Consider the following 49,863-nt stretch of genomic DNA (forward strand, 5'->3'; position numbering starts at 1 on the left):
TGTAGGGTTTCATACCTGCCTATTTTAGCGCAGGTCTTCATATCTGCTTGGTGCAATGGCACTTTGAACTCACGGGACGTTGCATTTATTGTATTAAATAAGTAAATTTGTTCTATGCCACGACAAGCGCGATTGGATGTCCCGGGGGCGTTGCACCATGTCATGGGGCGTGGAATTGAACGGCGGGCCATCTTTTTGCGGAGAGAAGACCAAGAAGACTTTCTGAGTCGCTTGGAAAAACTGGTGGAAGTGAAGGGGTTCTTGATTTATGCCTGGGCGTTAATGCCCAACCACTTTCACTTATTAGTGCGGTCAACGGCCACACCGCTTTCCCATTCCATGAGAAGTCTTATGACAGGTTACGCTGGATATTTCAATCGAACTCACCATCGGACGGGGCATCTTTTTCAAAATCGATTCAAGTCCATTCTCTGTGAGGAAGATCCATATCTTTTAGAGCTCGTTCGATATATTCACCTCAATCCACTTCGGGCAAAGATAGTTGGTTCATTGAAGGATTTGGAACATTCGCCTTTGACGGGTCACGCGGTCCTTAATGGAACCATGAAAAGGGGATGGCAGAATACGAAGGAAGTGTTAAGTCGATTTTCAAAATCAGAAGAGAAAGCTATCCGAAAATATCGGGCATTTATTGCAGAGGGAGTGGGAAAACCCATACCAAAAAACTTGGAGGGTGGGGGTCTTATCCGAAGCATGGGCGGCTGGTCAGCGGTAGAATCACTTCGCAAAGGGCGAGAAAAGTATTGCTCCGATGAACGGATATTGGGGGACAGTGATTTTGTCGGGAAGCTACTTAAGGAAGCGGAGAGAGAAGCCGTAGAACATAAGAGATTGATGGTCAAATGGTCTCTTGAACAATTGATTGAGCTGACGTGCCATAAAATGGGGGTGTCGGTCTCTTCTCTTTCTGGAGGGAGCAAGGAGCGAAGTGTGGTATTGGCCCGGGAAGGCCTGTCCTACCTGTGGGTCAAAAAGTTTAAGCGCAGTGGGGGGGACCTGGTCCGCGCGACGGGGATGAAACCGATAACAATATATCAATCAGCTCGCCGAGGAGAAAAACGGGCTTCGGATTGGTTGGCGTGGTTGGGAGAATAGTTTAATACAATAAATGCAACGTCCCCTATCCTTGTGCCCCTAAAATGCGTGGTTTTGATAAAATGGCGGGGTATTTAAAAAAACTATTGGAGAAACCCATTGAATAAAACTCTTTCACTTTTTACCCTGTTGGTTTTAGTTACGGCGTGTGTTTCTCCGGGGAAAAAGACGGCGATCGGGGCGGGAACGGGAGCGGCTGTCGGTGCCGGGGTTGGGGCCGTGATTGGCCATCAATCGGGGAACAAGGGGCAGGGCGCGGCCATTGGGGCTGGCATTGGAGCGTTGTTGGGTGCGGGTGTTGGAAATCGCCTTGACCGTCAGGCGCGGGAATTGGAAGCCCTGGCTGAAACGCGGCGCACGGAGAATGGGATTGTCACCACGCTCAAGGACAGTCTCCTCTTTGATTCCGGGAAAGCTGATTTAAAATCGGCCGCTATCGAGAACATCGAAAAAATAACGGACATTCTCAAAAAATATCCTGAAAACCGTTTGGTGGTTGTTGGGTATACGGACAGCACGGGAACCACCGCACAAAATCAACGACTTTCGGAACGCCGAGCCCAGGCGGTGCGCCTGGCCATGATCACCCGGGGGCTATCGTCTTCCGTTGTGGAAGCCGTGGGCCAGGGGTCTTCGAACCCTGTCGCTCCAAACACGACAGCGGAGGGGCGCGCCAAAAATCGTCGGGTGGAACTTCTGATCTCCGCCGAAACCCCTAAGAAGTAAATCCAGCGGTCCACGAAATTCCCAATGGCCCTTTACCTGGTGGCGACGCCCATTGGGAATTTGAAAGACGTAACGGATCGGGCCCGTGAATCCCTTTCCTTGGCGTCGGCCATCGTGGCGGAGGACACGCGGCGAACGGGGCTTTTTCTTAAACACCTGGGGATCGATCGACCGCTGATTCGCTACGATGACCATGTCCACGCGCGGGAGGCTCCCCGTCTTTTGGATCGATTGGCGGGAGGGGATCATTTAGCGCTGGTGACGGACGCGGGGACGCCCGGGCTTTCGGATCCCGGGGGGCGGTTGGTGGCCCTGGCGGTGGAACGAAAAATTCCGGTGGTTCCCATTCCGGGCCCCTCCGCCTTGTTAACGGCTTTGATGGCGTCCGGGTTACCTTGGGACCAGTTTTCCTTTTTAGGATTTCTTCCTCGGCGGCCGGGTCGGTTTCGACGGGAATTGGAGTCTGCCGGGCGCCACCGTACTGTGGTATTCTATGAATCCCCACACCGTGTGGTAGCGGCCCTCGAAGCCGCTCAATCGGTATTCGGGGACGTTCCCGCGGTTGTGGCTCGGGAAATGACGAAGATTCATGAGGAATTTATCCGGGGCCGACTCTCTGAGGTTCGGACGGTGCTAAGAGAACGAACGAAAATTTTGGGTGAGATCACAGTGATCGTTGCCCCCCAATTGGGAGAAATACCATGATTCGCGTTGCGGTTGTAGGCGCCACGGGGTATACCGGTGGTGAATTACTTAAAATACTTGTGGCTCATCCAGAAGCTCGCGTGAATCACGTGACTTCCTCTTCCCGGGTCGGCAAAAATCTTTCCGATATACATCCCTTTCTTCGAAACCGCTTGGACCTCCCCTTGGAATCCTTTAACGCCAATCAGTTGGCCCAAGACTGTGACGTGGCCTTTTTTGCCCTGCCCCATGGGGTGGGGAGCAAGGACATTGCAGATTTCGTTGCCCAGGGGAAACGGGCGGTGGACCTTTCCGCGGATTTCCGGCTCAAAGACGTTAAGACGTATGAAGCGTGGTACAAAGTGAAACACGCGTCTCCGGCACTTCTCAAGAAGGCGGTTTACGGTCTTCCGGAACTTTACCGAAAGGAAATTCGAAAGGCTCCCCTCATTGCCAACCCCGGGTGCTACGCCACCACAACGATTCTCGCGTTAGCCCCATTGCTGAGACGGAAATGGTTGGTCCCCGGGTCCGTGGTGGTGGACGCAAAGTCCGGTGTCTCCGGGGCGGGACGAAAGGTGGATCCGATGTATCTGTATTGTGAAGTGACGGAGAACTTCCAAGCGTATTCTGTGGCCAAACATCGCCACGTGCCGGAAATCGAACAAGTGTTGGCGGACCAATCCGGGAGCAAAACATCGCTGACCTTTGTGCCCCACCTGGTGCCTATGACCCGGGGTATTTTGGTCACCGCTTACGGAACGCTCAAGAAAAAAATGACAGCAGCAGCGGTGCGGCAGGCCTTCGAAGAAGATTACGAGGGGGAACGGTTTCTCCGAATTCTTCCGGAGGGACGATGGCCGCAGACGAAAGACACCGCGGGGACGAACTACGTGGACATCAATGTGACCATTGATGAACGAAATCGCCGGGTGGTGGTGTTGGCCGCGCTCGATAATTTGGTGAAGGGCGCGTCGGGCCAGGCGGTGCAAAACATGAATCTTCTCTTCGGCCTCTCGGAGGCCCTGGGAATAAAATAAGAGGGAACCTATGGGACTGATCTCCTGGATTAAACGTTTGGCGGGTGTATCAAAAGATCGAAAACTCAATTGCGCAGAATGCAAAAGCAGTTTCTTCTTTGAAGAAGGGGAACAAAAGTTTTTTACGGAACGAGGGCTTTCTGAACCTAAACGCTGCCCCACCTGCCGGAAACAAACACGCCGGAACCGGGGGCCGCGACGACGCTAACCATGGGAAACATCGTTCCGCTTAAGAACAGCGATTTGCCAACAGGGTTTCGCCTGTTTGGCTTTCGTTGTGGCGTTTCGTCTGTTCCGGGGAAAAAAGACCTGGCCCTTTTCTATTCGGATCGGGCGGCCCGGGCGGCGGGCGTGTTCACCACGAACCTTTTCAGCGCCGCTCCCGTCCTTTATTCCCGAAAAAAACTCAAGGCCTCGGCTCAAGCGCGGGCGGTGGTCATCAATTCCGGTTGCGCGAACGCCTGCACCGGATCCCAAGGAATGGCGGACACGGAGTGGACGGCCAAGACCTTGGCCGCTGGGATAGGACTCAAGACCCGTGACATCCTGGTGGCATCGACCGGTGTCATCGGGCGTCATTTACCCCGGCCGGCCTTAGCCCGGGGGATTGAATCGATCGCGGGCGCTCTTCAAACCAACGTGCCGCCCTCAACAGAAAACGCGGTCCGCGCCATCATGACCACAGACACCCGGCCGAAAGCCGCCCGCGCCTCTTTCCGAGTCGGAAAAACAACCCACACCGTGTGGGGCTGCGCGAAGGGGGCCGGGATGATCCATCCGAATATGGCCACCATGCTGTCGGTGATTCTGACCGACGCCGGGTTCCCATCGGCGGTCCTCCAAAAGACTTTGTCCGCCGTCACGAAGAAAACGTTCAATTGTGTCAGCGTGGACGGAGACACCTCCACCAACGACAGCCTCTTTCTGTTGGACAACGGGGACCTTCGTCCTTATTCCCCAAAAGATCTCAAAGCGTTTCACTCCGCGTTAGAAGAGGTGGCCTTTTCCCTTTCCACCCAAATCGCGGCCGATGGGGAAGGGGCCACGCGGGTGGCTTGGATCTTTGTCCAGGGAACGCGAAATGAAAAAGACGCCCACCAGCTCGCGGCCACCGTGGCCACCAGCGCGCTCTTCAAAACCGCGCTTCACGGGGCCGATCCCAATTGGGGAAGAATTTTGGCGGCCATCGGGCGAGCGGGAGTCCCTTTTGACCCCCGCAAAGTGGACGTGACCATTGGGGACGTGCGGGTGTGCCGAAACGGGGGCAAAACAGATTATTCAGAAAAACTCGTTCACTCGATCTTAAAAAAAGACAGGGTCACCATCGTCATTGATCTCCACCAGGGAAAAGCCTGGAGCCGCTACGCCACGTGCGACTATTCCAAAGAATATATTGCTATCAACGCCGACTACACCACGTAACCTGGTCCGATTGAAGACGGACCTCCTTTACGTCCAGGCGCGTCGCATCAGTCGGGCGGCGGTCGAACGAACGACAGCCCTCTTGGCGAAGGGAGGCGTGGCCGTTTTCCCAACGGACACGGTGTATGGAATAGCGGCCAGCGTGTTTCGCCCCCAAGCCGTACGACGGATCTATCAGTTGAAAGGACGATCGTATAAGAAGAGACTTCCTTTTTTAGTGGCGGACATTGACCAAGCCCTGGCCCTGGTGGAGCGCCCGGGAAAACGCTTGGTCAAATTGTTGGAGAAATATTGGCCCGGCCCGCTCACCGTTGTTTTTAACACCTCCTCGCTAGGGCAGTGGACCACCGGTGGGAAGGACACCCTGGCGATCCGAATTCCCGACCATCCCGTGACCCTCGCGATCCTTAAAAAGATGGGCCAGCCCCTGGCGGTTACGAGTGCCAATCGATCCGGCCAACCCGAAGCTGTTTCAGGCCATGAAGCCCAACAGTTTTTCAGCGGACGTGTGGATATTTTAGTGGACGCTGGCCCTTGTCCTGGAGGGATTCCGTCTACCGTCATCAACGTTGCCAGTACCCATTGGACCCTCGTCCGAGAGGGCGCCATCAAGAAAAAAGAATTATTGCGATTTTTATGATGACATCCCCCCTTTTGATGGGGTATTTGAAACGGAGGAAACACATGAGCTTTCTCAAGAAATCGGATCCGAAACTTTACAAGACGATCCAAAGCGAAACCAAGCGGCAAGAAGAGGGGCTGGAAATGATCGCCTCGGAAAATTATGTGTCCGAAGCGGTGATGGAAGCCCAAGGATCCGTCCTCACGAACAAGTATGCCGAAGGCTATCCCGGCAAACGCTACTACGGTGGGTGCGAAGAAGTGGATAAGGCCGAAACCCTCGCCATCGAGCGCGTGAAGTCCCTCTTTGGTGCGGAACATGCCAACGTCCAGCCCCATTCTGGCTCCCAGGCCAACATGGCGGTCTATTTGGCCATGTTAACACCGGGCGACACGATCATGGGATTGGAGTTAGCCCACGGCGGACATCTGACTCATGGCCACCCACTTAACTTTTCTGGGAAATATTTTAAAGTGGTCTCTTACGGGGTTCACCCGGAAACAGAACAAATCGATTACGATCGGCTGGCGGAACTGGCCAAAGAACATCGACCCAAAATAATCCTTTCTGGGGCCTCCAACTATTCCCGAATCATTGACTGGGCCCGACTCCGGGCCATCGCCGATTCCGTGGGGGCCTTCCTCTTCGCGGACATTGCCCATTACGCGGGATTGGTGGCCGCGGGGCTCTACCCCAACCCAGTCCCCCTGGCGGATTTCGTAACAACCACAACCCACAAGACGCTCCGGGGCCCCCGGGGTGGAGTGGTTCTGTGCAAAGAAAAATACGCCAAGGACATTGACCGGGCTGTGTTCCCCGGTGTTCAGGGGGGGCCCCTGATGCACGTGATCGCGGCCAAAGCCGCGGCGTTTCAAGAAGCCCTGAAACCCAACTTTAAAAAATATCAAACCCAGGTTCTTGCCAACGCCCGCTCCTTGGCAACGGCATTGACCCAGCACGGGTTCCGTATTGTGGCGGGGGGAACAGACTGCCACCTGCTCACCATCGACCTGCGATCCAAATCCATTACGGGAAAAGAAGCGGAATCGGTTTTGGGGCAAGCGGGGATAACGGTGAATAAAAACACCATTCCTTTTGACCCAGAAAAACCGTTTGTGACTTCCGGTGTCCGTTTGGGAACCCCCGCGCTTACCACTCGGGGGATGAAAGAAAAAGAAATGGGAATCGTCGCGGGGTGGATCAATGAAGCCATGGAGTTCCGGTCCGACCCCAAACAGCTCACCAAAATTCGGAAGAACGTTTTGGGTCTCACTAAAAAGTTTCCGCTCTACGCCCATCGGTTAAAAAAGGCGTGACTTTAGGTTTTCGTTTCACCCCCCGACCGACCTGGGGAGAGAACACCGCGTGATCCGCGCCCAAATCCTCGCGTTTTTCATGGCGTTTGCCGGAACCGCCTGTTTGGTTCCGGTTTTTATGGGACTGTCCCGCCGGTTCGGCGTCATGGATTTTCCGGACCCACGAAAAGTTCACGCCAAACCTACCCCCCGATGGGGGGGCGGAGCGATTGCGGGAGGCGTCTTTCTAGGGCTGGGCGCCACAGCCCTTTTCGCTCCCTGGTTTCTCACACTCCTCGATTACCGCTTCCGAATTATTGAAGAAGGAGAAACCGTAGGAATCCTCAGCCTGAAAGCCCAACTTACAGGGGTCCTCTTGGGGGGACTTGTCTGTGTGGTGTTGGGGATGTGGGACGACCGCCGGTCCCTCCCCCCCGTGGTGAAACTGTTGGCCCAAATCATCGCCGCCTACATTGCCATGATGTATGGAGTGCGCATGGCGGGATTGGCCCTCCCGGGATTCGGGTTTGTCACGTTCCCCCTTTTGCTCTCCCAATTCATCACCCTCTTTTGGCTTCTGGGATTTATGAACGCCATCAATCTCACAGACGGTTTAGATGGGTTAGCCGGCGGAATATGCGCCATTGCCGCGGGCACGTTTCTCTTCGTGGCCCTCCTCCAAGCGGACACCAAGATCGTTCTTTACGCGAAACAACTCAATTTGGCCTCCGTCTTAGCCGCCGCGGTGTGTGGGGCGTGTGTGGGGTTTTTAATCTACAATTTTAACCCCGCCCGGGTTTTCATGGGGGACGGCGGCGCGCTCTTTCTCGGGTTCATGTTGGGGACCATCAGTATTATTGGAACCTTAAAAACCAGCGCGGTGATCGCCCTTATCATTCCCATCCTGGTGGTGGCGCTTCCGGTGATGGATGTGACCTTCACTCTCATTCGCCGCGCGCGTCAACGCCAAGGACTTATGGTGGCCGACCGAGGCCATTTCCATCACCAACTGTTGGCGCTGGGCTGGACCCAAAGAGAAGTTGTCTTGCTGGTGTACGTGATCACTCTTTTGCTTTCCATGACCGCGCTGTTGCTCACATTTTTCAGGGGGAAAGTCTGACGAACAAAACACGCAAAAAAATAGCCCTCGTATTTGGGACTCGCCCAGAAGCCGTTAAAATGGCGCCGCTCATTTTGGCCCTTCAATCTTTACCGCGGGAATTTAACCCCCGCATCATCGTCACCGCCCAACACCGGGACATGTTGGATCAAGTTCTCCGCCTCTTTGACATCCGACCCCATCACGATCTCGGGCTGATGCGATCCGGACAAAGTTTAACCGACATTTCAGTACGGGCCCTCTCGGGTCTTGAACCGGTTTTTCAGCGGGAGCGGCCAGACCTGGTTTTGGTTCACGGGGACACGTCCACCGCGCTGATGGCGACCCTGGCCGCGTTTTATCAAAAGGTTCCGGTGGGGCACGTGGAAGCCGGACTGCGCTCCCATGAGGACACCAACCCTTTTCCGGAAGAAATGAACCGCAAACTCACGGACAGCGTGGCCCTCCTTCATTTCGCCCCCACCGCCCTGTCCAAAAAGAATTTGCTCCGCGAAGGCGTTCGCCGGGACAGGATCTGTATTACTGGAAACACGGGGATCGACGCGCTCCACCAAGGACTCGCTCGGCTCAAAGACCGGCCCGCCCTCCTCCCCAACGCGGTGGAACGGGCGGCCCAGAACCCCTTTGTCTTGGTGACCGCCCATCGCCGTGAGAATTTTGGCAGGCCTCTCGAAAACGCGTTCCGTGCTCTCCGCCACATAGCGCGTGCGCGTCCGTCTCTCCACTGGATCTACCCGGTCCATCCCAACCCCAACGTCCAAGGACCGGCCCGCCGGATTTTAGGAGGACTCCCCAATTTTTGCTTAACGGAACCCCTCGATTACGGACCGCTCATCTCTCTGATGAAACGCTGCCTTTTTACCGTCACAGATTCCGGGGGGATCCAGGAAGAAGCCCCCAGTTTAGGGAAACCGGTGTTGGTTCTCCGAGACGTCACCGAACGGCCCGAAGCGGTGCGTGCGGGGACCGTACGGTTGATGGGAACCCAACGAGATCGAGTGACACGTGAAATCGAAAACGTATTGAACAGCCCTGCCGCCCACAAGCGCATGGCGCGCGCTATAAACCCTTATGGAGACGGCCGGGCGGCCTCGCGGATCGTGGCCGCGCTACGTCATTGGGCAAACCCAAGAACCCAGCGACCCAAAGATTTTATTCCAAAGTGACCCCAAAAGGGAGTGACCATGGCAAAAAATAATCGATCGTTTTGGGCCCTCATGACCACACAGTTTTTTGGGGCATTCAATGACAATCTCTTTAAAATTACAATTGCGCTCCTGATCACCCACTGGATGTCGGAAGAAGCGACCCGGAGCTTGGTGCCCATTTCGGGCGGGGTTTTTGCGGCACCCTTTCTCCTGTTTTCTCTCGGGGCCGGCCGGTTGGCCGACCGATGGAGCAAAACCCGCGTCGTGGTGACCGTCAAGACAGTGGACCTCGGGGTGGTGGTGTTTCTCCTTGCGGGGATTTTTCTGAAGAGCGTTCCCCTGTTGATGGGAGGCCTTTTTTTGTTGGGCACCCAGAGCGCTTTTTTTAGCCCCGCCAAATACGGGCTTTTGCCGGAAATTAAACCGGAAACGGACCTGCCCCGGGCCAATGCCCTGCTAAACGTAGCCACTTTCGCGGCCATATTGATTGGGACCATCGCGGGAACCACCCTCACCCAAAGAATCCCTGTGGTGGCCGTCCTCACAGGAATTGCCGCCATCGGAAGTCTTCTGGCCGCCTGGGCGATCGAAAAAGTTCCCGCCGCCAACCCGACCCAACCCTTGCGGTGGAACCCCGTCCCAGACATAAAAACCAACTGGGACCTCATCCGGGGTGATCGAACCCTTCGCTTGAGCCTCATTGCCTCCAGCTGGTTTTGGTTTATGGGTGGGGTTCTTCAGCTGAACGTCCTGGTGTACGTCAAACAGATCATGGGACTTTCTGATTCGGTGTCTGGCGTCCTCCTGATCGCGCTCGTGATCGGCATTGCCCTCGGAAGTTTACTGGCCGGCCGACTGTCCCATGAAAAAGTGGAATTGGGCCTGATCCCCCTTGGGGCCCTCGGACTCAGTTTGTTCACCCTGGACCTTTTCTTTTCTCACGGCAATATTTATCGGACCTTTGGCGACGTGTTCTGCCTTGGGATCAGCGCAGGGGTATTCATTATCCCCATCAACACTCTCATTCAAATCCGCAGCCCTCGCCAGGAACGGGGCCGAATTCTGGCCACTGGAAATTTCTTCTCTTTCGTTGCCATTCTCCTGGCGAGTGTATTTCTGTGGGTCATGAGCCGCGTTTTCAAAGCGGATCCGTCTCAAATCTTTCTCGTGCTCGGGCTCTTGTCCCTCTTGGCAACAGTGGCCATCGTGACGTATCTCCCCCAAGCGATGGTCCGTCTGGGGTTGTTCCTGCTCACCAACCTCATTTATCGGATCCGCGTCGTGGGACTGGAAAATATTCCGTCCCACGGGCCAGCGCTCATCATCCCCAACCATGTGTCATACGTGGATCCGTTCCTGGTGGGGGGAGCCACCTCCCGTAGGATTCGGTTCATGATGTTTCGGGAAATGTTTGAACGGCCCTTCGTTCATCCTTTCGTAAAATTCATGGACGTGATTCCCATCTCGCCATCCGACAGCCCTAAACGGATCCTCTCCTCTCTGCTCCAAGCCCGACGGCGGTTGGAAGAGGGCCATGTGGTCTGCATTTTTGCTGAAGGGGCGATCACCCGATTGGGCCAAACACTCGGATTCCGAAAAGGATTTGAACGAATCGTCCGAGACCTCGATGTGCCGATTATTCCCGTACATTTAGACCGGGTGTGGGGAAGCATCTTCAGTTTTGAGCGAAAACAGTTTATTTGGAAAATGCCTCGCCAGATCCCCTATCCCGTCACCGTATCGTTCGGGAAACCCCTCCCCCCCACGGTAAAATCCGAAGAAGTTCGCCAATCGGTTTTGGAACTTGGAAGCACCGCTTTCGAACATCGGCTGGAAGAACTCAAACCGCTTCACCAACACTTTTTTCGGCAAGCTCAGCGCCAATGGGGCCTAGAGGCCGTGGTCGACACCACGGGAGTTCGGCTGACCTACGGACGCCTGGCCACGGGAGCGATTTTGGTTTCAAAACAATTTCGAAAAGTTCTCCCTTCTGATAAAAATGTGGGCGTTCTTCTCCCACCAGGCGTCGGAGGGGTTATCGCGAACCTCGGGCTCCTCTTCGACGGACGTGTGCCGGTCCATTTAAATTATTCGCTGGGTCGAGAAGTGATTGACCACATTTGCCGGGAGGCGGGGGTAACGAAAATAATCACCGCTCACAAAATGCTGGACGCCCTCAAATGGGGAGACGACCCGCGGATGGTTTTCTTGGAAGACATTCCCCGGCCCGGGAAACTGAAGGGGCTCATCTCTTATCTCGGGTTTAGACTCATGCCGGCGTGGATGGTGGAAAAAATGGTGGTTCCCCACTCCAACGTTGGGCCCACGGACTTGGCCACAATCCTCTTTACAAGCGGAAGCACTGGGTTGCCAAAAGGCGTCATGCTCACCCATTCCAATATTCATTCGAACATTCAAGGCCTTCAGGAAACATTCCAATTAACATCCAAAGACACAATTCTTGGTGTCTTGCCCTTCTTCCATTCGTTTGGGTTCACCGCCACGCTCTGGCTGCCCCTGCTGGCGGGTTGTCGCGCGGCCTACCACCGGAGTCCCTTGGAAGCGGTGGCCATCAAGAATTTGATCCGAGCGGAACGGGCGTCTGTCCTCCTCGCCACCCCCACTTTTCTCCAAATGTGGGTGAAAAAGTTTACCCGGGAAGACGTGGCCTCCCTCCGTTTTGTTTTGACGGGAGCGGAAAAATTATCGCTCGCGTTCGCTAAAGAATTCTCCGAGACCATGGGCGTACCGATCTTAGAGGGGTACGGCACCACGGAACTGTCGCCCGCGGCGTGTGTCAGCGTGTTGAGCGTTCAGCACGCCACAGAAAACCAAACCGGATGGAAACCAGGGAAAGTGGGTCGTCCTCTTCCGGGGGTGACGGTAAAGATTGTCGATCCCAAAACAGGCGAACGGCAACCGGAGGGAGTCCCTGGACTTCTGTTGGTCAAAGGGCCCAACGTGATGAGAGGGTATTGGAATCAACCGGAAAAAACAGCTGAAGTTTTGAACGAGGGATGGTACAACACCGGAGACATCGCCCGCGTGGATGAAGAGGGGTTCGTCGAAATCACCGACCGATTGTCTCGTTTTTCAAAGATCGGAGGGGAAATGGTGCCCCACATGCTGGTGGAACAAAAACTGGCGGAATTCGCCGGCGAATCGGAGGCGCGTTTTTTGGTGTTGTCCGTCCCGGATGAAAAAAAAGGCGAACGGCTCGTGGTTTTAATCCACAACCTCCTCCAAACAGTAACCACTCTCCATGAGAAACTTGAAAAGTCGACGATGCCAAAACTGTGGGTTCCCGATAAGAGATCGATTTTCCAAATCGATGAATGGCCCGCGCTGGCCTCCGGAAAAGTGGATTTGATTAAAGCCAAATCCCTCGCGGAGAAGTTGACCTCCTCCCCACCCAAGTGATACGGTAAGGACGCCATGGAAAAAGACAAGCCTCTGAGCGGGAACGGTCCACGCCGTATCCTCTGCATCTCCCGAGTGGGATGTATCGGGGACCTCTGCCGCCAGCTGAAGGCCGAGGGGAACTTGGTCAAATATTTTATTGAAAGCAAACACGACAAAGACGTTTCCGATGGGTTTGTGGAAAAAGTGGACGATTGGAAAACCGCCAAGGAGTGGGCCGACCTGCTCATTTTCGACGATTCCGATTACGGCAAAGAAGTCGAGGCCCTGCGAAAGGAAGGGAAAGCGGTGGTGGGCGGCACCCTTTACACGGACCGGTTGGAAGACGATCGGGATTTCGGTCAGCAAGAAATGAAAGCCGCTGGGATGACGATTTTACCCCACTGGACCTTTTCCAGTTTTGAAGAAGCCATCCTGTTTGTGAAAACCCATCCCGCGCGGTACGTCGTTAAACCGTCTGGATCAGCCCAAAATGACAAAGTGCTTTCCTACGTGGGACAGGAAGAAGATGGTCACGATGTGTTGGCCATGTTGGAACGGTACAAAAAAAGCTGGGCCCGACAGATCAAATCGTTCCAGATTCAAAAATACGCCACTGGGGTTGAAGTGGCCATTGGTGGATTCTTTAATGGAAAAGAATTCATCCTCCCCGTTTGCATCAACTTTGAACACAAAAAAATGTTTAACGACGACATCGGACCTTCCACAGGGGAGATGGGAACCTCCATGTTCTACGATGGGGACAGCATCCTCTACCGGGAAACCATTGCCAAAATGACAAGCCGGCTGGCCGCCGTGGGATTCGTTGGCTATTTCGACATCAACTGCATCGCCACCTCCCGGGCCATCTATCCCTTAGAATGCACGCCTCGGTTCGGCTATCCGACACTCAGCATTCAAATGGAAGGATCCCTGTCCCGATGGGGAGATTTTTTTCAAGGCATCGCCCAGGGCCAGACCCCAACGCTGCGAACCAAAAAAGGGTTTCAGGTGGGCGTGGTCATTGCGGTGCCGCCCTTCCCTTTTGAGGACACCACGGCGTTTGAACGCTATTCCGCGGGCGCGGTCGTATTTTTTAAGAAACCGGTCACGGAAGGATTCTACCCGGGAGACATCAAAGTGGTGGATGGCGAATGGGTTTTGGCTGGCCAGACAGGGTATGCGCTGGTCTGCACAGGGTCCGGCCCCACCATGGAAGACGCCTCCCGCGAAGCCTACAACAGGGTGAAAAACATCATCATCCCCAACATGTTTTATCGGACGGACATCGGAGACCGATGGCGTCGGGACGGGGACCTCTTACGCACCTGGGGATATTTATAGATCGGGGGTCTTTAAGGTTGAATAAACGTGTGGTTTCCATCCCATTCCGTGTGAAGTTTTTTCACAGAATCCATCTGCCCCTGAAAAACAGTCTTTAATATCTTTTCCGCTTTCGCGGGGTCGGACTCTTTGACCCGGAACTTTTTCATCTCGCCTTCGATCCGCGCGGCCTCGGCCACGTTTATCCGGCCGTGCATGGATTCGTGTTCGCGAAGTTTGGCCGTAACGGGGGATAAATATTCTTCCTTATTCTCGACCCGCACCCGCACGTTCCGCGCCACAATCCAATCTTTCTCTCGGGCCAAAACGTAGGTGAACCGAAAAGATCCCAATGTCCTCGCGTGCCGTTTGCCCAGGAAAAACACTTCAGTCTTCCTCTTCCCCAGGGATTCCGAAGGAATATGGACAGACCCGAAAGGATACCGGACCGTGGTTCCCTTCGCCCCCTTCGTCGTGGTCCCACTCCCTTCGGAAGGAATGCGGAGACCGTCTTCCCCATGAAGTCCAGTCAGCCCCACGACCATCAACCCAAACCCCATCAGCCATTGTTTCATGGATCTATTGTATAAATTGGATAGAAATTTTATTCCCATTGACAGGAAAAGAACAAAGGCATAACCTTAAGGAAAGGCGGCTTTACCATGAAAACCAACGTTCATATTGTCATTCCGTTCGATATGGGAGTGGAACTTGATTTTGTCGGTTCCGACGCAAAAGCCATCGCGAAAGAGGTGTCCCGCCGGCCGATCGAAAACCTAGCTTTGGAGGGGCGTGTCTTTTTTAATGTCCATGTCACCGGACAAATCTATAAGTTCGGGGTGGGTCTTTTGGAGTTGGTTTTCTCGGTAGAGGAAGATCTCACTTTCTTGGCCTCTCTCTCGTGCAAAACAGAGTCTTTAACCGTCAGCGGTGTCCCCATTGCCAAATGGGCCCACACCTTAGTGGACGAAGTGATTGCCCACGCCAAGCGATTCGCCACCCACACCTACGATCGTCGACTGGAAGAGGTCAGTCCTTTCCCCATTTTCGTGTTCGAAAAAGGCGGGGTTGAAAACGCTGGGGAGTTTGTAAAACACAACCAAAAAACGTTGACGGGGCTGGTGTGCGGAGAACCCCATTACGACGCGCTTTCTGAATTCGTTCTCGAACAGGAAAAACTAAAAAACTTTGGTTATTACGAAAATGAACTGATCTTAATTAAACGATTTGGAGCGGCCATCAGCTCCTCCGAATCCCAGGTTATCCTTAATCTCGTTCGTTTGGCCTATTCCCTTTACTGGAGTTTGCGGTCCTACAACTTCCTCCTCGAAAAAGAAATTGATCAAGCCCAATCCCTCTTGGCGGATCTCCCCCCGTACTATAAATTTTGGGCCATGCCGAACCGTTACCAAACTTTTTCGCGGGAGGCCATGGACTTTGTCAAAGACAAATTGGCCATTGTGGACAGCCTGCACAATGTACAATCCAATATCCCCGGGATCGAATCCGATTGGCATTTGAGAACCGTCTACAAGAACGTGGAACGGGAATTCGACATTGATGAACTGTCCAAAGAGGTCGACACCAAACTGGAACGGATTGAACAATCCTACAACTCCGCCCGAGATTTCATCTCCACCAACTTTTTTATTGCCGTTGAAATCGTCCTCATTTTATCTCTCGCGTGGATGATGCTGGACACCACACTGCTCTTCATTATCGCTCAGAAATAGGCCCAGCCGTTTGACAGGGAGAGAGCGCGCGTGGTAACATCCATTCCTCGGTTCCCCTGGAGGATGTCCTATGACTGAAGAAAATATTGAATACACGTTGGTCATTGTTAAGCCGGATGGATTAAAGAAATCCCTGACCGGAAATATTTTAACCAAGTTGGCCGAAGCCCGTTTCATGATTATCGGCGCCAAAGTGGTTCAAGTCTCTCGTGAATTAGCGGAGAAACACTACATTCATCTCAAAGACAAACCCTTTTTCAAGGACCTCATCGATTACATCCAAGGCAAACCGTACGGCCCGGAATTTGAACGGGTGATGGCTTTGGTCTACAAAGGGCCCAACGCCATCAAACGCGTTCGGGAAATTGCCGGGGCGACCAACCCCGAAGAAGCCGATTCCGTCTCCATCCGAGGGGCTTTTGGCCGGATCACCACCAAAGGCGTGTTTGAAAACGTGATTCACGCCTCCTCCGACGCCGCCGATGCCGAAAGGGAAATCAAGCTTTGGTTTAAACCCGAAGAAATTGTGGTTTCCATTTATCCTTCCAAAAAAGTGAAGGTGGAAGCCAAGGAAGAATTGATCTGGGGATAAGCTTCCTTTTGTTTTCGTCGGAGATGAGATAGAATAACGGTTCAGATTACTTAAAAGACCCGGACCCCACCGGGGCTGCCCTCACCAACATCGCGAGGACAGCAAGTGGGTTGTGGAACGGGGCTGTAGCTCAGCTGGGAGAGCGCCTGCATGGCATGCAGGAGGTCGTCGGTTCGATCCCGATCAGCTCCACAATTTTGATGTTCTATATCGTGCGGATCGGGGACACCGGACTGAGGCCGCGGGCGGAAGGAATGCTTGGAGGCCGCTAGGCCGGAAACATTGATCAGGTCCAAAATTTTAACGTGTTCAATCGTGCATCATCGGGGACGGCGGACCGAAGCCGAAGACTGAAGAAACGGGTGTCGTCTTCTCAATCGGAGCCCATCACCCGCCCCGCAAACTTCTCTAGGTATTTCCTATGTCCATGCGTGTCCAATCGGGGTCTGCTCGCGGCCGATCCATTAAGGCCCTTCCTTCAGGTCCTGAGGTTCGACCCATCCTGGCCCGGATTCGAAAATCTCTTTTTGATATCCTTCGTCCTCGTTTAGCGGAATCTCGCTTCCTCGACCTTTTTGCTGGAACGGGAACTGTTGGGATTGAAGCGCTTTCCAATGGCGCCGCCCGGGCCTCTTTTGTGGATGACAGTCCCACCTCCTGTCGCATGATCGAAAAAAATCTCGATGTCCTTGGGTTTCGGGCCCGAGCCCGCGTGGTCCGCGGAGACGCGGTGAAACAATTAAATCGGCTCGCGGGAGAAACGTTCGATATCATTTTTATGGGCCCGCCCTACAAAGATCTGACCCGGGCCCCACTGGCTTTGACCGTCCCCGCCATCCACGCCATTGTTCAAGAAGGCCTTCTGGCCCCTGGGGGCATCGTGATTGGCCAACACCATAAAAAAGAAAGTGTGGAGGGCCTCCCGGGCGGATGGGAAGTTTATCGCCAAAACAACTACGGCGACAGTGTTTTAACTTTTTTTAAACCAAGCGTTCCCCCAGCCCTGGGGGAACCACCGGAGAACTCCTGAACCATGGCCAAAAAACACAGACCCCTCAACCCTAGCCCCCCCTTGGGCAAGTTAAATGTCTGGGTGGTGAAATTTGGAGGAAGTCTTCTTTCGGATCGATCCGCTCGACGATCCTTTTTGAAAGACGCGGCGCGAATCGCCCGAAAGGAACCTCTTGTCTTGGTTCACGGAGGGGGTCCAGAGATCAACGCCGCCTTGGAAAAAATGGGGATCGTTTCCAAATGGATGAACGGGCGACGGGTCACCGATCCGGTGGCCATGGGGGTCGTGGAAGGCGTCCTTTCCGGGCAAGTGAATAAAAATTTGGTGGGCGAACTGAACGAGTTGGGGGTCCGGGCCGTGGGCCTCTCCGGCCGAGACGGGGGACTTCTCAACGCCACGCCCGTGCGAACGTTGGGGCGTGTGGGGGAACCGGACAAAGCCAATCCCCACCTTCTCACCGTGTTACTCAAAGCGGGGTATCTCCCCGTCCTTTCTTCCGTGGCCGCCGGTAAAGATTTCGGGGCTCTCAATGTGAATGCCGACGAAGCCGCGGCCGCGGTGGCCGTTGCCCTGAAAGCCCGACGGTTGGTCTATCTGACCGATGTCCCAGGCGTCTTGGACTCTCACAAAAAAACCATCCCCACCATTCGGGTTTCGGAGATTAAAAAACTCATTCAAGGGAAAGTCATCACGGGAGGAATGATTCCTAAAATCCTTTCCTGCCAAAATGCCCTCAAAAAAGGCGTGAAAGAAATCAACATTATCGATGGACGGGCGGGACTTCTTAAACAACTCGGCACAAGGCTGATCCCATGAGTGACCCAACAGTTTTTACGGAATCCCCGTACCTTTTCAATACGTACGCGCGTCAACCCGTGACCTTTGTTCGAGGAAAAGGGCCATGGGTCTGGGACACAGAAGGGAAACGTTATTTGGATTTTTTTTCCGGTCTGGCCGTCTGTAACCTCGGGCACGCCAACCGGCCCGTGGCCCGAGCTGTCTCCCATCAAATACGAACGCTTGTTCATACCTCCAATATTTACAGCACCGCGCCCCAACGGGAATTAGCCAAGGTCCTTTCCACCCGAACGTTCGGAGGGAAGATCTTCCTGACGAATTCTGGGGCCGAAGCCAATGAGGGCGCCCTTAAACTGGCGCGCCGGTTCGGATCAGTCCACCCTGGACCGGATGGACCAAGACATGAAATTATTGTTTTTGACTCGGCTTTTCACGGTCGAACGTTCGGGGCCCTTTCCGCCACCCCGCAAAAGAAATACCACGAAGGATTCGGGCCGCTTTTACCCGGTTTTCCTGTGGCGCGTTATGGAGACGTGGAATCCGTCAGATCATTTCTATCGGCCAGAACCTGCGCGGTTTTGGTGGAACCGATTCAGGGAGAAGGAGGTGTTCGCACGGTTCCCCCATCCTTCTTTAAGAACCTTTACGATCTGTGTCGGGAAAGAAATGTGTTGCTGATGTTTGATGAAGTCCAAACGGGGATCGGGCGAACGGGAACTCTTTTTGCCTATCAAAACCCTGAGGTGGTTTCGGCCGGGGTCATCCCCGACGTCATGTCCATTGCGAAGGGGCTCGCCAACGGTCTCCCCATGGGCGCGATCCTGGCTCGGGGAGAAATCGCTGATCTGATTCGTCCGGGCGATCACGCCACAACCTTTGGGGGCGGTCCGGTGCCCAGTCAAGCCGCGTTGGCCGTCTTGAATCAAATCACACCCAGCCTTCTTTCCGATGTCCAACGTCTAGGCTCTCTGATCCGAAAAGAAATTTCCGGATGGATGAAGGAATTCCCTTTTATAAAAGAAGTCCGGGGGAAGGGTTTGATGATCGGGATCGAACTGGATCAGCCGGGAGCCGAAATCGTCCAAACGGCTCGCAAGGCAGGGCTTTTAATCAATTGCACAGCGGGGAATGTCATCCGCCTTCTGCCGCCCTTTGTTCTGACACGAGCACAAACCCTCCGGGGACTTAAATTATTGAAATCTGCTTTTAAAACGTTGGGAGAAAAATCATGAAAATTGCGAAAGATGTCACAGAACTCATTGGCCATACACCTTTGGTCCGCCTCCATCGGCTCGGAAAAGAAATGCCAGGAGAAATTGTGCTTAAACTGGAATTTATGAATCCGGCTCACAGTGTCAAAGATCGCATTGGGCTTGCCATGGTCGAGGCGGCGGAACGCGAAGGGATGATCACCCCCGACACCATTATCGTGGAACCCACCAGCGGGAACACGGGCATCGCGTTGGCCATGGTGTGCGCTTCCCGAGGGTACAAACTGGTCTTAACCATGCCGGAAACCATGAGCAAAGAGCGGAGGATCCTCCTGCGCGCCTTCGGAGCGGAACTGATTTTGACCCCCGGCAGTGAAGGCATGGCCGGCGCCATCAAACGGGCGGAAAGTTTGGTTCAAAGCGACCCCAAATATTTCATGCCCCAACAGTTCAAAAACATCGCCAACCCGGAGGTCCATCGTCGAACCACGGCCCAGGAAATCTGGCAAGACACGGACGGCAAGGTGGACGTTGTCATTTCTGGCGTCGGCACCGGCGGCACCATCACAGGCGTAGGGGAAGTGTTAAAGAAAAACAAACCCTCCGTTCGCATGATCGCCGTGGAACCGGACGCTTCCGCCGTTTTGTCCGGAGGGACCAAAGGCCCCCATCCCCTTCAGGGCATCGGGGCCGGTTTCATCCCCGACATTTTGAACACGAAGATTTACGACGAGGTCCTTCGGGTTAAAAACGACGACGCCATGACCACCGCCCGCCAACTGGCGAAAGAAGAGGGCGTACTCGGTGGCATCTCTTCCGGCGCCGCCGTCTGGGCGGCCCTCGAAGTAGCCCGACGTCCAGAAATGAAAAATAAGATGATCGTGGTCATCATCCCTTCCTTTGGTGAACGTTACTTAAGCACTGCCCTCTTCGCCTCCCTGGCGGAGGAACCCCAACAAGGCATTTAGCCCCACTGCCGGTTAGGGTTCCTCTAGGAGCCTGTCCCGCATAAGACTTCGAAGCGAATAGTTGGAGGGCGAGCCGAGACGGAGCCAAATTTGACGAACCTTTCTTGAAGATAGGTAAGGAAAATATGGCAAAGTCCCAGACCGACAGCCGAATTTGCAGCCGAAAAGCTTACGGGGAACAGGCTGCTTGCCCTTGAAAAGGTCATTTTAAATGACTATACTGATCGTATGAAAACAATGCCCGTAACAGAGTTCAAAGCCCACGCCCTTCAGGTGGTGAGCGAGGTCGCCGAAACCTATGAAACCGTTGTCATCACGAAACGGGGGAAACCATTTGTCGAGGTGGTTTCCTTTCGGTCTCCGGGACGCAAGGCGATCCCCGGGAAATTGGCCCACACCCTGGTCTCTGAAAGCGATATTGTTTCTCCACTGGGCGCCGCTCCGTGGGACGCGGCCCGTTGAAATTTCTCCTGGATACCCATGTGTGGGTGTGGTGGAACCTTTCCCCCAAAAACCTGTCCCCAAAGGTTCGACGTCTGATCGAAGACAGCCATCAATACGACGAAATGCTGCTGTCGGCCATTTCCCCCTGGGAATTCTGCAAATTGATCGAAAAAGGTCGGCTGAACGTGGCCAGCGATCCTTTGGCGTGGGTGGAAGAAGCGCTGGACATGCCCAAACTTCGATTGGTTCCGCTGACTCCACGCATTGCTCACCAATCCACCGTCTTGCCAGACCTACCCCACGAAGACCCCGCGGACCAAATTATTCTTGCCACAGCCCGGGAAGAAAATGTGATCCTCATCACAAAAGATCGGCGGCTGCGGGATTACGCCCATGTGAAAACGTTGTGGTGAAACGGGCTCGCGGAAACGTGGCGATCCAAACATATTTGACCTTATGAACCCATGTTAAACACCCTCTGGCAGGATGTAAAAGCCGCACTTGACCGAGATCCCGCCGCGCGGAACGCCCTGGAAGTGATTCTATTCTATCCTGGGGTCCACGCCCTTTGGGCCCACCGGGTGGCCCATGGACTGTGGGGGATGGGACTTAAATTATTGGCCCGCGGGGTTTCTTCCACAGCCCGTTTTATGACCGGAGTAGAAATCCATCCCGGCGCGACCATTGACCAGGGGCTGTTCATCGACCACGGCATGGGCGTTGTCATCGGGGAAACCACGGAGATCAAAAAAAACGTCACGCTGTATCAGGGTGTCACCTTGGGTGGCACAGCGCTCATTAAGGGCAAACGCCACCCAACTCTGGCCGAAGGGGTCGTGGTCGGGGCAGGTGCAAAAGTTTTGGGGGCCGTTACCATCGGCCAACGGAGCCGCATCGGCGCCAACGCCGTGGTGGTTAAAAATGTCCCCCCCGACGCCGTCGTCGTGGGCGTCCCCGGCGAAATCATCAAACGGGGCCCCCACGCCCCCAGCCTCGCCTCCGATTTTGAACACGGAAAACTTCCCGACGTTTTAGGTGAAACCCTCGCCTCGCTGGTCACCCGTGTCGAGACTCTCGAAAAATACCACGGCAAACCGCTTCCTCCCCTCCCCACCCCCGATCACGGTGTTTGGCATGGACAAGATTTTTCGATTTAACATTGTGTCCTCTTCGTCTTCCATTAGGGGTACACTCCTTCTATGATGAAGAATCCAGAAACCTTTGCACGGTGGGAAACCGACTGGAATCGTCGACAACCGGTGGATTACCATGCGAATCTTCGCCTGATGGATGGCCTCGCGGAAGAAGCCAAATTATTGGGGGTCTGGCCGCCCCGGGATATCCGAGAAGGCCTTGAACAAAAGATTCGCTTTGCGTTGGACTTGAATGTTCGAAGAACTTCTTAAACGGATCGCGGCGGCCCTCGACGCCGCGGGCATCCCGTATATGATCATCGGCGGACAAGCCGTTCTCCTTTACGGCGAACCACGCTTAACCCGGGATATTGATCTCACCCTTGGGATTGGTCCTGATGAAGTCGAGCGGATGATCGCGATTCTTCCCACTCTCACACTTTCCAGCCTAACGCCGAACCCGAAAGAGTTTGTCCAAGAAACCATGGTGCTCCCCTGTCAGGACCAAAAAACAGGGATCCGTGTGGATTTCATTTTTTCGCTCACTTCCTATGAAGCGGAGGCCTTGAAACGGTCGAAACTCGTAAAAATGGGAACCATCGAAATCCGATTCGCATCGCTTGAGGATTTAATCATTCACAAAGTCATTGCCGGACGTCCACGAGACTGGGAAGACGTGGAACGCGTTTTAGCTAAAAACCCCCAGGCGGACATCCCTTTTATCGAAAAACAACTCAGTCTCTTCGAAAAGAGTGTTGATCGACCGCTTCTCGAACCCCTCCGACAATTCCTCAAAAAAAAAGAATAAGGATTTTGCCTGCCGGATTTTATAGTCCGCAACACATTCCAACGGGGGCCATTTGTTATAATTGATACATGACAGATGGAATCCGAATTCGGGGGGCTCGGGAGCATAACTTAAAGAACATCTCCCTGGATTTGCCTCGAAACAAGATGATCGTGATTACGGGGCTTTCGGGGTCCGGGAAAAGTTCCTTGGCGTTTAACACGATTTACGCTGAGGGACAACGGCGGTACGTGGAAAGCCTTTCCGCTTACGCCCGCCAGTTCTTGGAATTGATGGAAAAACCCGATGTGGACCTGATTGAGGGGCTCTCCCCGGCCATCGCCATTGAGCAACGAACCCCCTCCCACAACCCCCGCTCCACGGTGGGAACCGTCACTGAAATCTATGATTATCTGCGGCTTCTCTACGCCCGGGTGGGGACGCCCCATTGCCCCTCCTGTCAACGGGAAATTCAACCCCAATCCGCCAGTCAAATCATCGCGGAAATAACGAAAACCCATGAGGGTAAAAATATTCAAATCTTGGCCCCCCTAGTCCGTGGGCGGACCGGGACCTACGAGGCCCTCTTTGAGAAGTTAAAAAAAAGTGGATTCGTGAGAGTCCGGGTGAACGGAACGGTTCACGACCTGGAAAAAAAGATCAAACTGGATCGTTACAAAAAACACACCATCGAAGCCGTCATCGATCGCTTAACGGTGTCGGCCGCGGGCCGGGAACGGTTGGCGGACTCGGTGGAAACAGCCCTCCGCGAATCCCAGGGTCTCTTGATCGTTGCCCCTGCCGAAAGCGCCCCCCGCGGAACAGGGAAGGAAAGCGAAGCCCTCTTTTCTGAACACTACGCCTGTGCCCATTGTGGAACCAGTTTGCCCGAAATTGAACCGCGCCTTTTTTCATTCAACAGCCCCTATGGCGCATGCGCGGATTGCGATGGGTTGGGTGTTAAATTGGAAATCGCCGAAGATTTGGTGATACCGAACCCGGATCTCTCCATTGATGGCGGCGCCTTGGCCGCTTGGGCGGACCCCGTGACCACGCGCACCAACCGCTGGAAAAAATCCTGGTCCGGCTATTACATGGAAATTTTAACGGAAGTTTGCCGACGCAACAGCATCCCCATGAACCGCCCCTGGAAAAACCTCACCCGTGACCAGCGCCAAAACCTCTTGCGGGGGGGCATTGACCACAAATCGCCTTGGGGAAAAAAGGTGAAAGAGTTTGAAGGCGTGATAGGAAATTTAGAACGGCGCTATAAAGAATCCGAATCGGCTTTTGTGAAAGAAGAGGTTCAGTCTCGGTTTATGCGAAGTCGGCTCTGCCCGGGATGTCAAGGCGCGCGGCTCAAACCGGAAGCCTTGGCGGTCACCCTCGGGGGGAAATCCCTTTCCCACGTCACCCATTTTTCCATCCGCGACGCCCAAGCGTTCTTTCGAGATCTTTCCCTTTCCGAGAAAGCGCGGTTTGTGGCACGCCAAATTCTAAAGGAAATCCAGTCCCGACTCAATTTTTTGGTGGACGTGGGATTGGATTACGTCACGCTTGACCGCGAATCCGCCACCCTCGCGGGAGGGGAAGCTCAACGGATTCATTTGGCCACCCAAATTGGATCTGGGTTGGTGGGCGTTCTTTATGTGTTGGACGAACCCACCATCGGGCTCCATCCCCGAGACAACGAACGGTTGTTAACGACGCTCCGGCGCCTCCGGGATATTGGCAACACCCTGGTGGTTGTCGAGCACGACGCGGAAACTATTTTGGCTGCCGACTGGGTGATCGACCTGGGGCCCGGCGCCGGGGTCCAGGGGGGGGAAATCGTTTCGGAGGGGCCGGTCAGCGCGCTGATGAAAGCGCCCCGCTCTCTCACCGGGGCGTACCTTCGGGGCGAACGGGGAATTCCCGTGCCCGCCCAGCGGCGTCTCCCTGGGAAAGAACGCTTGGAAATAAAAGGGGCGGCCCAATTTAACCTGAACACCATTGATGTCACTATTCCCTTAGGCCTTTTCGTGGCGGTGACAGGGGTCTCCGGCTCAGGGAAATCAACCCTGGTGGGTGACATTTTGCACAAAGCCCTGGCCAAACGTCTCAACCACGCCAAAGAGGAACCCGGCAAACACAAAACCATTTTAGGCGTTGAACTTGTGGACAAGGTCGTGGAAGTGGACCAGACCCCCATTGGACGGACACCGCGGTCCAACCCCGCCACTTACACGGGGGCCTTCGGCCCTATCCGAGATCTCTTTGCTCAACTCCCCGAATCCCGGCGACGGGGATACAAACCGGGTCGGTTCTCCTTCAACGTGAAAGGCGGTCGCTGTGAAAACTGCGAGGGGGACGGCACCCTCAAGATCTCCATGCAGTTTTTACCGGATGTCTATGTCAAATGCGATGTTTGTCTGGGCAAGCGATTCAACGCGGAAACCTTGGAAGTGAAATTTAAAGGCAAATCCATCGCCGACGTCTTGGAACTTCCCACCACGGAAGCGGCCACCTTCTTTGAGAACGTTCCCGTGGTCTCCCGAATTCTCTCCACGCTCGTCGATGTGGGGATGGGCTACGCCGCCATCGGCCAAGCCGCCACCACCCTTTCAGGCGGCGAGGCCCAACGGGTCAAATTGGCCACGGAACTCTGTCGCCGCCCCACGGGCCACACCCTCTATATCCTGGACGAACCCACCACCGGTCTCCATTTCGCCGACGTGGAAAAATTGTTGGGCGTTCTTCAACGTTTGGTGGATGGCGGAAATACGGTGTTGGTCATTGAACACAACCTCGACGTGATCAAAACCGCCGATTGGATTGTGGACCTGGGGCCCGAAGGCGGTTCTGGCGGCGGGCGGCTCGTGGCCGTCGGGACACCGGAAACCATCGTCGCCACCCCGGCTTCCCACACCGGAACCCATTTAAAGGGTCTTCTCGGCGGGGAGAATCTTCCCAAAACGAAATAAGTGTTCCTTTTTGGGGCAAGGAAGATCACACTCTGGCCCTGTAGAAATTCCCCACCCATGTAAATTTTTTAGCGGGCCTCTTGACAGTTATGGGGGGTTCAATTAAGATGTCCACCGATCTACTCACCGTTCCTTTCTCCCGGCGTTTATCTATTCGGTTATTACTTTAGGTTGGGGGGTTTTTTGTCTACGGATCGGTAAAATATGGTAATAGATGGTTCTTAAAAAGATATTAAGATAATCCACAATTTTTATTCACCACTGTGGATAAACCTGTGGATAAGAGGTATTTTTAATGATTTTGAGCGAAACAGCGGAGAGCATTTGGGCTGGAGTGATAGAACGGCTCAAACCAACCATTAAAGAGGAGACCTTTAACCTCTGGCTTAAACCGCTTCGGGCCCTTAAATGGGAAGACCAGCTCTTATCGCTTCAGGTTCCCAACCGTTTTTTTTCAGAATGGGTCAAAAAGAACTGCCTGAAACAGATCGAAGAGGCCCTCCAGGGAATTCTTGGCCACGAAGCCACCTTGGCTTTTGAGGCCTCCCGGGAAATAGAACCGATCCTTAAAGAAGAAGAAGCGCGGACAGACCCCATCCCGGCGCCGAAAACAGAAAGTCATTTTACCAGCGAACAATTCAACCCCAAATACACCTTTGACAGCTTCGTCGTAGGGCCGTCAAATCGTTTTGCCCAAGCCGCCGGGATGGCCGTCGCGAAAGATCCAGGTCGGGCGTACAACCCGCTCTTCCTATACGGGGGAGTGGGATTGGGAAAAACCCACATTCTACACGCCATCGGTCATTCCATCCGCCAACACCGGGCCAACGCCCGGGTTCTTTACGTGACCTCCGAACGCTTTATTAATGAATTTATTGACGGTCTCCGGTTCGACAAAATGAAAGATTTTCGCGCCAAATACCGTAACCTGGATTGTTTACTGATCGATGACATCCAATCTCTTACTGGTAAAGAGAACTCCATGGAAGAGTTCTTTTACACCTTCAATTCTCTGTATGACTCCCGCAAACAGATTATTATTTCTTCGGATCGCACCCCCGGTGAAACCAAGGTCAGCGCGCGGCTCGTGTCCCGTTTTGAATGGGGTGTGGTGGCCGACATTCAACCCCCCGATTTGGAGACCCGCATTGCCATTTTGAGAAAAAAGGCTTCATCTGAAAACATTTTTGTTCCGGACGATGTGATCCTCTATATCGCCAGCGTGATCCGGTCCAACATCCGCGAATTAGAAGGAAGTTTAATCCGCATTGTGGCATTCAGTTCACTCACCGGCACCCCCCTGACCATTGATTCCGCCCGGGAAACGTTAAAAGACATCGTCTCTTCGAATGACGCTTCCCGACCGGTCCGGATTGAAGACATTCAAGAAGTGGTCGCCACCCATTTCAATCTGGATTTACGGGAGATGAAATCGAAACGACGGACAGACGCCATCGCTTTCCCCCGCCAAATTGCCATGTACCTGGCCCGTACGCTCACCGAATGTTCGACCACAGAGATCGGTGGGGCCTTTGGGGGCAAAGATCACACCACCGTCATGCACGCCTGCACTAAAATTAAAGGCAAAATGACTTCGGACCCCTATTTCACCGCCTTGATCAACAAGATCACCCAACAGATCAAAAACCATATTGCCTTAGGCGACATACGGCCGGCGCGCTGACCTTTGCCCCAACCAAATGCCCTTTCTGATCCCTCCGTATAAATCTCTGAATAACTTCTTAACAACTCCCCCCACCTGTGGATGGACCAACCGTTTTGGGATAGTGGGGATAACGCCTTCGTCTTTTCCACAGGTTGTTCAGAAGAGAGGACTGATCAAGCTCCCATGAAACCCATACACTTCCGCATCGTTCTGAAAATTACTAACATCATCCCGAGCACCTCTACTACGACGACTTGTACTTTATCTCTATAAGAATAAAGGAACAACTTGAATAACTTGACAGGCACACTAACCGCACCCCGGAAACAAGAGGCCCTCATGGAAATCCATTGCCAAAAAGAAGATCTCCTAAAAGGTGTTCAACTGGCTCAGAACGCCATCTCCCCGCGGAGCACCCTCCCGGTTCTCGCCAACATCCTTTTTGAGGCGACACCGGAAGGACTTCGGCTTTCCTCCACCGATCTCGAAGTGGGCATTCGTTGTCATGTTAAGGCCGACGTGAAGTCTCGCGGTGTCACAACCGTTCCCGCCCGCACCATCGGGGAGTTTCTTCGAACCCTAGACGATGGGCGTGAGGTGTCTCTGAAGATGAGCGACGGAAATAAAATGGAAATCCGTTCCGGTCGGGATCGCTGTTCCTTGGCCTGTTTGCCCAAGGACGATTACCCTGTTCTCCCCGAATTTAATTTAGAAAAGGCCATAGCGTTAAACCATGGTCTTGTGCGTGAAATGATTCGCAAAACAATTTTCTCCGTTTCCACAGACGAAACCCGATACGTTTTAAACGGGGTTAATTTCTTGATGGAAAACGGAAAGATCACACTGATCGCCACGGACGGGCGACGATTGGCCTTCATTCAAAGGACGTTGCCCGATAAAAAATCCGTTGTAAGGGCCATCATCCCCACAAAAGCGCTCAACGAATTGGCCCGGGTGTTGTCGGCGGAAGAAAAAGGCGCCGATGTCCTGATGGGATTCACCGAAAACCAGGTCACATTTCAATACAAAACCATCGTTATTATTTCCCGGTTGGTGGAAGGAAATTTTCCGAGTTTTGATCAGGTCATTCCGAAAAGTCACGACATTCAACTTAAAATAAAATCCCGTCAACTTCTTCAAGCGACCCAGCGCGCGGCGGTGGGGACCATGGATCGCGGCGGATCGGTTCGGTTTAGTCTTTCAACGGGCCGGCTTCAAATTTCCGCCTCAGCCCAGGGCCGCATCGAAGTGGAGTCTGAAATCGAAGTGGACTACAACGGCGATCCCTTTGCGATTGCTTTTAACCCCACCTACCTGGTGGATGTTTTTAAATCGTTGGAAGCCGATGAAGTGTTGCTGGAGCTTTCCACGCCCCTCAATCCGGGCGTTATTCGCCCCGTGGGTGACGACAACTACAAATATGTTGTCATGCCCATGCAAGTCACCTAACCGATCACCTGCAACAGAAACGGAAACGTCCGTTGTTCCATGACGCCGTTTCCCCATCACTAAGGAGAATCCCATGCCCTTCACGCTTCCGGCGTTGCCCTACGAGAAAACGGCTTTAGCCCCTCATCTTTCAGCGGAAACCATTGATTTCCATTACGGCAAACACCACCAGGCTTATGTGGACAACTTGAACAAACTGACGGTGGGAACACCCTTCGAACAAGAGACCTTAGAGGTGGTGATTCAAAAAACGGTTTCGGGTCCCGTCTTTAACAACGCGGCTCAGGTTTGGAACCACACCTTTTATTGGAATTCCCTCACACCGCAGGGAGGGGGTGAACCTTCCGGAGCCCTCGCGGACGCGCTGAAAAAAAAGTTTGGTTCCTTCACTTCCTTCAAAGAGATTTTCACTAAAAACGCCCTGGGTCATTTTGGCTCGGGTTGGGTGTGGCTGATCAAGACGCCTGACGGCGGGGTGGACATTGAAACCATGCCCAACGCCGGAACGCCTTTGGTGGAAGGAAAAAAAGCCCTTCTCACCTGCGACGTTTGGGAACACGCCTATTACATTGATTACCGGAACGCCCGAGCCAAATATATTGACGGTTTCTGGAATCTCGTCCACTGGGATTTTGCCGCAAAGAATTTTAAAGGCTAAATTTCCGGCGGTCTCTTCCATCCGATTGAGGTGGTGTTGCCTTTGAACGCGGTGGTTCCGGCCCAAAAGCCTGGAACCGCCAGTGGTTGGTTCGGGGACCGCCATCTGATCCGATTGACCTCGAGGTCCTGATTTTCGTGTACATTTCCTCTCTCAGCCTACGCCAGTTTCGTAATTTTTCCCGGCTGGACCTCAACTTCACCCGTGGGGTGAATGTTTTCGTGGGGTCGAACGGTTCCGGAAAATCCAACATCCTGGAAGGCATCGCGGTTCTCACCGCGGGTCAAAGTCACCGGAGCGCGGAAGCCCGGCACTGGCTTCAGGAAGGGAAAGAAGAAGCGGCGCTGGTGGGTCGTGCGGAGGGAGAGGATTCCCTCGAATTAGAACTGCGCCAAAAGCGCGGCCGTCCCCGTCAGTTTCGAGTGAACAATCGGCCTATCCCACGTCAGCGTGACTGGGTGGGGCAAGTCCCCCTGGTCTCGTTTTCTCCTGAAGAAATGGATTTGGTGAAAGGGGAACCGGGGGTCCGTCGCCGGGCCTTGAACGCGATCCTGACCCAGGTGGATGGGGACTACGCGGAAACGTTGTCCCGTTACACCAAGATTTTAGAAGAACGGAACGCGGCTCTCCGGCGCGTGCGGGACGGGTTGGCCAAACCTGGGATTTTGGAACCCTGGGATCTTGCGATCCTGACCGAAGGGGCGCGGCTCACGTTAAGCCGGCAGAGGTTCCTTTCGGAATTTGTTCCCCGAATTCAAAAGAGGCAACAGGATCTTTCTGGTGGGCGGGATAAGGGGACGGCTCTCTATCGACCTTCTTTTCATGTCCCCAGCGAAGGAAGAGACGCTGTGGAAGAAGCCAACCGTCGCCGTTTCGCTGAGTTGCGCGACGGGGAAACAGCTTTGGGGTCCACGCTGATCGGACCTCATCGGGACGATGTGGAGTTTCGCCTGGACAACGATCTGGCCAAAGTGAGAGCTTCCCAGGGCCAAGCGCGAACCCTGGCTCTGGCGTGGAAATGGGAGGAACGCTTGTTTCTTCGGGAAAAGTCTGGCCGAGAACCGATCTGTCTTTTGGACGATGTGTTTTCCGAGTTGGACCCCAGCCGACGGTCCCAGCTGACCGGCCTCCTGTACACCAGCGGCCAATGTTTTATCACCCTCACGGATTTTTCTGTTTGGGGGGACAAACGGTTTTCGGATGAAGCGAACGTTTTTGAAGTGGATGGAGGATCTGTGAGCGGGCCGATCCGGGGACCCCGTTCCCCGGACCTTGCGTGAGGAACCCAAAAGACGGGCCATCGGCCAAAAAACCGAAACGGCTTGTATCGGCTCAGGAACTTCTGACGGGAATATTGTCACGGAAAGGTTATGACCCCGATCACTTTGCCCTCTTTGAACTGTGGGATCGCTTGTTGGGGAACGAGGCGCAAAAGGCTCGCGCCGTCGGGGTGAAGGATGGGCGGTTGTATGTTGAGGTGGACACGCCGGTCCGGACGCACGGGTTGGCCCTTCGGAAACGGGAATTATTAAAAAAAATGAACGCGCCTTTTGGCGGTCGACCCCCCCTATCTGATATAATCTTCCGTCCAGGGACCCCGGCGTCTTCCGACGATGAGAGGGAACATTAAACGGAGGGAAAAGACGTCCGCCGCTGGCGCGCGTCGCGGGATGCAACGAATTCCAGGAGGAACACTGTGGCCACAGACGTAACCGAAAAACCAAAAAAATCGTCGTATGATTCTTCGTCCATTCAAGTCTTGGAAGGGCTGGAGGCGGTGCGCCATCGGCCCGCCATGTACATTGGGTCCACAGGGCCCACGGGTTTGCACCACCTGGTTTACGAAGCCGTCGACAATTCCATTGACGAGGTTCTGGCCGGCTACGCCAAGACGGTGGATGTGATTATTCATGAAGACAATTCCGTGACCATCACAGACGACGGTCGTGGCATTCCGGTGGAGCCTAAACACGACGTTTCGGACCCGAAATTAAAGGGTAAATCCGCCCTGGAAATTGTGATGACTGTTTTGCACGCGGGGGGGAAGTTCGAACAAAACGCCTATAAATATTCGGGAGGTCTTCACGGGGTGGGTGTTTCTTGTGTCAACGCTTTGGCCGATTGGATGAAAGTGGAAGTTTACCGGGATGGGAAAATCTACACCCAAAGCTATAAATGCGGTAAACCGAATCACGATGTTAAAATGACAGGGAAAACGGACAACGAGGGAACCCGCGTAACGTTTCACCCAGACCCATCCATTTTTGGGGACATTCAATATTCGTTCGATACGCTTTCCGCTCGCCTTCGTGAACTGGCGTTTTTGAATCCCGGCGCTCGCGTCACCATCTTAGATGAACGGGACGATAAGCAGCATATTTTTCATTATGAAGGCGGGCTGGTGGAGTTCGTTAAGTTCATGAACGCCCATAAGAATCCGCTCCATCCTCATCCGATCTATCTCAAAAAAGAACGGGACAACGTTTTGATCGAAGTGGCTGTCCAATACAACGATTCCTACAACGAACACATCTACTCCTTCGTGAACAACATCAACACCAAAGACGGCGGCACCCATTTGTCAGGGTTCCGGTCGGCCATGACCCGGGTGATGAACGATTACATCAAGAAGCACGATCTCTTGAAAGGGAAAGATTTCACGGTGTCCGGTGAGGACACCCGCGAGGGGCTGACCGCGGTCATTTCCATCAAAATGTCCAGCGCAAAACTTCAATTCGAAGGTCAGACCAAAGGCAAGCTGGGGAATACGGAAGTGGAAGGGATCGTCAAATCCATTGTGGGGGATACGCTCTCCACGTTCTTTGAAGAGAACCCTGCCACGGCCAAAAACATTTGTGAAAAAGCCATTCTTTCGGCAGAGGCACGGGAAGCGGCTCGCAAAGCTCGGGAACTGACCCGCCGCAAAGGAGCCCTGGACTCGGCCTCTCTCCCTGGGAAACTGGCGGATTGTCAAGAACGCGACCCCTCCAAATGTGAAATCTATATCGTTGAAGGGGATTCGGCGGGTGGGTCGGCCAAGCAGGGACGGGACCGGAAATTTCAAGCGATTCTTCCCTTGAAAGGGAAAATTTTGAACGTGGAAAAATCCCGTTTGTCGAAGATGTTGGCCAACGAAGAAATCCGCACGTTGATTACCGCCTTGGGTTGTGGGGTGGGTAAAGCGGAGGGGGATGAGGGCATGAACTTGGCCAAACTTCGGTATCACAAGGTCATCATTATGACCGACGCCGATGTGGACGGTGCCCACATTCGGACTTTGTTGTTGACCTTCTTTTTCCGCCAAATGACGCCGATGATCGAGAAGGGGTACGTCTACATCGCCCAGCCGCCGCTGTACAAGGTCAAAAAGGGCAAGAAAGAAATGTATGTGGACACCGAAGAAAAAATGGACGAATGGCTTTTGTCCGAAGGGTTGAACTCCGCGGAAGTGTTGAACCTCGCCAAGGGGGCCCATGGAACGTTGGTGGAGTCAACGAAATTGAAAGGGGCCTTCAAGGCCATGGTGGAGTTGGAATCCCTTCGCAAGCGTCTGCACAAAAAAGGCGTTGAATGGTCGGACTTTCTTGTTTTCCGCGACAAAGGGGCGTTCCCCCTTTACCGCGTCCAAGAAGAGACCGGGCCCCTCTACCTTTACTCCGAAAAAGAGGTCAAGCACTGGCGGGACAATTTCATAGAAACTCGCAAGGCGCGATTACAAAAAGAGTTGGCCGACGCGGGGGAAGTGGGGACCGGTTCCGCCGGGACGGAAGAAGAAGATTTGAGCGGCGTGATGAAGGAGTTGCTGGAACTTAAAAAGATCAGTGCGCTGGCGGACAAGCTTCAGGACGTCGGGTTTGACATCACGTTGGAAAAACCAACCCCTGAAAACGCGGATAAACGCAAGGCCCTTTATCGGGTTTCCATTAACGGTGAAGAGAAAGATGTTTTGTCGTTGGCGGAACTTCTGGAAGCCATTAAAGACGCGGGGCGGAAAGGGGCCACGATCCAACGGTACAAAGGGTTGGGAGAAATGAATCCCCAGCAATTGTGGGAAACGACCATGGACCCTGTGAATCGAAAGTTCCTTCAGGTCAAACTGGAACCGGACAGCTCAGAGGCTGACGATATTTTTACGGTGCTCATGGGGGACAAGGTGGAACCTCGGCGCCAGTTCATCGAGGCCCACTCCGCGGAAGTGCAGAACCTGGACGTTTAACCCGGAATCTTCAGTTGGGCGCGAGGACCGGCCAGGCTCAGAGAGCCTGGCACCTGAGGCGGCAGAGCCGCTGATGCGAGACGGAAAAGACGGGCTTTTTACGAACAAAAAAGTGCAGGTCGTAGGCCGCTCCCACGCGGCACTTCCGCTCGCGCGGTCGCGGGGACTACGGACAAACTTTTTTGTGAAGGAAAAAAGTCCGGATTTTTCGTCGAATCCCGCGATCCAACTGAAGATTTCGGGTTAAGGATCACGGGTTCGATGATTAAAAAATCATCGATTTTCTTCATCGATAACAGCGTCAAAATTAGGAACGACAATACCAACTCGGCTTGCTCCGAGATGAATGAGGCGACTCTTTATGGCTGATATCAAAGAACAAGGTGATTTGTTGGAACGGGTGATGCCCCGGAACATTGAAGATGAAATGAAGACGTCCTACATCAATTACGCCATGAGCGTCATTGTGGGGCGGGCGTTGCCGGACGTGCGGGATGGGCTGAAACCGGTTCATCGACGCATTCTGTACACCATGGACGAGATGGGGTTGGCCCACAACAAACCCTACAAGAAAAGCGCCCGCGTGGTCGGTGACGTCATGGGTAAATACCATCCTCACGGGGACAGCGCGATTTACGACGCCGTGGTCCGAATGGTGCAGGAGTTTTCCCTTCGCCATCCCTTGGTGGATGGCCAAGGAAATTTCGGGTCCATCGATGCGGATCCCCCCGCCGCCATGCGGTACACCGAAGTTCGTTTGGCCGGTATCGCCCAAGAAATGTTGGGCGATATTGAAAAAAATACCGTAGATTTCGGGCCCAACTATGACGGGTCCCTGACGGAACCATTGGTTTTGCCCTCCAAACTTCCCAACCTTCTCATCAATGGGTCTTCGGGTATCGCTGTGGGGATGGCCACGAACATTCCGCCCCACAATTTAGCGGAGACCTGTGACGCCGCTGTGGCGTATATCGCCAACGAGGACATTACCAACGCGGAACTGTTGAAGATTATGAAAGGGCCCGATTTCCCCACCTCCGCTATCATCACGGGACGGGAAGGCATTAAGAATTATTTTGAAACGGGTCGCGGGTCCATCACCACCCGAGCCCGCACCGAAATCGAAGAAGGAAAAGCCGGGAAACAATCCATCATTATTAACGAGCTTCCCTATCAGGTGAACAAGGCCCAGCTTTTGGAAACCATTGCGGGTCTTGTGCGGGACAAAAAAATGGAAGGCATTTCGGATATCCGGGACGAATCCGATCGGGACGGCGTACGGGTGGTGATCGAATTGAAACGGGACGCCAACGCCCAAGTGGTTCTCAATCAACTGTTCAAGTACACCCAGATGGAGACCTCGTTTGGCGTCATCCTGTTGGCCCTCGTGAACGGGAAACCCCGTGTTCTCTGCATGCGGGAGATGCTCAAATATTATGTGGAACATCGGCGCGAAGTGGTTATTCGCCGTACCAAATACGAACTCAAACGGGCGGAAGACCGGGCGCATATTTTGGAAGGGCTCCGCATTGCTATCGATAACCTGGACAAGGTCATCAAGACCATTCGTGAATCAAAAAATACAGAAATCGCCCGAACGGCTCTTATGGAAAAGTTTGCCCTGTCGAAGATCCAGGCCCAGGCCATCTTGGACATGCGGCTTCACCAGCTGACCGCACTCGAACGCCAAGCGTTGGAAGACGAATATCTGGAACTGATCAAAACCATCGCGCGGCTGAAGGCCCTCTTAGCGGACGCCAAGAAAATCTTAGGCGTCATTACGGAAGAGCTGCGGGAAGTGAAGGAAAAATACGGGGAAAAACGACGTACCCAAATCACCGCCGCGGCGCAAGAAATGGAAATGGAAGATCTGATTGCCCAGGAAGACGTGGTGGTCACGTTCTCCCACGCGGGATACGTGAAACGGCTTCCCGTGGACACGTACCGCGCGCAGAAGCGAGGCGGGCGCGGGATCACCGGCATGACCACGAAAGACGAAGATTTTGTGGAACAGCTCTTTGTGACGGACACCCACGCCCATCTTCTCCTTTTCACCACGCGGGGGCGTGTGTACGCCGTTCGGGTCTATGAAATCCCGGAGGCGAACCGAACGTCTCGGGGAAAAGCTGTCGTCAATTTGATTGCGTTGAACCCGGACGAAAAAGTCACATCCGCGATTCCCGTTCAATCGTTTGATCCGGTCAAAACAAAAGACATGAGCCTCGCGTTGTGTACCCGAAACGGGCAGATCAAGCGGACCGCGTTGACGGAGTTCGATGACATCCGGAAAAGCGGAATCATTGCCATCGGGTTGGACGAAGGAGATATTTTGGTGGAAGCCCGGTTGGTGGACGAAAAACGTGAGATTCTTATCGGCACCAAAACCGGGAATTGCATTCGCTTTCCCCAAGATGAAGTCCGACGGATGGGCCGGGGGGCTGGGGGCGTGCGAGGGATTCGGTTGGACAAAGGGGACCAGGTGGTGGGCATGGAAATAACCACTCCCGGCCGGAAAGAAACCCTTGTCACCGCGTGTGAGTTCGGGTATGGTAAGAGAACGGAATTGTCCGAATACCGTGACACCAGCCGTGGGGGCAAAGGTGTGATCACGATCAAGACCACGGACCGAAACGGGCCCGTCATTGGGATTAAACTGGTTACGGACACGGACGACCTTATGCTCATGACGGAAAAAGGCATGGCCGTCCGTGTGCACACCAAAGATCTATCGGTGATCGGCCGGAACACCCAGGGGTATCGTTTGGTCCGCATGGAAGAGGGCGATAAACTGGCGATCCTGGCGCCTGTGGTGGCGGATGAAAATGAAGGACAAAATGGGGAGGAGAAACCATGAACACAGGACGTTCGTTAAAAGCCACAAACCTTGGTTTTATGGCCGTGTGTCTCCTGGCGGGGGGGGCCGTTTCGGCCAAGACGAAGGACGCTGAGAAATTAACAAATCCCCCCATCGTTTCGGAAACCGTGTTCTTTAAAGATGTCTCTGGTTATTTTTACGGGCAGCTCCCCTTTCTCAAAAAAGGGTATCGGTTTCTGGACGCTTCCTCTTCCGTGGGCTTTAAGGAAGGGGCCGTGAGTTCCCTGAAGGTGGAACCCGCCAAAGAACAAATGAAAGACAGCGCTCCCGATTTTCAAAACACCAAAGCCATTCACACCACCGCAGATTTCTCTCCTTTTGTTGATAAAATTAAGACGGAAGAAGAGGCGGTCCGTTACGTTTTATTCCTCAGCCGAAAGGGATTTCCCTGGATGGAACCAATTCGATTTGATTATTTTCAAGATGTTCCTTTTATCGCCAGTGAGTTTATAAAAATCTCGTCAACCACCGCGACGGCCTATGCCCTCCGTCCGCCCCGGGTCGTTATTGAGAAAGGGAACATATTTCAAAAAAAGAAATTTATCATCACCCGAAGTGTCATTCCGTTGGATCAGCCTGGGCTAACGGAAAAAAAGATCCTGGCGGGAACAGACCCTCTGGTCTTAACCGAAGTAGGCGAAATCACGGAAACATTGACGGAAGAAGGGACCTATTCTTTTTCCCTTCGACGGATCCCGGTAAAAAACCTTCCGATCCCCAACCCGTTGATCTCCCTTCGAAAGGCGCAATAGGTTTTCGAATTGATTTCGATTTTTAACGGGACCGGGACCCTCTTTTTTCGGACCCCTTCAAGGAGCCTTTAGGTCATGCTGGATATTAAGCGTATTCGATCTGAACCGGATGTGGTTCGCAAAGCTCTCCAGAACCGCGGGGGGGCTTCTTCGGTTCTTTTCGAGCAATTCTTGGTTCTGGACAGTGCCTACCGAGCCACATTGGCGGAACTGGAGCCTTTGCGCGCCCGCCGAAACCAGGCCGCTGGCGAGGTGGGTCTTAAGAAACGGCAGAAAGAAGATGTCTCGGTTCTTTTAAAAGAACTGGAAGAACTGAAAACCCAACTGAAAGGGCTGGAAGAACGAGCGGCGGAACAGGAACGCCAGGTCAACACCACACTCCTCGAATTCCCAAATCTCCCCCTGGACACGGTTCCCCTGGGCTCCGGGGCCGCTGAAAATGTTGAGGAGAGACGGTGGGGAACGCCGCGTGTTTTTTCGTTCGTGCCGAAAGACCACCAGGAGTTGGGCGAGAAATTGGGTTTGATGGATTTTACCCGTGCGGCAAAGATTTCAGGCGCCCGGTTTTCACTTCTCACAGGAATGGGGGCCCGGTTGGAACGGGCGCTCATCAATTTCATGCTGGACCTTCACACCAACGAGCACGGCTACACAGAAATCGTACCCCCCTACCTGGTGACCCGCCAAACCATGACCGGGACAGGCCAATTGCCCAAATTCGAGGACGAACTGTACGCCACCAAGGAAGATGACCTTTTTCTGATCCCCACCGCGGAAGTTCCCCTGACCAACATGTTCCGTGACGAAGACATGGACGCGGCTCGCCTTCCCCGGTCGGTGTGCGCATACACCGCTTGTTTTCGTCGGGAATCTGGGAGTTATGGCAAAGACACGCGAGGTCTCACGCGCAATCATCAGTTCAATAAGATCGAATTGGTGCGGTTTGTTCGACCTGAAGACACGGCAACGGAACTGGATCTTTTGACGGGTCACGCGGAAACGGTGTTGAAACGTCTCGGCCTTCCCTATCGGGTGATGGCCCTGTGCACGGGGGACGTGGGTTTTTCGTCGGCGAAAACGTACGACCTCGAAGTGTGGGCCCCCGGGGAAAACAGTGGAAAAGGGCAGTGGAGAGAAATTTCTTCCTGTTCAACGTTTACAGATTTTCAAGCCCGGCGGATTGGGTTGCGGTATAAGAAACCCGATGGAAGCAAGGCGTTATTGCATACTCTCAATGGGTCCGGGGTCGCTGTGGGACGAACCATGGCCGCCCTTTTGGAGAACTATCAGGAAGAAGATGGCGTGGTGACCGTGCCTGAAGCGCTCCGCCCTTACACCGGCTTCGATCGCTTACTGCCCGGTGACGGTTTCCGGTAGGCGGAGGTCATGTGCTGAACGGGCTCATCCAAAAAAGAGGGCGCGACTTCCGTTTGCCGCGGTTATGGTTGAGATATTCGGGTCGAGTGGGGGCTACCGCCACCCTAGGTAAAAATCCAGCGTGACAGGGCGACATCCCTTTTTCGCAAAATTTTTTACCGGGATCGTTCTCCTGGCGTTGGTTTCTCCGGGAAGTGCCGCTTCTCTGCGCCGGAGCGATCGTCGGTATCTGACGGGGGTTTATCGCGACACGTGGGCCTGCCTGGCCCATTTTGTCAGCCCGACAACGGGTCTTCCGTATGATTCCAGCCGCCGTCTTCCTTACACGTCCACAACAAACGTTGGATTCTATCTGGCGGCCTGCGCCGTAGCGGGTCGGACAGGCCTTCTGTCGCCCGCGGAAACCAAATCCCGCCTGGACGCCGCACTCACCAGTTTGGAAAAATGGCCACGGTTTCTTGGCGGGTTTCCGGTTACGTGGGTAAACGTGGAGACCCTTCGACCGAAGGGGCACCAATTTTCAACCGTGGATCATTTGTCGAACCTCACCGCGTCTTTGCTCGTGGTGAAGGGAATTGTTCCCGAGCTGGCGGAGCGCATTGATAAATTATTGACTCCCATGAACTGGGGTGACTTATACGATCCGGAGCGGGGGTGGTATAAGGGTGGGTGGCGGTTGGATCAGAAGGATTTTGATGTGAAACAAAACGGTTGGGAATGGTATTACAGTTATTTAGGGGCGGACACCCGGTTTGGAAGCGTTTGGGGTATTGGGACGGGAGAAGTTCCTCTGGACAGTTGGATGGTTCTGAATCGCAATAAAGAATCGAAATACAATTTGTCCTACCTGGTGCCGGGGTGGCAGGGGGGCGGTCTCTTCATGCAATACGTGGCGGGACTGTTTTTGGATGAACGTTTGACCGAAATCGGTAAGTCCGCCGCGGATTTTGGGTGGGCCCAGGTTCTTCATGCCCAGCGGATCGGGGCGCCCGTTTGGGGATGGTCCGCTTGCGAAAGCCCGGACGGGAAATCCTATCTGGGGTGGGACGCCATTCGAGACGACGTGGTCACCCCCCACGCCGCCGGTCTCGCGGCGATCTATTACCCTCGGCAAGCCACCGCCAATTTCCGCCGGTTCAAAAAAAGAGGCGCGCGGGCGCGCTTTAAAGAGGAAGGACGCTCCCACGCTTTTGGGTTTCGAGACAGCCTCAATTGGCGCACAGGAAAGGTCTCGGACCATTACCTGTGCCTGGATCAGGGGATGATGTTTCTGTCTTTAGCGAATGTTCTCCACGACGGCATTCTCTGGAAAGCGGTGGCTGTTGATCATCACGTCCAACGCGCTCTGCGCGAAATTCCGGACTACGCGACCCCCGATGACGCTTTTCTCCCACTTTACGTCGAGCGGGATTCCCTCTCGGTGCTGGATAAATGACATAATGGCTTTCCCACTCGTTCTTATGGCACAGAACCCATTTCTGAGTAAAACAGGAGATTCTCATGGCTTTTGATGAGCTAAATTTACACCCCGATTTAATGCGAGCGATTGAAGCGATGGGATGGCAAGACCCCACGCCCATTCAACAGCAAGCCATTCCCGTGATTCTGGAAGGGCAGGACGTTTTAGGTGCGGCCCAAACAGGGAGCGGGAAAACCGGTGCTTTTGCCCTTCCCGTTTTGCACCATTTGCTTGAAAAAAAACGGGCTGGCCCTCGGGTCTTGATCTTAGTCCCCACGCGGGAACTGGCGTCCCAAGTGGATCAAACTTTTCGGGATTGCGCGCGGTTCACGGATTTTAAGGTGGTGACGATTATTGGGGGAGTGGGGTATGAGCAACAACGGCGTGCGGTAACGGAAGGCGCGGACATTATCGTGGCCACCCCCGGCCGGCTGTTGGATCATTTGCAGAACCGTGCGTTCACTTTGGCTCGGGTGGACCATTTGATTTTGGATGAGGCGGACCGCATGTTGGACATGGGATTTCTTCCGGACATTAAATCCATTGTGTACCAGGTTCCCCAGGAACGCCAGACGTTGTTGTTTTCCGCGACGTTGGTACCTGAAATTGAACGGATCGCCTCGTTCGCGCTGAAAGACCCCAATCGGATTCAGGTGGCGCGTCCCGCTACGGTGGCGGAAGGGATCAGCCAAATTCTTTACCCCGTGGTTCACAACCAGAAAATGGATCTTTTGATCACCTTGCTCCGCAACACGGAAATGCGATCGGTTTTGGTGTTCACCCGAACCAAGCACGGCGCGGACCGGTTGGCCCACCGGTTGGAGAAAGCGGGGTATCGTTCTGAAGTTCTTCACTCAAACCGGACCCAGCGCGAACGAACCGAAGCCATGGACAGTTTTCGAGCGGGTAAATCTCAAATTTTGGTGGCCACGGACATCGCCGCCCGCGGAATCGACGTTAAAGATATTTCCCATGTGATCAACTACGACGTGCCCCAGCACCCGGAGGACTATGTCCATCGGGTGGGTCGAACCGCCCGCGCCTACGGGGTGGGAGACGCGCTGACGCTGATGGATCCCCTTGAGCAGGTTTTCGTGACCGACATTGAAAAGTTTACAGGGCTTGTTTTCCCGCGGGCGGTGGTCCCTAATTTTCCCTACAAGATCCTTCCCAAGCTGGAGGCCCCAAAACCCTCCAACAAAACATCGTGGGACCGCGTGTGGAGCCGGGGCCACACCAATGCGCTTCGTCGTCGACGGTGAAAAGAGTTCTGGCCTCTTGTGTCAGACCCATTGAAATTTAAATGTTTGGGGGTTATACTCACGCTATGTCCTTACAACATGAGACTTTCTTAAATGGCCGAGAACACAGCCACCGGAACCCGTAGATCCGTCAAAGACATTCTCACGGACGCTCACATTGTGGCGCCCGTGGACTTAAAACGGGCCGAGGAAGAAGCCGCTCGAAATCGTCGACCGCTCCAGCAAGTGCTGGTGGACCTTAATTTGACGGACAAAATGACCGTCCTCCAGGTTCTGGCCGCTGAATGGAAAGTCAAACCCATCCTTTTTGATGAAATAAAAATTCAAACCAACGTCGCCAAATTGATCTCGGACGCTTCCGCTCGCCGAAACTTTGTTTTACCCTTCATTAAAGAAGACGACATTATTCTGGTGGCCATGGCGGACCCCAGTGACCTTCTCGTCCTTGAAGATGTTCGCATGAAAGTGGGGGGGGAGGTTCGCCCCTTCGTGGCCATGCCGTCGGACATCGAGAGAGAGTTGGATCGGATTTACGGAACCCAAATGGCTGAGGACGATCAGCCGATGACCGAAGATCAGTTGGACGACGCCGCGGAGGAAAAAACTCGGGAAATTATGGAGTCGTTCCGCGACTCGGATCAAGTGGAGGCGGTCAGCAAAAAGGCCGATCTGCTTGAAGTGGACGCTTCCGCTCCGGAAGTGGAACGAATTGTGAACGCCATGATCCTGTCCGCCATTCAGCAGAAAGCTTCAGATATTCACATCGAGCCGATTGAAGATCCCATGGGAAAGAAATCCCGGGTGATCGTTCGGTTTCGGGTGGACGGTTTTCTAAAAGAAGCACCGTTTCGAATTCCCTGGGTTTTTCGCCACGCCATTTTGGCGAAAGTCAAAATTATGTCCCAGAGCATGAACCTGACCGAGCGACGGATCCCCCAATCGGGTCGCATTGAGGTGATGGCGAAGGGACGCCCCATCGAATTCCGAGTGGAGACTATTCCCACCGTTTACGGCGAATCCGCCAGTCTCCGATTGTTAGACCGGAAGAACGTCAACGTGGATATTGGAAAGCTTGGTTTTCTTCCCGACATCCTCCAGCGGGTGTTGGACCAATTGCGCGGTGTCGGGGGAAAGAAAAATTTTGGCATGATTTTGGTGACGGGGCCCACCGGTTCGGGTAAAACCACCACCCTTTACGCCTGTCTCAATCACATCAATCGCCCGGATATTCGCGTGTTAACCGCGGAAAATCCCGTGGAATACAATATTGATGGGATTGTCCAAGTGGCGGTGAATCCCGATATCAGTTTAGGAAAAGATCGTGTGTTTAACTTTGCCACCGCCTTACGGTCTTTCCTGCGGCTGGATCCCGACGTGATCATGGTGGGAGAAATCCGCGACAAAGAAACCGCCACCATTGCCATGGAGGCCGCCATGACCGGCCATTTGGTTCTTTCCACCATCCACACCAACGATGCGGCCTCCACTGTTTCACGACTTGCGGAAATGGGCCCACCTCCGTATTTGGTGTCGAGTACGCTTAAGGCGGTTTTAGCCCAACGTCTTTGCCGTGGACTCTGCCCCGACTGCAAAACGACTGTTGAGCCCACAGCCGATGAAAAGGAGATTTTCCGTCTCAATGGATTTGAGTTGCCGGAGGATACCATGCTGTATGCGGGAAAAGGGTGTAAGACCTGCAACGGATCAGGGTACAAGGGCCGAATGGGAATTCATGAACTTCTCATTATGGACGAAACTGTTCGGCGGGTGGCCCTGTCGGACATGACAGCGGACAGCATCCGGAACGCCGCTGTTTTCCACTCGCCGCAACGCATGCGAACGATGGTCCAAGATGGACTCATTAAAGTTCTTCAGGGGACCACCACGTTAAATGAGGTTTTGGGTTCGGCCATTAAGGAAAAGGAAGAATAAATGGGCTCTCCTTCTTCAAAATCTGAAACGCTGCCTTCAGGTTCGGGAATACTGTTGGTCCTCTCTGCGCCTCTCGGCGTTGGCAAACGGACGCTTTGTCAGGCCTTCCTGGACCGTCAGCCGAACGCCCGTTTGTCGGTTTCCCAAACCACGCGCCCGCGCGGTCCCCGGGAGGTGGACGGGTATGATTTCTCTTTCGTGACCGAGCCGATGTTTCAGAAAGAAGTGGCGGCCGGCGAATTTCTTGAACACGTTAAAATTCACGATCATTTTTTTGGAACCCCGCGCACCCCCATTTTTGAAAATCTGGCGGCGGGTCGTGACGTGTTGCTGGATGTGAACACCCAGGGCGCACGAGACGTCAAAAAAGCGGTACCGGAGGCGGTTCTTGTTTTTGTTTGTCCCCCGACCCTTGAAGCGCTGGTGGCTCGCCTCGATGCCCTGGATCCCAACCGTCCCGATATATTACCTACGCGCTTGGCCCGTGCCCGACAAGACATTGGAAGTGCCATGGAATACGATTACGTTATTTTGAACGACAATTTAGTGGAAACGGCCGAAGAACTTTCCGCCATCCTTCACGTGGAACACCGACGCGCGACCCGCCGTCAGAAAGAAATTCGAAAACTGGTTGAATCCCCTTCTCCCGCTCTGCCGTAAATATTTCTTCTCTCGTGCGATTCTTGGGGCGCCCAAAAAATGACAAAAGTAGTAAGGTATTCGACTATGGAGACCCGGCAATTTCTTATAGAGACGACACCCTTCAGTGCCTTGCCTCCTGCGGAGATCACCCTTCTGGCCGAGATCGTTCAGAAACGATCTGCCCTGAAAGGCGAACGGTTTTTCGGGGAAGGGGATGACGCGGCCAACACCTACGTCATCATGGAAGGCCAGATGCGGATTACACGGGCCTCCTCCGATGGGAAACCCTGGACGATAGAGGTGTTGCGGGTGGGGGAAATCTTTGGGTGCGTGGGTTGCGTGGCGGCGGGCCAATACCCGTGTGGGGCCGCGGCGGGATCGGATGTGACGGTGTTGGCCCTTCCTCTCCTGGTGGTGAACCGCCTTTTGGAAAAATACCCGGCCTTTGGACGGGCACTCTACCTCGATATGAGCCGGCGCATGCGGGAAGCCCAGAAACTTCGAACCTTGGGCGCGGAATCCGTGGAGAAACGAATCGCCGGGGTCCTCCTGTGGCTTCAAGCCAAATTTGGGACAACGCTTCCTTTTACACGTCAAGCTATTGCGGAAATGGCAAGCACCACTCCTGAATCGGCCATACGCGCACTCATTCATTTTCGCCAACGGGGCTACATTAAAACGGAGTGGAAAAAGATTACGCTCCACAACCCCACGGCTCTCCGCGAACTGTTAGAAGGGGTTGTCGCGTAACTGTTATTCGGGTGGTGCGTGGACGAAACCCATGGGATCGTGGTAAAATCAGACTGGATTCCTTTTTATGACCATCGGGCCCCCCTTATCGGAACCTCTCTCTAAAAAAGATTCCATCCCATCGGGATCTCGAAACGGATCTTCTCACCATCGATCTTTTGCCCGGCGAAACGTTCTCCTCGGGGGAGCCCTCGGGTTGGGATCCCCACTCGGATTCTTGGCTGTCCGCTTCTATTTTGACCATCGAGCGGTTGTTAACCCATGGATTCTGACGGAACTTTCCGTTCACGGGGACTATTATATTTACGCTGGAGTGGGAACCGTCCTTGCCATGGGGATCTGGGGCTTGTGGACAGGGCGTAAAATAGACGCGCAACGGAGCCGATCACGGGCATTGGAGCGGGCCGCTCTCCGGCTGCGGGACATGGCGGACACCGATGGGTTGACTGGGGTCCATGTACGAAGGCATTTATTGGAAAAATTAGACGAGGAACTGCGTCGAGCGGAGCGGTATAAATATCCGATCGCCAGTCTTTTTATCGATGTCGACAACTTTAAAATTTTCAACGAGGTGCACGGGCACATGGTGGGAGACGAGGTGTTGCGACGCATTGCCCAAGTCACCCGGGCCAGTGTGCGCGAGACCGATATTGTGGGGCGGTATGGGGGTGACGAATTTTTGGTGATGTTGCCCCACGCCACGGGGCGTGAGGCTTTCTTGGCGGCGGAACGGATCCGAAAAGGGGTGGAACAGCTGACCGTCACCCCCCGTTCGGGGGACCCGGTTCCGGTCACCGTGAGTGTGGGCATGATCGCGGCCGTTCCGCACGAGGCTGATGTGCTTCGGTTTCTTGAAATCGCCGATCAGGCTCTTCATCGATCGAAAGGGCTCGGCAAGAACTGTACGATTTTGTGTGACGTTCCTCCTTCAGGAGAGTCCTCTGTCTCCCAGGAAGAACGACGCTGATGGTTGACCCAAATTCCACGGGGAATCCGTTTCCCTTGTTTCGGAATAAGACCAAAGATTAAGGAGGTGGAATGATGGCTCCTGCAACCGCTACGGAACAATTGTTAAAAGATCATAAGATGATTCGAAAGATTTTAGAAGGTTTCCAAATCCGTAACCCGCGTTTTCCAGAAATACTAAAAACACTTCAGCGGGTGGTTTTGGGGCACGCGTGGTTTGAAGACACGTTCTTCATGCCGGCGCTCAAAGCCCGGCCTATGGTTTTTAAACCGTTCTGGGTAGAAATTGGCCAGGAACATGAGGACATCGCTGGATTGCTCAGTTTGTTGAGAAAGACAGATGTTAAAAACAAGGACGTCCTGAAAGCCCGGGTGATGACACTGCGGTCTTTGCTCGACACACATTTTGCTAAGGAAGAAGAAGTCCTTTTCCCCTTGGCAGAGAGCGTTATTTCCAGGGAACGTCTGGTGGAGATGGCGGCCGCCATGGAGCGTCGGAAGGCGCACGTGAGGACTCTCGATATTCTTTGAAGAAAAAAAAGTCTGGGAGGGGGAAGGGTTTCGCTGATCGAGGCCCGGCCGAGTGGACCGTCTACCTTATTCGCTGTCGGGATCGATCGTTGTATACGGGAATTACGAAAGATGTGGCCCGTCGCATGGATCAACACAACGCGGGAAAGGGCGCGGCCTACACTCGTTCCCGCAGACCCGTCAGGCTTTATTACCGGGAAGACGGGTTCACCCACTCCCAAGCTCTCATCCGGGAAGCCGCCATCAAGCGGTTTCCCCGTTCAATGAAAGAAGACCTACGCGCTCGCCGCGGGCGCACACCGGGTTGACGTCCATCGGGATTCCCTATGAAACGTTGAAGGGTATTATCCGGTGTTGCGCAACCCGGCCGCGATGCAGTTGATGGTGAGGAGCAGCCGGCTCATATCGGTTTCGTTCCCCCCGCTGTCTTGCCACTGGCGAAGCAAGTCGATTTGGAGCCGGTTAATTTTATCTAAGGACGGGTGCCGCAGAGAGGCCGCCTGGGCCGCGCGTGTTAATCCTTCCTCAATCGACTGGGTTCCGGTTAATCGAAGAACCGCCGCAACGGTTTTGTCGAATTCAACTCGGACGGATGAAAATATGGTGTCCCGGATCTCCGGGTCTTTACAGAGAGCGGCGTAGCTCTGGGCGATTTCCATGTCCACGGCCAACAGGCTGATTTTTAGGGACATCACCGCGTTATTAAAAAATCGCCAGTCGGTGTACATGCGTGATAACAAGGGAGCTCGGGCTGGGTCTTTCAAAGCCTGGCCAAGCGCGCTCCCAGCGCCATACCAGGCGGGGAGTAAATGCCGGTTTTGGGTCCAGGAGAAGACCCAGGGGATGGCTCGAAGATCTTCGATCCCAGCGGTTTGCTTCCGTTTGGCTGGACGGCTTCCAATGTTTAATTTCCCAATGGCGTCGAGCGGTGAACATTGGCGAAAATACGTGACAAATCCCGGCGTCTCGACAAGTTTTCTGTAGGCGGCGTAGGCTTCCCCAGACAGTTGTTCCATTTCAGTGATAAATTCCTTCTGGACCGTGTGGGGATTAAATTCGTTCTCCAGACCGGCCGCCATGACGCTTCCGGTCAGAATGGAGAGATGAAAAAGTGCGGCGTCAGGGTTCGCGTATTTAGAAGAAATAACTTCCCCTTGTTCGGTCATTTTGATGCGACCGCGTAAGGTCTTGGGAGGAAGGCCCAGGACGGTTCGGTGGGCTGGTTTCCCCCCTCGCGACAAAGACCCTCCCATCCCGTGGAAGAATTTAAGAGTTATTCCGTGCCGGTCGGCGACATCCGTCATCCCCGATTGCGCTTTGTAGATTTCCCATTGGGAAGTAATTGTGCCCCCGTCTTTGTTGGAGTCCGAATAGCCCACCATTACCTGTTGCAATCCTTGACGCAGAGCCAGGCTTTTTTTGATGATCTCTTTAGAGAAAAGGGCCTCCAGCATGGCGGGCGATCGCCGTAAATCTCCAATGGTTTCAAACAAGGGGACGATGGACAGGGGTGAGGCTCCGTTCGTGAAACCGCCAGCTTCTTTAAAAAAGAGGTAGGCCATCAGGAGGTCCGACACGTGCCGTGTCATGGAGATGATGTAAGACCCCACACCGTCCGGATCAACCTGACGGCGCGACCAGACAATGGCCCGAAAGGTGTCGAGGACTTCTCGGGTCTGTCCCCCGTAAGTGGCACGATCGCTTTGAAGTGGTTCAGGGGAAGCCAAACGCGACAGGAGCCATTCTTGCCGGGCTTCCTCATTCAGGTCTCGATAGGAACGGTTCTCCGCGGCCAACCGGAGTTCATCCATGGCGTTTTCGAGGACTTCGCTGTTTTCCCTTATGTCCAGACGGGCCAGATGAAATCCAAAAGTTTTGACCCGGAATTCCAACGGTTGAAGCCAGGTTTCGCCTGCGGAAAACCCCCCGTGGGTTTCAAGACTTCGTCGCATGAGAGCCAAATCCGCAAGAAATTCCGCCGGATTTCGGTAGGCGTGATCTGGGAAAATGGGATCGGTGCCGTTCGCAGAGAGAGCTCGCCGCCGGGCGGATATTCGTTCCCGCATAATACCCAACTTGACTCGGTAGGGTTCATGGGGGTTTCGCTCGGCAAGGGTTTGGAAATGGGGAAGAGTTTCGGAATCACGTTCAATGGATTCCTTGAACGCTTCGGAGACCTCAATCCCGTGGATCGAATGGGCGAAACGTTTAATCAAGTTCGCTAATTCTTCCTCATAAAGTTCCAGGATAAATGACGCGTGGCGCCGGAGGGTTTGGCGTGTGATCTCGGCTGTAACGAAAGGGTTGCCGTCTCTATCCCCGCCTCGCCAGCTGGAGAACTGCATCACAGGAGGAATTTCAAAAGACTCGTCAGGGAATTGTTTTTTCAGCACTCGGTCCAGGCGAGAAAGCAGAACGGGGGTCAACGGATAGAAAGACGCCTTGAAAAAAAAGAGACCGTTTTCAACCTCGTCGACCACCCGCGGTTTTTCTAAGAAAATGTGCCCGGTATGGAAAAGCGTTTCGATTTGAGCGCGCAGACTATCGGTAATTTCCTCTTTTTCTAGGGTGGTGAGGTTCTCACCATCGAGTTTTTGAAGGTCGGCATAAATCAGTCGGTGGGCTTCCAAAACGGAAACCCGTTTGGCTTCAGTGGGGTGGGCGGTGATCACGGGTTGAATTTCAAAACGGCTTAGAAAAGAGCGTATGGTTTCCGGGGAAACGGTATGGCTCGCCAGTGTGTCAACCACGGAAGAAAACGTCCAGAGTGGGGCGTGGCCCGCGTCCGCGTCCATTTCCATGCGCCGGCGCATTTTCGCTGCGCAGGACTCTTCCGCGATGTTCAGCAAATGAAAAAAAATGGATAGGGCTTGTGTCCACTTCTCTTGGGCCGTGGGATCGTTCACCCCTCGTTCCTGGAGTTTGTCGGCTTCTTTCGTCGTCTGCCCTTTCCCATTAGGAAGGGAGGGAATCACGAATCCTTCGCTGGCGTGGCCCAAAACTTCTGCCAGTAATTCGGTGAGGAGAGTGGCTTCTTTATGAAAGGCTTCTGTGTCCCACTGTGTGATTGTTTCAAAATCAGTCAATTGAATGGTCCGCCTTTAAAGGGATTGTGCATGGAAGTAAACCGCCACCCATTGTACCAATTCCCGGGGGGGACTCACGGGCCACGCTCTCAAACCCTGGCAATAGTCGAGCCTAATGCAAAACACGGGTTAAATTCATATGATGGGGCCAAGCCAGAGATTTATTGTTGATTCAGGGAGCCCAAAACTCCTTGGAGGTTGGCCAGGTGGGGTCGCGGTGGCCAGTGGCCACCGATTGCGACGGGCTGGAACGCGCCCAGGGCCGAAGGCTGTGTGCCATGTGGCACACGATGAGGACGGGTCGAAGACCCAGGCAACCAGATCGTGGCCCTCCCTCATGGAAGTATCCCTTTAGGAGGGATGGCCGAGTGGTTGAAGGCGCCGGTCTTGAAAACCGGTGTGGGTGCAAGCTCACCGGGGGTTCGAATCCCTCTCCCTCCGCCATTTGCTGAGGAACAAACTTCACAGACGAGCCCAATCGAGTCATTCGGTTGGGTTCGTTGCTTTTGGGGGCGGGCGGAAGGGCGGCGTCCGAGACCGGGTCGTCCGAACCGTAACCAAATGCGGCGGAAGGTCTTTCAATTCCCGATTCTCCGTCGATAGAGGCTCCTTTGGCCCAGTCCACCACAAAGTCGAGACTGATCTTCTTTTTGGAATAAAGAACCTTCTCGATCCCCTGCCGAACAAAAAGGGCTTTTTCAATCCC

At 54.0% G+C, this 49,863-nt stretch carries 43 protein-coding genes and 2 tRNA genes; 43 read left to right on the forward strand and 2 right to left on the reverse strand.

Annotation, left to right across the window (positions count from 1 at the left end; genetic code table 11):
- The first annotated feature begins 114 nt into the window (after positions 1–114).
- The 12 genes from JNK54_08905 to JNK54_08960 all read left to right on the forward strand — a co-directional run bounded on the left by JNK54_08905 (position 115) and on the right by JNK54_08960 (position 13,916).
- A complete protein-coding gene (locus JNK54_08905; protein ID MBL8024382.1) occupies positions 115–1,116 on the forward strand; it encodes a transposase in 1,002 nt (333 codons plus the stop codon).
- 99 nt (positions 1,117–1,215) lie between these two features.
- Positions 1,216–1,842 (forward strand): OmpA family protein, encoded by a 627-nt coding sequence (locus JNK54_08910; GenBank protein MBL8024383.1) that lies wholly within the window; start codon positions 1,216–1,218, stop codon positions 1,840–1,842.
- A gap of 24 nt (positions 1,843–1,866) precedes the next feature.
- Entirely contained in the window at positions 1,867–2,547 is a 681-nt protein-coding gene (gene rsmI, locus JNK54_08915) for a 16S rRNA (cytidine(1402)-2'-O)-methyltransferase (GenBank protein ID MBL8024384.1), read from the forward strand.
- Entirely contained in the window at positions 2,544–3,566 is a 1,023-nt protein-coding gene (locus JNK54_08920) for an N-acetyl-gamma-glutamyl-phosphate reductase (protein ID MBL8024385.1), read from the forward strand. Before rsmI ends, JNK54_08920 begins: the two co-directional genes overlap by 4 nt.
- Positions 3,567–3,576: 10 nt before the next feature.
- Positions 3,577–3,774, forward strand: coding sequence for a zinc-ribbon domain containing protein (locus JNK54_08925; GenBank protein ID MBL8024386.1), 198 nt, complete (start codon positions 3,577–3,579; stop codon positions 3,772–3,774).
- A gap of 2 nt (positions 3,775–3,776) precedes the next feature.
- The gene (gene argJ, locus JNK54_08930) at positions 3,777–4,988 is read left to right on the forward strand and encodes a bifunctional glutamate N-acetyltransferase/amino-acid acetyltransferase ArgJ (GenBank protein MBL8024387.1); all 1,212 of its coding nucleotides are present in this window, start codon (positions 3,777–3,779) and stop codon (positions 4,986–4,988) included.
- A gap of 10 nt (positions 4,989–4,998) precedes the next feature.
- Positions 4,999–5,628 carry a threonylcarbamoyl-AMP synthase gene (locus tag JNK54_08935; GenBank protein ID MBL8024388.1) on the forward strand — a complete coding sequence of 210 codons (630 nt, stop codon included), beginning with the start codon at positions 4,999–5,001 and terminating at the stop codon, positions 5,626–5,628.
- 44 nt (positions 5,629–5,672) lie between these two features.
- Positions 5,673–6,926: a serine hydroxymethyltransferase gene (locus JNK54_08940; protein ID MBL8024389.1), complete on the forward strand. Its 1,254-nt coding sequence runs from the start codon at positions 5,673–5,675 to the stop codon at positions 6,924–6,926.
- A 49-nt stretch (positions 6,927–6,975) separates the two neighbouring features.
- Positions 6,976–8,025: an undecaprenyl/decaprenyl-phosphate alpha-N-acetylglucosaminyl 1-phosphate transferase gene (locus JNK54_08945; GenBank protein ID MBL8024390.1), complete on the forward strand. Its 1,050-nt coding sequence runs from the start codon at positions 6,976–6,978 to the stop codon at positions 8,023–8,025.
- A gap of 59 nt (positions 8,026–8,084) precedes the next feature.
- Positions 8,085–9,191, forward strand: a complete 1,107-nt coding sequence (wecB, locus tag JNK54_08950; protein ID MBL8024391.1) for a UDP-N-acetylglucosamine 2-epimerase (non-hydrolyzing) — start codon at positions 8,085–8,087, stop codon at positions 9,189–9,191.
- An 18-nt stretch (positions 9,192–9,209) separates the two neighbouring features.
- A complete protein-coding gene (locus JNK54_08955; GenBank protein ID MBL8024392.1) occupies positions 9,210–12,593 on the forward strand; it encodes an MFS transporter in 3,384 nt (1,127 codons plus the stop codon).
- Positions 12,594–12,608: 15 nt separating this feature from the next.
- A complete protein-coding gene (locus tag JNK54_08960) occupies positions 12,609–13,916 on the forward strand; it encodes a phosphoribosylamine--glycine ligase (protein MBL8024393.1) in 1,308 nt (435 codons plus the stop codon).
- A gap of 11 nt (positions 13,917–13,927) precedes the next feature.
- Here JNK54_08960 and JNK54_08965 read toward each other — a convergent pair whose 3' ends face one another.
- Positions 13,928–14,470: a DUF922 domain-containing protein gene (locus JNK54_08965; GenBank protein ID MBL8024394.1), complete on the reverse strand. Its 543-nt coding sequence runs from the start codon at positions 14,468–14,470 to the stop codon at positions 13,928–13,930.
- An 87-nt stretch (positions 14,471–14,557) separates the two neighbouring features.
- On the opposite strand from JNK54_08965, the gene JNK54_08970 reads away from it, so the two are divergent.
- The 30 genes from JNK54_08970 (at position 14,558) to JNK54_09115 (ending at position 46,379) form a co-directional block, all read left to right on the forward strand.
- Positions 14,558–15,628, forward strand: coding sequence for a hypothetical protein (locus JNK54_08970; protein MBL8024395.1), 1,071 nt, complete (start codon positions 14,558–14,560; stop codon positions 15,626–15,628).
- A gap of 70 nt (positions 15,629–15,698) precedes the next feature.
- Complete coding sequence (locus JNK54_08975; GenBank protein ID MBL8024396.1) at positions 15,699–16,220, forward strand: nucleoside-diphosphate kinase; 522 nt, start codon at positions 15,699–15,701, stop codon at positions 16,218–16,220.
- Positions 16,221–16,339: 119 nt separating this feature from the next.
- Positions 16,340–16,412: transfer RNA gene (locus tag JNK54_08980), tRNA-Ala, on the forward strand.
- Positions 16,413–16,647: 235 nt separating this feature from the next.
- Positions 16,648–17,250: a 16S rRNA (guanine(966)-N(2))-methyltransferase RsmD gene (gene rsmD / locus JNK54_08985; protein ID MBL8024397.1), complete on the forward strand. Its 603-nt coding sequence runs from the start codon at positions 16,648–16,650 to the stop codon at positions 17,248–17,250.
- A 63-nt stretch (positions 17,251–17,313) separates the two neighbouring features.
- Positions 17,314–18,048 (forward strand): acetylglutamate kinase, encoded by a 735-nt coding sequence (gene argB / locus JNK54_08990; GenBank protein ID MBL8024398.1) that lies wholly within the window; start codon positions 17,314–17,316, stop codon positions 18,046–18,048.
- Positions 18,045–19,262, forward strand: coding sequence for an aspartate aminotransferase family protein (locus tag JNK54_08995; GenBank protein MBL8024399.1), 1,218 nt, complete (start codon positions 18,045–18,047; stop codon positions 19,260–19,262). Before argB ends, JNK54_08995 begins: the two co-directional genes overlap by 4 nt.
- A complete protein-coding gene (gene cysK / locus JNK54_09000) occupies positions 19,259–20,209 on the forward strand; it encodes a cysteine synthase A (GenBank protein MBL8024400.1) in 951 nt (316 codons plus the stop codon). Before JNK54_08995 ends, cysK begins: the two co-directional genes overlap by 4 nt.
- A 228-nt stretch (positions 20,210–20,437) precedes the next feature.
- Entirely contained in the window at positions 20,438–20,671 is a 234-nt protein-coding gene (locus tag JNK54_09005; GenBank protein ID MBL8024401.1) for a type II toxin-antitoxin system Phd/YefM family antitoxin, read from the forward strand.
- Complete coding sequence (locus JNK54_09010; protein ID MBL8024402.1) at positions 20,668–21,066, forward strand: type II toxin-antitoxin system VapC family toxin; 399 nt, start codon at positions 20,668–20,670, stop codon at positions 21,064–21,066. Before JNK54_09005 ends, JNK54_09010 begins: the two co-directional genes overlap by 4 nt.
- A 51-nt stretch (positions 21,067–21,117) precedes the next feature.
- The gene (gene cysE / locus JNK54_09015; protein ID MBL8024403.1) at positions 21,118–21,810 is read left to right on the forward strand and encodes a serine O-acetyltransferase; all 693 of its coding nucleotides are present in this window, start codon (positions 21,118–21,120) and stop codon (positions 21,808–21,810) included.
- Positions 21,811–21,852: 42 nt separating this feature from the next.
- Positions 21,853–22,059, forward strand: a complete 207-nt coding sequence (locus JNK54_09020) for a hypothetical protein (protein ID MBL8024404.1) — start codon at positions 21,853–21,855, stop codon at positions 22,057–22,059.
- On the forward strand, positions 22,040–22,594 hold the full coding sequence (locus JNK54_09025; protein MBL8024405.1) for a nucleotidyltransferase: 555 nt from the start codon (positions 22,040–22,042) through the stop codon (positions 22,592–22,594). Before JNK54_09020 ends, JNK54_09025 begins: the two co-directional genes overlap by 20 nt.
- 68 nt (positions 22,595–22,662) lie before the next feature.
- Positions 22,663–25,536, forward strand: coding sequence for an excinuclease ABC subunit UvrA (uvrA, locus tag JNK54_09030; GenBank protein ID MBL8024406.1), 2,874 nt, complete (start codon positions 22,663–22,665; stop codon positions 25,534–25,536).
- Positions 25,537–25,831: 295 nt separating this feature from the next.
- Positions 25,832–27,220: a chromosomal replication initiator protein DnaA gene (gene dnaA, locus JNK54_09035; protein MBL8024407.1), complete on the forward strand. Its 1,389-nt coding sequence runs from the start codon at positions 25,832–25,834 to the stop codon at positions 27,218–27,220.
- Positions 27,221–27,541: 321 nt separating this feature from the next.
- On the forward strand, positions 27,542–28,651 hold the full coding sequence (dnaN, locus tag JNK54_09040; protein ID MBL8024408.1) for a DNA polymerase III subunit beta: 1,110 nt from the start codon (positions 27,542–27,544) through the stop codon (positions 28,649–28,651).
- A 73-nt stretch (positions 28,652–28,724) separates the two neighbouring features.
- Positions 28,725–29,309: a superoxide dismutase gene (locus JNK54_09045; protein MBL8024409.1), complete on the forward strand. Its 585-nt coding sequence runs from the start codon at positions 28,725–28,727 to the stop codon at positions 29,307–29,309.
- A gap of 137 nt (positions 29,310–29,446) precedes the next feature.
- On the forward strand, positions 29,447–30,589 hold the full coding sequence (gene recF, locus JNK54_09050) for a DNA replication and repair protein RecF (protein MBL8024410.1): 1,143 nt from the start codon (positions 29,447–29,449) through the stop codon (positions 30,587–30,589).
- Positions 30,586–30,939: a DUF721 domain-containing protein gene (locus tag JNK54_09055; protein ID MBL8024411.1), complete on the forward strand. Its 354-nt coding sequence runs from the start codon at positions 30,586–30,588 to the stop codon at positions 30,937–30,939. Before recF ends, JNK54_09055 begins: the two co-directional genes overlap by 4 nt.
- 66 nt (positions 30,940–31,005) lie before the next feature.
- Positions 31,006–33,525, forward strand: a complete 2,520-nt coding sequence (gene gyrB, locus JNK54_09060) for a DNA topoisomerase (ATP-hydrolyzing) subunit B (protein MBL8024412.1) — start codon at positions 31,006–31,008, stop codon at positions 33,523–33,525.
- A 403-nt stretch (positions 33,526–33,928) separates the two neighbouring features.
- Positions 33,929–36,379, forward strand: a complete 2,451-nt coding sequence (gene gyrA, locus JNK54_09065) for a DNA gyrase subunit A (GenBank protein MBL8024413.1) — start codon at positions 33,929–33,931, stop codon at positions 36,377–36,379.
- Entirely contained in the window at positions 36,376–37,152 is a 777-nt protein-coding gene (locus tag JNK54_09070) for a hypothetical protein (GenBank protein MBL8024414.1), read from the forward strand. Before gyrA ends, JNK54_09070 begins: the two co-directional genes overlap by 4 nt.
- Before the next feature lie 75 nt (positions 37,153–37,227).
- Positions 37,228–38,529 carry a serine--tRNA ligase gene (gene serS / locus JNK54_09075; protein ID MBL8024415.1) on the forward strand — a complete coding sequence of 434 codons (1,302 nt, stop codon included), beginning with the start codon at positions 37,228–37,230 and terminating at the stop codon, positions 38,527–38,529.
- Positions 38,530–38,650: 121 nt separating this feature from the next.
- Positions 38,651–39,964, forward strand: coding sequence for a DUF3131 domain-containing protein (locus JNK54_09080; protein MBL8024416.1), 1,314 nt, complete (start codon positions 38,651–38,653; stop codon positions 39,962–39,964).
- Between the two features lie 65 nt (positions 39,965–40,029).
- Complete coding sequence (locus tag JNK54_09085) at positions 40,030–41,250, forward strand: DEAD/DEAH box helicase (protein MBL8024417.1); 1,221 nt, start codon at positions 40,030–40,032, stop codon at positions 41,248–41,250.
- Between the two features lie 93 nt (positions 41,251–41,343).
- Positions 41,344–43,182, forward strand: a complete 1,839-nt coding sequence (locus tag JNK54_09090; protein ID MBL8024418.1) for a type II/IV secretion system protein — start codon at positions 41,344–41,346, stop codon at positions 43,180–43,182.
- On the forward strand, positions 43,183–43,842 hold the full coding sequence (gmk, locus tag JNK54_09095; GenBank protein MBL8024419.1) for a guanylate kinase: 660 nt from the start codon (positions 43,183–43,185) through the stop codon (positions 43,840–43,842). It abuts the gene before it with no gap.
- A gap of 39 nt (positions 43,843–43,881) precedes the next feature.
- Entirely contained in the window at positions 43,882–44,574 is a 693-nt protein-coding gene (locus tag JNK54_09100) for a Crp/Fnr family transcriptional regulator (GenBank protein ID MBL8024420.1), read from the forward strand.
- A 67-nt stretch (positions 44,575–44,641) separates the two neighbouring features.
- The gene (locus JNK54_09105; GenBank protein MBL8024421.1) at positions 44,642–45,541 is read left to right on the forward strand and encodes a GGDEF domain-containing protein; all 900 of its coding nucleotides are present in this window, start codon (positions 44,642–44,644) and stop codon (positions 45,539–45,541) included.
- A 71-nt stretch (positions 45,542–45,612) separates the two neighbouring features.
- The gene (locus JNK54_09110) at positions 45,613–46,071 is read left to right on the forward strand and encodes a hemerythrin domain-containing protein (GenBank protein ID MBL8024422.1); all 459 of its coding nucleotides are present in this window, start codon (positions 45,613–45,615) and stop codon (positions 46,069–46,071) included.
- Positions 46,068–46,379, forward strand: a complete 312-nt coding sequence (locus JNK54_09115; protein ID MBL8024423.1) for a GIY-YIG nuclease family protein — start codon at positions 46,068–46,070, stop codon at positions 46,377–46,379. The genes JNK54_09110 and JNK54_09115 overlap by 4 nt, the downstream gene beginning before the upstream one ends.
- Before the next feature lie 36 nt (positions 46,380–46,415).
- Here JNK54_09115 and ppc read toward each other — a convergent pair whose 3' ends face one another.
- A complete protein-coding gene (gene ppc, locus JNK54_09120; protein ID MBL8024424.1) occupies positions 46,416–49,157 on the reverse strand; it encodes a phosphoenolpyruvate carboxylase in 2,742 nt (913 codons plus the stop codon).
- A gap of 354 nt (positions 49,158–49,511) precedes the next feature.
- Here ppc and JNK54_09125 point away from each other — a divergent pair.
- Positions 49,512–49,601 (forward strand) — tRNA-Ser (locus JNK54_09125).
- Positions 49,602–49,863: the final 262 nt, after the last annotated feature.

The sequence above is a fragment of the Elusimicrobiota bacterium genome, from assembly GCA_016788905.1.
Taxonomy (GTDB): Bacteria; Elusimicrobiota; Elusimicrobia; order FEN-1173; family FEN-1173; genus JADKHR01.

What these genes read in the sequence shown, in the direction of transcription:
- JNK54_08905 (MBL8024382.1), top strand. Translation starts at nt 115, where the DNA reads ATGCCACGACAAGCGCGATTGGATGTCCCGGGGGCGTTGCACCATGTC.
- rsmI (MBL8024384.1), top strand. Translation starts at nt 1,867, where the DNA reads ATGGCCCTTTACCTGGTGGCGACGCCCATTGGGAATTTGAAAGACGTA.
- JNK54_08920 (MBL8024385.1), top strand. Translation starts at nt 2,544, where the DNA reads ATGATTCGCGTTGCGGTTGTAGGCGCCACGGGGTATACCGGTGGTGAA.
- JNK54_08925 (MBL8024386.1), top strand. Translation starts at nt 3,577, where the DNA reads ATGGGACTGATCTCCTGGATTAAACGTTTGGCGGGTGTATCAAAAGAT.
- argJ (MBL8024387.1), top strand. Translation starts at nt 3,777, where the DNA reads ATGGGAAACATCGTTCCGCTTAAGAACAGCGATTTGCCAACAGGGTTT.
- JNK54_08940 (MBL8024389.1), top strand. Translation starts at nt 5,673, where the DNA reads ATGAGCTTTCTCAAGAAATCGGATCCGAAACTTTACAAGACGATCCAA.
- wecB (MBL8024391.1), top strand. Translation starts at nt 8,085, where the DNA reads ATGGCGCCGCTCATTTTGGCCCTTCAATCTTTACCGCGGGAATTTAAC.
- JNK54_08955 (MBL8024392.1), top strand. Translation starts at nt 9,210, where the DNA reads ATGGCAAAAAATAATCGATCGTTTTGGGCCCTCATGACCACACAGTTT.
- JNK54_08960 (MBL8024393.1), top strand. Translation starts at nt 12,609, where the DNA reads ATGGAAAAAGACAAGCCTCTGAGCGGGAACGGTCCACGCCGTATCCTC.
- JNK54_08965 (MBL8024394.1), bottom strand. Translation starts at nt 14,470, where the DNA reads ATGAAACAATGGCTGATGGGGTTTGGGTTGATGGTCGTGGGGCTGACT.
- JNK54_08970 (MBL8024395.1), top strand. Translation starts at nt 14,558, where the DNA reads ATGAAAACCAACGTTCATATTGTCATTCCGTTCGATATGGGAGTGGAA.
- JNK54_08975 (MBL8024396.1), top strand. Translation starts at nt 15,699, where the DNA reads ATGACTGAAGAAAATATTGAATACACGTTGGTCATTGTTAAGCCGGAT.
- rsmD (MBL8024397.1), top strand. Translation starts at nt 16,648, where the DNA reads ATGCGTGTCCAATCGGGGTCTGCTCGCGGCCGATCCATTAAGGCCCTT.
- JNK54_08995 (MBL8024399.1), top strand. Translation starts at nt 18,045, where the DNA reads ATGAGTGACCCAACAGTTTTTACGGAATCCCCGTACCTTTTCAATACG.
- cysK (MBL8024400.1), top strand. Translation starts at nt 19,259, where the DNA reads ATGAAAATTGCGAAAGATGTCACAGAACTCATTGGCCATACACCTTTG.
- JNK54_09005 (MBL8024401.1), top strand. Translation starts at nt 20,438, where the DNA reads ATGAAAACAATGCCCGTAACAGAGTTCAAAGCCCACGCCCTTCAGGTG.
- cysE (MBL8024403.1), top strand. Translation starts at nt 21,118, where the DNA reads ATGTTAAACACCCTCTGGCAGGATGTAAAAGCCGCACTTGACCGAGAT.
- JNK54_09020 (MBL8024404.1), top strand. Translation starts at nt 21,853, where the DNA reads ATGATGAAGAATCCAGAAACCTTTGCACGGTGGGAAACCGACTGGAAT.
- JNK54_09025 (MBL8024405.1), top strand. Translation starts at nt 22,040, where the DNA reads ATGTTCGAAGAACTTCTTAAACGGATCGCGGCGGCCCTCGACGCCGCG.
- uvrA (MBL8024406.1), top strand. Translation starts at nt 22,663, where the DNA reads ATGACAGATGGAATCCGAATTCGGGGGGCTCGGGAGCATAACTTAAAG.
- dnaA (MBL8024407.1), top strand. Translation starts at nt 25,832, where the DNA reads ATGATTTTGAGCGAAACAGCGGAGAGCATTTGGGCTGGAGTGATAGAA.
- dnaN (MBL8024408.1), top strand. Translation starts at nt 27,542, where the DNA reads ATGGAAATCCATTGCCAAAAAGAAGATCTCCTAAAAGGTGTTCAACTG.
- JNK54_09045 (MBL8024409.1), top strand. Translation starts at nt 28,725, where the DNA reads ATGCCCTTCACGCTTCCGGCGTTGCCCTACGAGAAAACGGCTTTAGCC.
- gyrA (MBL8024413.1), top strand. Translation starts at nt 33,929, where the DNA reads ATGCCCCGGAACATTGAAGATGAAATGAAGACGTCCTACATCAATTAC.
- JNK54_09070 (MBL8024414.1), top strand. Translation starts at nt 36,376, where the DNA reads ATGAACACAGGACGTTCGTTAAAAGCCACAAACCTTGGTTTTATGGCC.
- serS (MBL8024415.1), top strand. Translation starts at nt 37,228, where the DNA reads ATGCTGGATATTAAGCGTATTCGATCTGAACCGGATGTGGTTCGCAAA.
- JNK54_09085 (MBL8024417.1), top strand. Translation starts at nt 40,030, where the DNA reads ATGGCTTTTGATGAGCTAAATTTACACCCCGATTTAATGCGAGCGATT.
- JNK54_09090 (MBL8024418.1), top strand. Translation starts at nt 41,344, where the DNA reads ATGGCCGAGAACACAGCCACCGGAACCCGTAGATCCGTCAAAGACATT.
- gmk (MBL8024419.1), top strand. Translation starts at nt 43,183, where the DNA reads ATGGGCTCTCCTTCTTCAAAATCTGAAACGCTGCCTTCAGGTTCGGGA.
- JNK54_09100 (MBL8024420.1), top strand. Translation starts at nt 43,882, where the DNA reads ATGACAAAAGTAGTAAGGTATTCGACTATGGAGACCCGGCAATTTCTT.
- JNK54_09105 (MBL8024421.1), top strand. Translation starts at nt 44,642, where the DNA reads ATGACCATCGGGCCCCCCTTATCGGAACCTCTCTCTAAAAAAGATTCC.
- JNK54_09110 (MBL8024422.1), top strand. Translation starts at nt 45,613, where the DNA reads ATGATGGCTCCTGCAACCGCTACGGAACAATTGTTAAAAGATCATAAG.